General features: G+C 61.0%; 41 protein-coding genes and 1 tRNA gene. 30 read left to right on the top strand and 12 right to left on the bottom strand.

The genetic code is table 11. From position 1 onward, the window contains the following. Positions 1-280: 280 nt before the first annotated feature. Positions 281-2,269, top strand: a complete 1,989-nt coding sequence (locus tag DCO47_RS07545) for a U32 family peptidase (protein WP_116657839.1) — start codon at positions 281-283, stop codon at positions 2,267-2,269. Between the two features lie 117 nt (positions 2,270-2,386). On the opposite strand, the gene DCO47_RS07540 is transcribed toward DCO47_RS07545, so the two are convergent. Next, positions 2,387-2,461, bottom strand: a tRNA-Gln gene (locus DCO47_RS07540). 307 nt (positions 2,462-2,768) lie between these two features. Between DCO47_RS07540 and DCO47_RS07535 the strand changes: the two genes are divergently transcribed. After that, entirely contained in the window at positions 2,769-3,803 is a 1,035-nt protein-coding gene (locus DCO47_RS07535) for an alpha/beta fold hydrolase (protein ID WP_116657838.1), read from the top strand. Between the two features lie 372 nt (positions 3,804-4,175). On the opposite strand, the gene DCO47_RS07530 is transcribed toward DCO47_RS07535, so the two are convergent. The 5 genes from DCO47_RS07530 to DCO47_RS07510 all read right to left on the bottom strand — a co-directional run bounded on the left by DCO47_RS07530 (position 4,176) and on the right by DCO47_RS07510 (position 12,345). Next, positions 4,176-5,201 carry a GlxA family transcriptional regulator gene (locus DCO47_RS07530; protein ID WP_116657837.1) on the bottom strand — a complete coding sequence of 342 codons (1,026 nt, stop codon included), beginning with the start codon at positions 5,199-5,201 and terminating at the stop codon, positions 4,176-4,178. A 108-nt stretch (positions 5,202-5,309) separates the two neighbouring features. Then, positions 5,310-6,671, bottom strand: a complete 1,362-nt coding sequence (locus tag DCO47_RS07525) for a hypothetical protein (protein ID WP_116657836.1) — start codon at positions 6,669-6,671, stop codon at positions 5,310-5,312. A 71-nt stretch (positions 6,672-6,742) separates the two neighbouring features. Continuing rightward, a complete protein-coding gene (gene tssM, locus DCO47_RS07520) occupies positions 6,743-10,354 on the bottom strand; it encodes a type VI secretion system membrane subunit TssM (RefSeq protein ID WP_116657835.1) in 3,612 nt (1,203 codons plus the stop codon). Between the two features lie 9 nt (positions 10,355-10,363). Continuing rightward, positions 10,364-11,800, bottom strand: a complete 1,437-nt coding sequence (tssA, locus tag DCO47_RS07515; protein ID WP_116657834.1) for a type VI secretion system protein TssA — start codon at positions 11,798-11,800, stop codon at positions 10,364-10,366. Beyond that, positions 11,788-12,345: a type VI secretion system-associated protein TagO gene (locus DCO47_RS07510; protein ID WP_256590097.1), complete on the bottom strand. Its 558-nt coding sequence runs from the start codon at positions 12,343-12,345 to the stop codon at positions 11,788-11,790. Before DCO47_RS07510 ends, tssA begins: the two co-directional genes overlap by 13 nt. A gap of 443 nt (positions 12,346-12,788) precedes the next feature. On the opposite strand from DCO47_RS07510, the gene tssB reads away from it, so the two are divergent. The 17 genes from tssB (at position 12,789) to DCO47_RS07430 (ending at position 29,426) form a co-directional block, all read left to right on the top strand. Beyond that, on the top strand, positions 12,789-13,292 hold the full coding sequence (gene tssB / locus DCO47_RS07505) for a type VI secretion system contractile sheath small subunit (protein WP_083352643.1): 504 nt from the start codon (positions 12,789-12,791) through the stop codon (positions 13,290-13,292). 38 nt (positions 13,293-13,330) lie between these two features. After that, complete coding sequence (gene tssC, locus DCO47_RS07500) at positions 13,331-14,803, top strand: type VI secretion system contractile sheath large subunit (protein WP_083354309.1); 1,473 nt, start codon at positions 13,331-13,333, stop codon at positions 14,801-14,803. Then, the gene (gene tssE / locus DCO47_RS07495) at positions 14,804-15,217 is read left to right on the top strand and encodes a type VI secretion system baseplate subunit TssE (protein ID WP_116657832.1); all 414 of its coding nucleotides are present in this window, start codon (positions 14,804-14,806) and stop codon (positions 15,215-15,217) included. 7 nt (positions 15,218-15,224) lie between these two features. Next, positions 15,225-16,991, top strand: coding sequence for a type VI secretion system baseplate subunit TssF (gene tssF, locus DCO47_RS07490; protein WP_116657831.1), 1,767 nt, complete (start codon positions 15,225-15,227; stop codon positions 16,989-16,991). Further along, positions 16,955-17,977, top strand: coding sequence for a type VI secretion system baseplate subunit TssG (gene tssG / locus DCO47_RS07485; RefSeq protein WP_116657830.1), 1,023 nt, complete (start codon positions 16,955-16,957; stop codon positions 17,975-17,977). Before tssF ends, tssG begins: the two co-directional genes overlap by 37 nt. Then, positions 17,974-19,323 (top strand): type VI secretion system lipoprotein TssJ, encoded by a 1,350-nt coding sequence (gene tssJ, locus DCO47_RS07480; protein ID WP_116657829.1) that lies wholly within the window; start codon positions 17,974-17,976, stop codon positions 19,321-19,323. The genes tssG and tssJ overlap by 4 nt, the downstream gene beginning before the upstream one ends. Positions 19,324-19,360: 37 nt before the next feature. Next, positions 19,361-20,707 (top strand): type VI secretion system baseplate subunit TssK, encoded by a 1,347-nt coding sequence (tssK, locus tag DCO47_RS07475; RefSeq protein ID WP_116657828.1) that lies wholly within the window; start codon positions 19,361-19,363, stop codon positions 20,705-20,707. Between the two features lie 31 nt (positions 20,708-20,738). Next, complete coding sequence (icmH, locus tag DCO47_RS07470; protein ID WP_371919863.1) at positions 20,739-21,506, top strand: type IVB secretion system protein IcmH/DotU; 768 nt, start codon at positions 20,739-20,741, stop codon at positions 21,504-21,506. Positions 21,507-21,608: 102 nt separating this feature from the next. Continuing rightward, the gene (locus tag DCO47_RS07465) at positions 21,609-22,130 is read left to right on the top strand and encodes an Hcp family type VI secretion system effector (protein WP_083352636.1); all 522 of its coding nucleotides are present in this window, start codon (positions 21,609-21,611) and stop codon (positions 22,128-22,130) included. 73 nt (positions 22,131-22,203) lie between these two features. Further along, on the top strand, positions 22,204-22,461 hold the full coding sequence (locus DCO47_RS07460) for a PAAR domain-containing protein (protein WP_116657826.1): 258 nt from the start codon (positions 22,204-22,206) through the stop codon (positions 22,459-22,461). Positions 22,462-22,548: 87 nt separating this feature from the next. Further along, on the top strand, positions 22,549-24,501 hold the full coding sequence (locus tag DCO47_RS07455) for a type VI secretion system Vgr family protein (protein ID WP_371919862.1): 1,953 nt from the start codon (positions 22,549-22,551) through the stop codon (positions 24,499-24,501). Positions 24,502-24,510: 9 nt separating this feature from the next. Further along, a complete protein-coding gene (locus tag DCO47_RS07450; protein WP_116657824.1) occupies positions 24,511-25,860 on the top strand; it encodes a DUF2169 domain-containing protein in 1,350 nt (449 codons plus the stop codon). Position 25,861: 1 nt separating this feature from the next. Then, positions 25,862-26,218, top strand: coding sequence for a DUF4150 domain-containing protein (locus tag DCO47_RS07445; RefSeq protein WP_116657823.1), 357 nt, complete (start codon positions 25,862-25,864; stop codon positions 26,216-26,218). A gap of 3 nt (positions 26,219-26,221) precedes the next feature. After that, the gene (locus DCO47_RS27140; RefSeq protein ID WP_218279814.1) at positions 26,222-27,391 is read left to right on the top strand and encodes a hypothetical protein; all 1,170 of its coding nucleotides are present in this window, start codon (positions 26,222-26,224) and stop codon (positions 27,389-27,391) included. Positions 27,392-27,411: 20 nt separating this feature from the next. Beyond that, positions 27,412-28,434: a hypothetical protein gene (locus DCO47_RS26905; protein ID WP_133247395.1), complete on the top strand. Its 1,023-nt coding sequence runs from the start codon at positions 27,412-27,414 to the stop codon at positions 28,432-28,434. Positions 28,435-28,439: 5 nt separating this feature from the next. Then, entirely contained in the window at positions 28,440-28,739 is a 300-nt protein-coding gene (locus tag DCO47_RS07435) for a contractile injection system protein, VgrG/Pvc8 family (protein ID WP_116657822.1), read from the top strand. A 42-nt stretch (positions 28,740-28,781) separates the two neighbouring features. After that, a complete protein-coding gene (locus DCO47_RS07430) occupies positions 28,782-29,426 on the top strand; it encodes a DUF6708 domain-containing protein (protein ID WP_256590096.1) in 645 nt (214 codons plus the stop codon). A 92-nt stretch (positions 29,427-29,518) separates the two neighbouring features. On the opposite strand, the gene DCO47_RS07425 is transcribed toward DCO47_RS07430, so the two are convergent. Both DCO47_RS07425 and DCO47_RS07420 read right to left on the bottom strand, forming a co-directional pair. Further along, a complete protein-coding gene (locus DCO47_RS07425) occupies positions 29,519-30,679 on the bottom strand; it encodes a radical SAM/SPASM domain-containing protein (protein ID WP_116657821.1) in 1,161 nt (386 codons plus the stop codon). A gap of 124 nt (positions 30,680-30,803) precedes the next feature. Continuing rightward, positions 30,804-31,697, bottom strand: coding sequence for a LysR family transcriptional regulator (locus tag DCO47_RS07420; RefSeq protein ID WP_116657820.1), 894 nt, complete (start codon positions 31,695-31,697; stop codon positions 30,804-30,806). Positions 31,698-31,810: 113 nt separating this feature from the next. On the opposite strand from DCO47_RS07420, the gene DCO47_RS07415 reads away from it, so the two are divergent. From DCO47_RS07415 to DCO47_RS07365, 11 genes are all read left to right on the top strand, one after another. Then, positions 31,811-32,209 carry a RidA family protein gene (locus DCO47_RS07415; protein WP_116657819.1) on the top strand — a complete coding sequence of 133 codons (399 nt, stop codon included), beginning with the start codon at positions 31,811-31,813 and terminating at the stop codon, positions 32,207-32,209. A 157-nt stretch (positions 32,210-32,366) separates the two neighbouring features. Next, positions 32,367-33,230 carry a putative selenate ABC transporter substrate-binding protein gene (locus DCO47_RS07410; RefSeq protein WP_116657818.1) on the top strand — a complete coding sequence of 288 codons (864 nt, stop codon included), beginning with the start codon at positions 32,367-32,369 and terminating at the stop codon, positions 33,228-33,230. Next, positions 33,227-34,024, top strand: a complete 798-nt coding sequence (locus DCO47_RS07405; protein ID WP_116657817.1) for a phosphonate ABC transporter ATP-binding protein — start codon at positions 33,227-33,229, stop codon at positions 34,022-34,024. The genes DCO47_RS07410 and DCO47_RS07405 overlap by 4 nt, the downstream gene beginning before the upstream one ends. Then, positions 34,018-34,845 (top strand): ABC transporter permease, encoded by an 828-nt coding sequence (locus DCO47_RS07400; protein WP_042606825.1) that lies wholly within the window; start codon positions 34,018-34,020, stop codon positions 34,843-34,845. Before DCO47_RS07405 ends, DCO47_RS07400 begins: the two co-directional genes overlap by 7 nt. Continuing rightward, on the top strand, positions 34,842-35,609 hold the full coding sequence (gene phnE, locus DCO47_RS07395; protein ID WP_065616234.1) for a phosphonate ABC transporter, permease protein PhnE: 768 nt from the start codon (positions 34,842-34,844) through the stop codon (positions 35,607-35,609). Before DCO47_RS07400 ends, phnE begins: the two co-directional genes overlap by 4 nt. 178 nt (positions 35,610-35,787) lie before the next feature. Further along, entirely contained in the window at positions 35,788-37,467 is a 1,680-nt protein-coding gene (locus DCO47_RS07390; protein WP_116657816.1) for an MFS transporter, read from the top strand. Positions 37,468-37,575: 108 nt separating this feature from the next. Further along, complete coding sequence (locus tag DCO47_RS07385; protein WP_042606898.1) at positions 37,576-37,794, top strand: hypothetical protein; 219 nt, start codon at positions 37,576-37,578, stop codon at positions 37,792-37,794. Between the two features lie 230 nt (positions 37,795-38,024). Continuing rightward, positions 38,025-38,219 (top strand): stability determinant, encoded by a 195-nt coding sequence (locus tag DCO47_RS07380; protein ID WP_116657815.1) that lies wholly within the window; start codon positions 38,025-38,027, stop codon positions 38,217-38,219. Further along, the gene (locus tag DCO47_RS07375; RefSeq protein ID WP_256590095.1) at positions 38,182-38,445 is read left to right on the top strand and encodes a type II toxin-antitoxin system RelE/ParE family toxin; all 264 of its coding nucleotides are present in this window, start codon (positions 38,182-38,184) and stop codon (positions 38,443-38,445) included. The genes DCO47_RS07380 and DCO47_RS07375 overlap by 38 nt, the downstream gene beginning before the upstream one ends. A 339-nt stretch (positions 38,446-38,784) precedes the next feature. Beyond that, entirely contained in the window at positions 38,785-38,979 is a 195-nt protein-coding gene (locus DCO47_RS07370; RefSeq protein ID WP_042606822.1) for a hypothetical protein, read from the top strand. Continuing rightward, on the top strand, positions 38,960-39,238 hold the full coding sequence (locus DCO47_RS07365; RefSeq protein ID WP_317615025.1) for a type II toxin-antitoxin system RelE/ParE family toxin: 279 nt from the start codon (positions 38,960-38,962) through the stop codon (positions 39,236-39,238). The genes DCO47_RS07370 and DCO47_RS07365 overlap by 20 nt, the downstream gene beginning before the upstream one ends. Before the next feature lie 57 nt (positions 39,239-39,295). Here DCO47_RS07365 and DCO47_RS07360 read toward each other — a convergent pair whose 3' ends face one another. The 4 genes from DCO47_RS07360 to gspE all read right to left on the bottom strand — a co-directional run bounded on the left by DCO47_RS07360 (position 39,296) and on the right by gspE (position 56,136). After that, positions 39,296-51,781 carry a filamentous haemagglutinin family protein gene (locus DCO47_RS07360; RefSeq protein WP_116657814.1) on the bottom strand — a complete coding sequence of 4,162 codons (12,486 nt, stop codon included), beginning with the start codon at positions 51,779-51,781 and terminating at the stop codon, positions 39,296-39,298. 192 nt (positions 51,782-51,973) lie between these two features. Continuing rightward, entirely contained in the window at positions 51,974-53,080 is a 1,107-nt protein-coding gene (locus DCO47_RS07355) for a substrate-binding domain-containing protein (protein WP_064362798.1), read from the bottom strand. Positions 53,081-53,518: 438 nt separating this feature from the next. After that, a complete protein-coding gene (gene gspF / locus DCO47_RS07350; protein WP_116657813.1) occupies positions 53,519-54,730 on the bottom strand; it encodes a type II secretion system inner membrane protein GspF in 1,212 nt (403 codons plus the stop codon). Further along, positions 54,730-56,136: a type II secretion system ATPase GspE gene (gene gspE / locus DCO47_RS07345; protein ID WP_116657812.1), complete on the bottom strand. Its 1,407-nt coding sequence runs from the start codon at positions 56,134-56,136 to the stop codon at positions 54,730-54,732. Before gspE ends, gspF begins: the two co-directional genes overlap by 1 nt. Between the last annotated feature and the right edge of the window lie 236 nt (positions 56,137-56,372).

Raw genomic sequence — 56,372 nt, 5'->3', positions numbered from 1 at the left:
CTCGCGATAGCGGTGTGTCAGTCGACACCTTCATTAACTGACCCACCGCTATCGCGAGCAGGCTCACTCCTACAATGGTTTGTGTGTAGCCGCGATTCCGAGTACACCGCGAAAAAACCCTGTGGGAGCGGGCTTGCCCGCGAAGGGGCCGGAACATTCAACACAATAGTCAACCGAACTGACCCGATCGCCAGCCACCATCGGGCAGCACACACGTGCCCGCCGCGCGTTTCACGGGTAGAATGCGCGCCTTGACCGTGACCGCCTGACTAAAAAAACTATGTCCTTGCCCAAGCATCACCTGGAATTGCTCAGCCCTGCTCGCGATGTCGCCATTGCCCGCGAGGCCATCCTGCATGGCGCCGACGCCGTGTACATCGGCGGCCCGAGCTTCGGCGCGCGCCACAACGCCTGCAACGAAGTCAGCGAAATCGCCGAACTGGTGGAATTCGCCCGTCGTTACCACGCGCGCATTTTCACCACCATCAATACCATCCTGCACGACAACGAACTGGAGCCGGCGCGCAAGCTGATCCATCAGTTGTACGACGCCGGTGTCGATGCGCTGATCGTCCAGGACCTGGGCGTGATGGAGCTGGATATTCCGCCGATCGAGCTGCACGCCTCGACCCAGACCGACATCCGCACCCTGGAGCGAGCGAAGTTCCTCGATCAGGCCGGGTTCTCGCAGCTGGTGCTGGCCCGCGAGCTGAACCTGCAAGAAATCCGCGCCATCGCCAATGAAACCGATGCGGCCATCGAGTTCTTCATCCACGGCGCGCTATGCGTGGCCTTCTCCGGCCAGTGCAATATTTCCCACGCGCAAACCGGCCGCAGCGCCAACCGTGGCGACTGCTCCCAGGCGTGCCGCTTGCCCTACACCCTGAAAGATGAAAAGGGTGGCGTGATCGCCTACGAAAAGCACCTGCTGTCGATGAAAGACAACAACCAGAGCGCCAACATCCGCGCGCTGGTCGAGGCCGGCGTGCGTTCGTTCAAGATCGAAGGTCGCTACAAGGACATGGGCTATGTGAAGAACATCACTGCCTATTACCGCCAGCGTCTGGACGATGTGCTGGAAGACCGCCCGGACCTGGCCCGCGCTTCCAGCGGGCGCACCGTGCATTTCTTCCTGCCCGATCCGGAAAAGACCTTCCACCGTGGCAGCACCGATTATTTCGTCACCGATCGCAAGATCGACATCGGCGCCTTCGATTCGCCGACCTTCACCGGCCTGCCGGTCGGTACCGTGGAAAAAGTCGGCAAGCGTGACATGCAGGTCATCACCCACGAGCCGCTGTCCAACGGCGACGGCCTGAACGTGCTGGTCAAACGCGAAGTGGTCGGTTTCCGCGCCAACATCGCCGAAGCAAAAGGTGAGTTCGAAGAAGACGGCGTGAAGCGCTATCGCTACCGCGTCGAGCCGAACGAAATGCCTGAAGGTCTGTTCAAGCTGCGTCCAAGCCACCCGTTGAATCGCAACCTCGATCACAACTGGCAGCAGGCGTTGCAGAAAACCTCTTCGGAACGTCGCGTGGCCCTGAGCTGGTTCGCCCGTCTGCGCGAAGAACAGCTGGAAGTGACCGCGACCAGCGAAGAAGGCATCAGCGCCAGCGTCACACTTAACGGTCCGTTCGGTGTGGCCAACAAGCCGGAACAGGCGCTGGAGCAATTGCGCGACCTGCTCGGCCAGCTCGGCACCACCCAGTACCACGCCACCGACATCAAACTGGATGCGCCACAGGCGTTCTTCATCCCGAATTCGCAGCTCAAGTCGCTGCGCCGCGAAGTCATTGAAGCCCTTACTGCGGCGCGTGTCGCTGCGCATCCGCGTGGCGGCCGTAAAGCCGAAACCACGCCACCGCCGGTGTACCCGGATTCGCACCTAACTTTCCTCGCCAACGTCTACAACCAGAAGGCCCGCGACTTCTACCACCGTCACGGCGTCAAGCTGATCGACGCGGCGTACGAAGCCCACGAAGAGCCGGGCGAAGTGCCGGTAATGATCACCAAGCACTGCCTGCGTTTCTCCTTCAACCTGTGCCCGAAACAGGCCAAAGGCGTGACCGGCGTGCGCACCAAGGTCGCGCCGATGCAATTGATTCACGGCGATGAAGTGCTGACGCTGAAGTTCGATTGCAAGCCTTGCGAGATGCACATCATCGGCAAGATGAAGGGCCATATCCTCAACCTGCCGCAGCCGGGCAGCGTGGTTGGCCACATCAGCCCTGAAGACCTGATGAAAACCATCCCGCGCGCTCCACACTGAGTGGGCGGCGTGCGCGGTGCTCCGGCATCGCGCACGCCTGGCTGACTGGCTCTGGCGCGGCAAATCGCAGGCAAAAAAAAACGCCAACTTCTTGCGAAGTTGGCGTTTTTTCGTAGATGGCAGGGGCGGCTGGATTCGAACCAACGCATGGCAGGATCAAAACCTGCTGCCTTACCGCTTGGCGACGCCCCTGTAGCTCTGGTCAGCGGCTCCGTGAGGATCGCTGTGAGAACGGGGCGCAATTTATCAACATTCGTTTCGTTTGGGAAGCCCGAGACGAAATATTTTTTGTTTTAAAACAGCCACTTATTATTTTCCCGCGAAAACACTCGGTTTCGTTGCCGTGTATCACAGTGTGTACGCGTCCCGCTGCCATACACGCCCTTGCAAAAACCTCCTTTGCCGACACAGAGCGGATACCTCGACACGCTCCAATGCACCCAGGGTTTCAAGGGTTCATCCAGCCCCTTGGCCACAGGCTCGCAAAGGAGACGTCAGCATGAAACAGGCTCTGCACACCTCTAAAATCACCCACGCGCTCGGCTTGTCAGTCCTGGCGCTGTCACTGTTCGGCGCCGTCGGCGGCGCTCAGGCGCAAACCACAGAACCCGCCGCCGTCAGCTATTCAGCGCCCTCGCCTTTCGGCGCGCTGAAGCACATCAAGGCTGGCGTACTCGACGTGGCCTACGCCGAAACTGGTCCTGCCGATGGTCCGGTGGTGATTCTGCTGCACGGTTGGCCTTACGACATTCACAGCTATGACGAAGTCGCGCCCCTGCTCGCGGCCAAGGGTTATCGCGTGCTGATGCCGTACGCAAGGGGTTATGGCGATACGCAGTTCCTGTCCAAAGACACCCTGCGCAACGGCCAGCCAGCGGCGCTGGCCAGCGACGTGATCGACTTCATGGACGCGCTGAAAATCAAACAAGCGGTGCTGGGTGGTTATGACTGGGGCGCACGCTCGGCGGACATCGTCGCGGCATTGTGGCCTGAGCGCGTAAAGGCCCTGGTGGCCGTCAGCGGCTATCTGATCGGCAACCAGGCCGCCGGCCAGAATCCACTGCCGCCCAAAGCCGAGTTGCAGTGGTGGTACCAGTTCTACTTCGCCACCGAGCGCGGCCGCGCCGGCTATGCCAAGAACACCCACGACTTCGCCAAACTGATCTGGCAACTCGCCTCACCGCAGTGGAAGTTTGATGACGCGACTTTTGATCGCAGTGCCAAGGCGTTGCAGAATCCCGATCACGTCGAGATCACTGTGTTCAACTACCGCTGGCGTCTGGGCCTGGTACAGGGCGAAGAGAAATATGCCGCGCAGGAACAGAAACTTGCGACTGCACCGTCGATCAGCGTGCCGACCATTACTTTAGAGGGCGATGCCAACGGCGCACCGCACCCGGCACCGGAGGATTATGCCAAGCGCTTTACCGGGAAATATCAGTTCCGGCTGATCGAGGGTGGGGTCGGGCATAATTTGCCGCAAGAGGCGCCGCAAGCGTTTGCGCAGGCTGTGATGGATGCGGATAGTCTCTGACAGACCCGACCTCAAAAGCCCCTCACCCTAGCCCTCTCCCGGAGGGAGAGGGAACTGATTGGGGGATGCTCAAGATTTACGCCGACCTGAGAGCGCTGTATTGAATCCATAATCGACATCCATCTTTCAGGTCGATGTACAGCGCAAGATGACAGCCCCGCCCTCAAAAGCCCCTCACGCTAGCCCTCTCCCGGAGGGAGAGGGAACTGATTGGGGGATGCTCAAGATTTACGCCGACCTGAGAGCGCTGTATTGAATCCATAATCGACATCCATCTTTCAGGTCGATGTACAGCGCAAGATACCTCGGTCGGCTCCCTCTCCCTCTGGGAGAGGGCTGGGGTGAGGGTTTTTGGGGATTGCACCGGTCGATCTATTTAACCAGCCGCTTCTCCTTCGAAGGCCGATAACCGAAGTACGAGCTGTAGCACTTGCTGAAATGGCTAGGTGAGACAAAACCGCAAGCCACCAGCACTTCCACCTGCGGCAGTTCGGTGTGTTGCAGCAGGCGTCGTGCTTCGGTGATGCGCAGTTCCAGGTAATAGCGTTGCGGCGTGGTGCCCAGTTGTTCCTTGAACAAGCGCTCCAACTGACGCCGTGAGCGGCCGGCGTATACGGCCAGCTGTTCCAGTTCCAACGGTTCTTCGAGGTTGGCGTCCATCAGCTTGATCACTTCACGCAGCGGCGCGCTGACGCAGATGTTTTCATCGGGTTTGATGCGCCGGTAGCGCGACTCTTCGAAGGCGAGAATGTCTTCGATGCCCTCGACCAACGCCTTGCCGTGCAAGCCCTTGATCCAGTCCAGCGCCATGTGGAAGGCCCCGGACGGGCTCGACGCGGTGAGCCGATCACGATCGATCACGTAAGGCTCGCTGCTGACATGGGTGTTCTTGGCGATCTCAGTGAGTGCCGGGCGATGTTCCGGGTGAATCGCGCAGCGATAGCCGTCGAGCAAACCGGCGCGGCCGAGAAACCACGAGCCATTCCACAAACCGGCCAGGCTCACGCCCCGCTCCGCCGCAGCCTTGAGCAAGCCGATGAATTCCTCGCTGGCGCGCAATTCAGTGCGATAGCCACCGCATATCACCAGCAGGTCCAGCTCCTGAAGTGCAGCAGAATCGAGGCGCGCATCGGGGCGGATGACCAGGCCCAGATCGCTGATCACCTCGCCATCGCCAAGGCCGAAAGTGCGCGACGAGAACAGTCCCGGGCGCAACAGGTTGGTGGTGACTACCGTGTCCAGCGCCTGGGTAAAGGCCGGAAGGGAAAAGTGTTCGAGCAACAGGAAACCGGTGCGGGTCACGCCGGTGTTATCGGGGTTCTGCTCATTCAGATAGCGAAGGTTCTTGCCCTTCATGCCACCGCTGAATTGACGTCGTTCAATCAAGGTCGGGTCCATCGGTCGTTGTTATGCGAGCGATAGTTGGCCGGTTCTGCGCAAGAGTCAATCATGGCTAGGGTTGAAGGACCATTACGCGGGTATGCAAGGCGCCGATCGCAATGCCGTCTATCGTTCCGAGAGTGACGTGCAATGGTCGCCCGGATGCTCTCGCTGCAGAAAGCCGCCGATTTCCGCTATAGCAAAACCAACGTCATACCCGGCACGAATCAATTCTGCGAACCTGAGCATCACTGAGGTCCCCGCATCCAGCGCCAACGCATTGACCATCAACTCACGTATGGGCGCGCACAGTTCGGCGTCGACACCGGTTGCGCACTCCTGCCCAGTGACATGGGTAATCCGTCTGCTCGCTGTGAAGCCGCTGGTGTATTCGTCAATGCCGAACAACTCTTCAAACAACATACCCAATGTACCTGCCGGTTGATGTTCCGGTCGGTTCCAGGATCTGAGCTCGAGCGACTCCCGTTTGGCCTTCTCCAAGTACCGCCTTATCTTTCCGGGAATCGTCGCTGCGGCTTTTACCCGATTGTAATATTGGTGGCTGGCCAGACTGGCAGCGTCTTTGACGACTTTCCACGCAACAAACCAGAGTTGAGTAACGCTGTAGGTGTGCAGGGCTGAGCGCAGGGTGCTTTTTATCTCGTCCCACTCTTGCTCGGCGAGTTCATGGCCGTACCGTTTGCAGTGGTCGCCAAAATATCTCATGACATCGGCAATGGCGTAATCCAGCCACAGATTGAAAATGCCGTCGACATCCGTATAGGTCCGTTCCGACAGAACTCGGATAACTTCGCCGCCGTCCACAGCAGTGGCGCCGGGCATCAGCACGTACGCCACCTGATCGCTCACTACCCACACGTCGTCCCCTTTCCAGTAATACGTTCCTGGCTTTGCCTTCGAGGGGTCCTCGAGAAGGACGCCCGCGTCCTTCAGAATCTTGAGAAAGTCGTCGAGATACCAAGGTGCCAGTCCTCGACAATCAGCCAGCGTAAAACCGGCCTGGGTCAGCCTTGGCGTGACCGCATTGTCCAGTGCTAGCAGTAACAGCGCCTGCGCGTCCGTGATCGCAGAATAATCCACAACCTGACAGGCTTGTTGGCGATGATATTCGGCAAGACGCGCCTCCAACTGTGCCGCTTTCGCTTTCTCAGCCTCCCTCGCCAAGGTATCCCGCTCATCCTGACAACGAGTGCAGAGCGTGGTCGAGCGTAATGCACTCTTCCAGACCTGGGAGCGGTTGCGGATTTCGACCCGTTCGTCGCATTCAGGACACGCCTGATTTTCATCGAACGCTCTGCAACGCTCACGTATGAAGGCCGCCATCGTGACGCCCTGAGGCAGTTGCAGCACCTCATTCAGTACATTCACTTTTTCAAGAAACTGCCCGGATTCATCCATCGCCCAGTAACGCTGAATCAACTCGATTTCTTTAGGGTCTTCGGTCAGTAGTTGTAGCCTGATTGTCATGCCAAGCGTCCTGTTGCATTCATGGTGAATTGATCTCGCCACCCGCCGATTTTGCGGATCGATTTTGTGCCTCAGCGTTGCGCAACACTGTCGTCGGTTCGATGCGCGGGGCGCTCCTCCAACAACGTCCTGGGCAACACAAACCCTTCAAAACTGCGCTGGGTAATCGGGTTGTTAGCCTTTTCTGCCCCGATCCGATAACGCATCAACCCATCAGCGACGGCAAAGGTCAGATCCACGCTGGTGTCGGTGCGGCCATTGAGGTGCGCGCGACTGAGCAACCGGAACAACGACCACGGCCCGCGATAGCTCAGGCTGGCGGTGTTGCCAGTGCTGTGCACCAGGGTCAGTTGGCTGCCATTGCTGTTGCCCAGGCTGTTGGGCCAGACCAGTCCGGTGCGTTGCGGCGCGCCGTGCTGGTAGGGGATCAACTGGCCATCGACGCTGAGCATGCTGCTCAGGCGAGTGGCGCTCAGGGCCAGAGGTTCGATGGTGAGTTGTACGGCCAGGTGGCCGCGATGGTTGAAAAAGGTGTCGCGGATGCGCTCGGCTTTTTTCAGTTGCTCAAGCACGTCGCTGCGCACAAGGTAGCCGCCGAGGCTGTCGGAATACAGGGCGTCGAGGTTGTCCTTGAGGAACACGTTCAGGTACTGATCGTGGAATTGCTGCAGTCGACCCTGAGGGCCGAAGAAGGCTTCGAAGTCTTCCAGCGAGGCGTCCTCGCCGCTGGCCTTGAACGGGTAACGGTTCGCCAGCCGCTCGCGGTAGAAGCTGTAAATCTCACTGCCCCAGCGTTTTTCCAGTTCGCGCAGGGCAGCGATGACCAATACCTGTGAGGTCTGGTCGGCGAGTTTTTTGACGTGCTGATTCAGCGGCTCGGGCAGTCCCACGGCGACGCGTTGCAGATTGGCGATCGGGTCAGCACCGTCCAGGGAGAAGCGGTTGAGTACGGTTTTCAGCGCCGCCTTGCCGGGGTCGGGGTTGTCGTGCACGGTTTTGGCGTAGTCGTAGACGGCGCTGACCGAGCGCAGGGTTTCTTCGTAATAGGACGGCTGTTCGCCTCGTGCGGTGATCAGCTCTGAAAGACTGGAGAATGCGCGCCGAATCCCTGCGGCCTGTTGTTGCCCCTCTGGCATCTTGTCCAGCTTGAGCGGCGCCTGCCCTTCAGCCAAGGGCACGGCCGGGTAGATCACGCTGTTGTCGCGCAGGGTTTCCAACAAGCGTCGTAGCGGTGCGGCCGGGCCAGTGACTTGTTCCAGTACCGCCACGCCGTGGCTGAGGTCGTCGAAGTCGGTGACCGCCAATTGATTCAGCGCCCGCCGCCAACTGTCGATGTAGTCGGCACTGTAGAGAGCGCGGATGCGTTGGGTCAGCACTTTACGGTCTTCGTCGGAGTAGTCCAGGCGTTGGCGCTCGCCGAGCACCCACTGGTCGATCATCGCCAGTTCGATGATGCCTTCGGTGCCGGGCTCGAAATAGTCCTTGAAGCCCTTGGCGGTGAGCAGCGGCGGCAATTGCAAGCCGCTGCCCTCCTGATCAGAGTTGAGCGGGCGGTAGACGATATCGAACGCCGGGCCGACCTCATTGCGCAGGTCCAGCGGGCGATGTAAACGCTCCAGGGCGTCCTGTTTCAGGCTCATGTAGACCCGTTCGGCCATGGGCAACTGGCGCAATTGCTGCTGCACCTGGGCAATGCGTTCACGGTAGTGCGGCAGGTCGGCGTCGGCGTATTTCAGCGCGTAGCCCAGGTGCCCCATCAGATCGGCCTGCAACTGGCCCTGGCCTGGATAGGCGCGCTGCCACTGCTTGGCAACCCACTCTTGGACAATGGCCGGTCGACGATTCTGCCGCTCTTCGAGCATGCGGTACACGCGCAAGGCCGCCAGTTGCTGATTGCTGCCGGCGGGCGCGGTGTCGATGGCGTCCAGTACACCGCTGGCAATCGCCGGCAGGAAGCGTTTGGACAGCAGATTGAGATAGGCCTCATCCACCGGCGGGCCGATTGCCCTGCCCTGATACAACCCCATATCCGACAGCAACGGCCAGGCCTCGCGGTAGTCGCCGTACACCAGCACCGCATCCCGAATCTGGTCCAACGGCACCAACAGGTTACGGCCGGTGGTATCCACCTTGGCGTCGATATCCCGACCACTGAATTCCTGACTTTTGGCCAAGACGCTGGCCGCCTTGTCACGGTTGACGTTGAAGTACAACTGCCAGGTCCCGATGATCACCAGACACCCCAGTGACGCGACACTGAACCCGGCGATCAGCAGCCGCCGTTTGCTACGGGCCACCTTGATGTTGTCGCCCGCCAGACCCGCTTCGGGGTAGATCACACGCTGGAACAGTTGCTGGGCAAAGTAGATCGCTGTACCACCGCCAGGTTTGACCTCGGGTGGCGGTGGTGGCAGCCGGTAGGCGTGCCCTGCCTCTTTGACGAAGGCATTACTCAGGGTTCCCTGCTGCAACACCGAAGAGAAATACAGCCCGCGAACCAGCGCCGGCGTAGTGAATCGATCACTGCCAAGCATTTCACTGAGGAAGCTGAACAGAGCCGGGCGCAGTCCGGCCATCTGCCGCGCCAACGCCAGCAGACGATCACGTTCGATCAAGGTGCGCGATTCACCCATACCATCGAAAATCTGTTCGCTCAGGCAGGCGACAAAGGTTTGATATTGGCGGGTCAGCTCAGCCAGCCAGACATCAAAATCATCCACGGCGTCCAGACTGAAAGTGAAACCCAAGAGGTCTTCACGCCCACTGCGCGACAAGCGGGCGAAGAACTCTTCGAACCCCTCCAGCAGGTCGAACTTGCTTAGCGTCACGTATACCGGCAAGCGCGTACCCAGCTGCCGCGTCAGCTCAAACAATCGAGTGCGCAGCAGGTTGGCGTGAGCCTTGCGTTGTTCGGGACGCTGCGCCAACAACACCTGCACATCGATCACCAGCACCACACCATTCAACGCTCGACGGCTGCGGTTGCGCGTCAGCCAGCCGAGCAGGTGCGACCAGAGGCGCGGGTGAGTGCCGGCGGGCAGTATCGGTTTGACCTTGCCGCGCTGCTCGCTGTTTTCAGCCGGTGAATCCGGGTGACTGAGGAACTCACCCGGCGGGTCGATCAAAACTGCTTCGTCGCCAATCCACCAATCCACCGGATAGGCCAGTTGTTCTTCCTGATCGACCCTGACCCCCGCCTTGGTCACATGCGACAAAGCGAAGCTCTGATTGGAGCGCGTGATCAGGCTGGTCTTGCCGGCATTTTCCTCGCCCAGCACCAGGTACCACGGCAGCTGATACAGCGAACGGCGGTGCTCCATGTTGTTGAGCAAATTGCCCAGGCTACGGTCCAGTGCCCGCTCCTGCGCCTCGATATAAGGCAGGCAAGGATCGGCTTGCACCGCCGCCTCATGCCGGCGCTCAACCTGCAAGCGCCGATAACGATTACGCACCCGCCACGCCCAGACCAGTAACGGCACCACCAGCACCACGACACTGGCCGAAACGCGCATCGCCAGTTCACTCAGCGGCTGATGCTCACGCCAGGTCCACTGCGGGCCCAGCCACCAGATGGCGATCAACAAAAACACCACGCCCAGCAGCGCCAATACCGGCACCGCCTGGTTGAACTGACGCAGCACCGGCAGGCTCCAGCGTTTGAGGTAACTCCAGACCATCCCCATAAATCGCTCCTACTCCTTAACCGCTTTGATCAAATGACTGTCGTCGATGGGTTGCGCCACTTTCCGGTACAACTCCGGCTCCCAGCCCTGCGCCGTGGTCTCGCGCATCAGCCGTGCAATGTTGGCGTACAGGTCGTCCGCCAACCACGACAGGCCACGCGAGGCCAGCAGATCGGCGGCAATCACCGTGGCGTAGCTGCGCTGGCGCGGGGCGTCGTGCGTGGCATGCAGTTCCTGCAGGCGTAACAGCACCACTTCCACGCCTTCGGTGTTGAGTTGGCTGGCCAGTTCGTCGCGCAGCCCGGCGTATTCCTGCACGGGGCTGCCGGTGGATTGCGCCTGGTCGGCGGCGGTGATCCAGGCCTGAGTTTGCGCATCCACGAAAGGCGTGCCGTCGCTGAAGCACAATTCCAGCAAGGCCGGCAAACGGCAGACAAACCGCTCGCAGGTCTGGCGAATGCCGGCCGCCACTTCTTCCATCGCCAGGCGCGAGGCGACCTCGGCGGCCAGGTAACTGCCGCGTAGCCAGTACGGCGAGGCGCAGACACTTTTTTCGATACGCAGCAGCAGCTTCGGCTCAATGGCGTTGTGGTTCAGCGCGTCCTGATAGCCGTCGACGATATCCTTGGGCACAGCGGTCAATTCGGTGCGACGGTCACGGGTGACGGGGGGCGCAGTACGCAAATGCGACCACAGGCCGAAGCGGCGCAGTTGGTAGCCGGTGGGGTCGTAGGGGTCTTGTTGATTGATCTGCTCGGCCATGTCCAACACGGCGCGGCGTTGTTCACGCTCGTTGCTTGGCGCTTGCGGTTTTGGGTTGGTGAAAAAGGCCGACTCCAGCACACTGCCGGAGGCGGCCGCACGGCTGGGCTCAGTGGCAGCGACCGGCTCGCTGTATTTGTCCAGCTGCCGTTGCAACGTGTCCAGCGCTGCGGCGTCGAGCTTGGCGCTGTCGACGCACTGTTGCAGATTAGCCAGCGCCCGTTGTGCTGCGGCCTGCCAGGCCGGCTCAAAACTACTGCGCTCCAGGGTCGGCAACACCTGCCCCAGGTCGCTCAACAGACGCTGCACTTGCTTGCGTTTGTTGAGGTAGCCGGTGGGACCGGGCTTGGGGTGGGCACTGTCCCAATACAGTTCGACCATGCCGGCCAACAAACCCAGGGCATCGGCCCAGCGCGCCCATTGCCGGGTGCGCAGCCACACCACCTGCAGGTGCGCGACGACGCGCCAGTGCTTGCACTGGGACGCCAGGTACTGGCGGGACGCTTCGTCGATATACGGCCAGTCGATATCGCCTTCGCGCAGGCCGCCGAGCTTGACCATCTCCTGGTCGATGGCCTGGTAGGTTTCATCCTCCACATCGAAATGCCCGGCGGGCTGTTCGGGGTCGATGGGTGTCAGCAACAGCTTGACGGTCTCCGCCGGCACGTCGATCACCAGCGACATACCTGGCGCTCCTGTTCGATCAGCTCACCCAGCCCTTCAGCGTCGAAGAGCAGGCCGTGCAGCGGGGGATAGTCGCTTTCCAGCCGCAGTCGCTGGCCGCCGCCCATGTGGCGCAGTAACGAGATAGCTTGCAGGCCACGTCCGGCATCGACCACCAGGCCGGAATCATCCAGCACCTGCCATTGATAGGCGTCGGAAATCGGGCGGTCATCCTTGAACAGCTGGATGCGAATCTTGTTGGGTCTGGCCGGCTCATCCAGCACCAATTGCAGGCGCGAGATTTTCGATTCACAACTGATGGCCAGTAGAGGCCGAGGCGGCAACGCGCCCAATGCCGGGGCTGAGATCACCAGCCGCTGTTGCTGGTCGTTGTCCGGTTCGGGGAAGGACGACAACAGAAAACGCTGATCCTCGGGTGGACGCTTGGCCTCATTGCGTTGGACCAGATCGACAATCGGCAATACCCGGCCCACGTCGCGCGGCGAAGCAGGCGGATGATGAATCGGCGTGCCGGCGGCCAGATCAAAACATTCCAGGCGCTTCAAGGGCGAGACAATGGCAGGGCAATCCTGAGTCGCGGCCTGCGCCTCCAAAAGGGCCAAAACCGACAGGCAAAGCCCCCATTTCCATCCCCGCCATCCGCTCTGCATCGACGCCTCCTCATAGGCTTGACTTGAATCCGCAACAGGCACTGCTCCAACTTTTTTTCAAACTAACGCAGCCCGACTGGAAGTCAGTTTAATTAACTTGTCGAGCCTCACCCGAGTTCAAATATTAGGCAAGTAGAAGAGCGACAAATCATTACCTCAACCCGCATTAAAAGAGGCGTCTCTCAGATTAATCCAAGGCGCTCGTAGGAAAAATCACAAAACAATAATTGGCATTTTTCCTACATACGAAAGCCACGAATCGCGTCCACATCGTCCTACATGACAAACCTTGCGACAGCTGTCTCTAATACGCCGACATTATGAAAAGGATTTTTCCTATGTCCAAAACTCATGGATCTGTCGCGCCAAAAGAACGCATCAACATCAAGTACGTCCCGGCCACAGGTGATCAGCAAGCTGAGGTGGAGTTACCTCTGAAGTTGTTGATCACTGGGGACTTCAAGGGTAAGGGCGAACTAACCGCCCTTGAAGACCGGCAATCCGTTCGAGTAGATAAGGACACCTTCAATGAAGTACTCACCAAAGCCGAAGTTGCGCTGGACATGGCGGTGCCGTCTGTTCTGAACAACGACCAGGACATCGACTTGAACATGCAACTCCGATTCAAAAACATCAACGACTTCGGTCCCGATGCCGTCGCCCGGCAAGTTCCTGAACTGAACAAGTTGCTGGAACTGCGTGAAGCCCTTGTTGCACTCAAAGGTCCTATGGGCAATGTCCCGGCCTTTCGCAAGCACCTGCAAAACCTGCTGACCGATGAAAACGCCCGTCTACGCCTGGCCAGTGAACTGAACCTGGTTCTGGACGCGCCCAACAACTGACTGGACCGCCCTTCTCAACGGAGTACTCCCCCATGCCCATGGAAAGCGCCGCCGCCCAAATTCTGGTGGCTGACGAACAGCCGTCGCTGCTTGATCAACTGCTGGCCAACACCACCATGCGCCCGTCTCAGGAAGGCTACGCGGTAGCTCGCCAAGGCGTGGCCGCGTTCATCAGCGAAATCCTGCAAAGCGGCGATCACCAGCAGCCGGTCAACAAGCACCGGGTCGACCAGATGATTGCCGAGATCGACCGCGCCGTCAGCAAACAGATGGACGTTATCCTGCATCAGCCGCAGTTCCAGCAACTGGAATCGGCGTGGCGTGGGCTGAAGCTGCTGGTGGATCGCACGGACTTTCGCGAGAACATCAAGCTGGAAATGCTGCACGTCACCAAAGAGGAACTGCTGGACGACTTCGACAACGCCGGCGACATCACCCGCAGCGGCTTGTACAAGCACGTCTACACCGCCGGCTATGGCCAGTTCGGGGGTGAACCGGTGGGCGCCATCGTTGGCAACTACACCTTTGGCCCCAGCTCGCCAGACATCAAGTTGCTCAGCTATGTGGCCTCCATCGGCGCCATGTCCCATGCACCGTTTGTCTCGGCTGCGGGCCCCGAGCTATTCAACCTGGAAGGCTTCCAGGGTCTGCCCGACCTCAAGGAGGTCAGCGACATTTTCGAAGGCCCACGCCACACCAAATGGCGCAGCCTGCGAGAATCCGAAGACGCCCGCCACCTGGCCCTGACCCTGCCACGCTTTTTGCTGCGCACGCCCTATAGCACCGAAGACAATTCGGCCCGCAGCTTTGGCTATGACGAAACCGTCGACGGCAACCACGACAATTACCTGTGGGGCAACACCGCGTTCCTGATGGCTTCGCGCATCACCGACAGCTTCGCCCGCTACCGCTGGTGCCCGAACATCATCGGCCCGCAATCCGGCGGCGCGGTGGATGATTTACCGGTGCACCTGTACGAAGCCCTCGGCCAATTGCAGGCCAAGATTCCTACCGAAGTGCTGATCTCCGACCGCAAGGAATTCGAGCTGGCCGAAGCCGGGTTTATCCCGTTGACCATGCGCAAGGACAGCGACAACGCCGCGTTCTTCTCCGCCAACTCGGTACAGAAACCGAAGAACTTCCCCAAGACCCGCGAAGGCCAGGAAGCCCAGACCAACTACAAGCTCGGCACCCAATTGCCATACCTGTTTATCGTCAATCGCCTGGCCCACTACATCAAGGTGCTGCAGCGCGAGCAGATCGGCAGCTGGAAGGAACGCCAGGATCTGGAGCGCGAGCTGAATGACTGGCTCAAACAATACATCGCCGACCAGGAAAACCCTTCGTCCGATGTGCGCAGCCGTCGCCCCTTGCGCGCCGCAAAAGTCGTGGTGCAGGACGTGGAAGGCAATCCAGGCTGGTATCAGGTGTCGTTGGCCGTGCGCCCGCACTTCAAGTACATGGGCGCCAACTTCGAGATCTCACTGGTCGGTCGGCTGGACACCCAGTAAATGGGCGCCAGCCTGTTCGAACGCCTGGAACCCGACGCACCGCGCTACCGCCCCGGCAGCGTGGATGAACAGGCGCGCCAGCGTGTCGAGGCGATCAAACGCCACCTGGAACAGGTGCTCAACTCACGCCAGGGCTGCTCGCAAAGCAGCCCTGAACTGGGCCTGCGCGATTTCAACGGCGTCACCCAGGCCAGCAGTGACCTGGTGGTGGCCATCAGCACCGATATCCGGCGTTCGGTGGAAGCTTTTGAACCGCGCATCAAGGTCACGGGCGTGCGCTTTCAGCCCGACCCGGACCTGCCGCTGGAGCTGAACTTTCGCCTCGATTGCCAGGTGCGGGTCAACCACAAGGAAGAACAGGTGCAGATCGAGGTGGCCATGCATGGCCGCGACGGCTACACCCGCGTGAGATGAGGATGCGATGGACTTGAAACAACGCTTTGCCGAGGAGCTGCGCTACTTGCGCGAACTCGGCCGCGAGTTTGCCGAGGACAACCCGCAACTGGCGCAATTTCTCGGTGATCAGGCCGGCGACCCGGACGTGGAGCGGCTGCTGGAAGGCTTCGCCTTCCTCACTGCCAAACTGGGGATGAAGATCGACGACGATTTGCCGGAGCTGACTCACCCGCTGTTGCAGATGCTCTGGCCCAACTACCTGCGGCCCCTGCCGAGCGCGACCATCATCCGTTTTACACCGTTGCCGGATGCGATCAGCCAGCGTCAGGTGATCCCCAAGGGCACGCCGTTGTTTGCCAGACCGGTGGATGACATCACCTGCCAGTTTCGTACCTGCAGCGACGTCAGCCTGTACCCATTGGCGTTGCAGGAAGTCAGCGATGCCCACAGTCGCGAGGCCTCGGTGATGCGCATCGACCTCAAGGTGTTGACCGAGCAACCGCTGACCAGCATGGCCTGCGATCAGTTGGATTTTCATCTGGGCGGCGACAACGCCACGGCGCTGACGTTGTACCTGTGGCTCGCCCATTACCTGGACAGCGTCACGTTGCACATCGATACGCAAAGCTATCGCCTGCCAGCCAAGACTATCGGCTTTCCCGGTTTCACCCCCGAAGAGGCCCTGCTGCCCTACCCGCGCAATGTGTTCGATGGCTACCGGATCCTGCAGGAGTACTTCGTGTTCCCGCAGCGTTTTCACTTTTTCAGCCTGACCCAGCTGGCGCGCGTCTGGCCCGAGGTCAGCGCCACCAGCCTGCGCTTTGAATTTCAGTTCAGCCGGCCCATGCCGCCTGATATCCGTCTGCGCACCAGTGACCTGCACCTGTACTGCGCGCCGGCGGTCAACCTGTTCCGTCACGATGCGGATCCGATTGCGCTCGATGGACGCAGCCTGGAAAGGCGTATCAGCCCCAGCGGTAACCGCCCCGAAGCCTACGAGATTTTCAGCGTCGACAAGGTGGCCGGTTGGGATGCCGCCGACAAGGAGCGCAAGGGCGATCCGTTGCGGCGCTTTACTCCATTCGAATCGTTCCAGCATGAAATCGAAAACGCGCGGGGTCGCACGACACTGTATTTCCGCACGCTTATCGAAGAGTCCCATGGCCGTGAGGGTCTGCGTCATCGCATCGCTTTCGTGCGCGGCGATGAAAGCCTGTACATCGGCGAGCATGAAGCGGCATCCATCGAATTGACCTGCAGCAACCGCGATTTGCCGCAGTTGCTGGGCGTGGGAGATGTATCGCTGTCCACCGAGGTGACGCCGTCGTTCGCCACTTACACCAGCCTGATTGCACCGACCCGGAGCTACCGGCCAGTGCTGGATAGCAGCCTGCACTGGACGCTCATTTCCAACCTGTCGCTGAACTATCTGTCGTTGCTGTCGGCCGAGCCGCTCAAGGCAGTCATCCGCGCTTATGACTTCGCCGCCCTGCACGACCTGCAACAGGCCCGCGCCACGCGCAAGCGCCTCAACGGTATCCAGAATGCCGTGACCACCCCCATCGACTGGCTGATGAAGGGCCAGCCGGTACGTGGCGTGCAGACCCGTCTGCAACTGGACCAGAACGCCTTTCTCTGCGAAGGCGAGCTGTATCTGTTCGCCAGTGTGCTTTCACACTTTTTCGCCCTGTACGCGAGCATCAACTCCTTCCATCGCCTGGAAGTGATCAATACCACCAACAACGAGCGTTATGAATGGCCACTGTTGACCGGCAGACAACCCGTTATCTAGCCGATGTGCTGCTGGCCGACGCGCGAAACTACTCGTTTCATCGTCTGCTGGAGCATCTGCACGCCTTGCATGGCGACGATCTGGAAGCGCAGCCCTTGAGTGCGGCGGCGCGCCGTCGGGTTCGCCTGCAAAGCCATGCGGGGCTGGGCTTTCCGGCCTCCGATGTGGTCGAGGCTGCGCGCCTCGAGGAGGACCGCGAAGAAGTGCGCTATCGCTTGCAGACCAGCTTCTTTGGCCTGCACGGTACCGACTCGCCACTGCCCGGTTACTACCTGGATCGTCTGGCCTACGAGCAGGCCCAGGAGCGCGGAATTCGCCCGGCGTTCATGGACTTTTTCAACCATCGCTTGCTGACCCTGCTGCACACCAGCTGGCGCAAGTACCGCTACTACATCCGTTTTCAGGCCGGGGGCAACGACCGGTTTTCGCGATATGTATTTTCCCTGATCGGATTGAACGACTACGACCTGCGCGGCGCTACGCCGTTGCCTTGGGGCCGCCTGTTGAGCTTTGCCGGTTTGATCGCCAGTCGCAGTCGTTCACCTTCTGTAGTGTCCGGCATTGTCGAGCACAGCTTTGATCTGCACGGCGTTTACATCCGTGAGTTCGAGGCGCGCTGGGTGAATTTGCCGCAGCGCCAGCGCCTGGCGTTGGGCAAGGCCAACGGCACCTTGGGTAGCGATTTTGTGGTGGGTGACCGCAGCAAAACCCGCGCCAGCAAGTTCACCCTGGTGATTCCCAACCTGACCCAAGCCCGTTTCCGGCAGTTTTTGCCCAGCGGCGAGCAGTTCGGGCGCTTGCGCCAATTGATGGATTTTCTGCTGCGCGATGCCACCGCCTACGACCTGGAACTGGGGCTGCGCGAAGAAGATGTGCCGCCGTTCAACCTGCAACGCGGCGCAGGCACCCACCTGGGCTGGACCAGCTTTATCGAACGCCAGGAACACCGTTATCCCGCCGTGGTTCGCATTCGGGGGCGCGCATGAAGCTGACGCTGGTTATCAACAATCCTGCGCAGCTGCTGCACGGGTATTTGCCTCTTCACCGGTTTGGCCCACAGGGCGGCAGCATCGGCAGTGCCGCAGTGGACTGGCGCCTGGAAGATCGCCACAACAGCGTACAGCGCAACCATTGCGACATCCGCGTCATCGAAGGGCGCTTTTGTGTGATCGACCGCAGCGGTAGAACCTACGTCAACGGCCATGACCTTCCGCTTGGGCGCCATGTTGCGATAAGCCTCAACGACGGTGACCGGTTACAGATCGGTGCGTATCAGATCGCGGTGCAGTTGGGCGAACACGCCCCAGGCCAGCATTCGCTCGATGAGCTTCTCGGCGACCACCCCGAGGGCATGCACGTGTGGCACTGGCAAGACCTGCCGAGTCGGCCGCCGGGGGACCAGCGACCTGGCACTTGCCCTGAATTCGAACGCCTTTGCCGGCCGGTAGATTTGGCGGAGCAAGGTGATCCGCTGCGAGCGATGCATAAGGCGCCGCCACCCGAAGTGCTGGCGGAGACTGGCTCGCCTGCACACAAACGCAGCGTCAGCCTGTTGAGCAACCTGCGTTTGGGCACATTGTTGCTGGCCTGCCTGACCCTCGGTGGCTGCACCATGCTTGGCAAAATCGGTCAGGTGATCTGGACGCCGACGATTGCGGTTGGTGGTCCAGACGATCAGCCCAGCCGTTACTCCCTGAGTCTGTACGCCAGCGACAATGTCAATCCACGGCTGATCAGCACCGGTACGGCACCGGACGAGGACGCGAGCCATTCCCCTTACACCCTCAACGTGCAGGCCACCAGCCCGCAGGCGCTGACGGACAAAGTTCAAACCTTGCTCAATCACCTCTACGAAAGCGTACCGGCCCAGTCACCGCTGACCTCGGAACCTGAACCCGTGGTGTCAATGTCGCCTATCGACGACGCGCTGCTGGGTGACTACGACGACCAAGGCGTGCGCCTGACTACGCCTTGGGGCAACCCGGCGCTGCAACATGTCGCCACGCCGATCGCTTTCAAGGTCTTGCAGTTGACCGACGACTCGCTGCTGGTCAACGCCAGCCCACAAGCCATGGCCGACGACCTGAAAAAGACCCTCGGCAGCACCTACATCCGCGCCGACGACTACCTGCTCAACCCCGGCCAATTCAAGTTCATCGACCTGCGCGCACTGGATGAAGACACCCGCTTCATCGCAGTGATTGCCAACTACCACAGCACTGATGTCGGCCAGTGGAAGCAGCGACTGCGCGTCGAGCCCAAAGGTCGGCAATACGCGGTGCTGGTACAGCTGGACGCCGAGCAGGTCAACCTCAAGGCAGAAATCCGATGACGCTCTTTCCAGCCGCTATCGCCCAGAGTAATTACCGATGAGTTCACGTAACCCCGTCATCTGGCATGAGGGTCTGTTCGTCAAGCCCCAGCACTTCCAGCAACAGGCCCGCGCCGCTGAAGCCGCCGTGCACCAGCGCCTGCACAGTCTCAACGATGCGCTATATGGCTTCAGCGAACTGACGCTCAACACCGAGTACTTGAGCTTCGGCAAGGTCGCGATTAACCAGGCGTGCGGAATCATGCCCGATGGCAGCGTCTTCGACATTCCCCACGACCTGGCACCGCCCTCCCCGCTGGAGATCGCTGACAGTAGCGCGGTCGGCCAGATTGTCTATCTGGCCCTGCCGCTGCGCTCCAACGGCGCCGTTGAAATACGCTGGCCCGATCAGTACGGCAACAGTCGCTATATCGCCCTGCGCGAGGAAATTCGCGACACCCACAGCCATGACGGCGATCAGGTCGGCATGGACCTGGCCGTACCCAACTTGCAACTGATGCTCGAACGCAGCGACCGCAGTGCCTTCACCGGCATTGCTATCGGCAGAATCAAAGACAAGCGCCCGGACGGCAGTCTGGTGATGGACGAACACTTCTATCCCACCAGCCTGTCACTGCAAGCCGTGCCGGCGTTGCACCGCTACCTGGGCGAAGTGGCCGGATTGATGCGTGAGCGCGCCAAAAACCTCGCCCTGCGCATCGGTTCGCCAGGACAGTCGGGCGTCGCGGATGTCACCGACTTCAACCTGCTGCAGACGCTCAACCGCTTGTTCCCGTTGTTCCAGCACCTGGCCCGCCAGCGTCAGGTCCACCCGGAGCGGCTGTACATCGCGCTGGCTCAGGCGTGCGGTGAACTGGTGACCTTCACCGATGAAGGCCACCTGCCCCAGGAGTATCCGGCCTATCAGCACGAAAACCTGCGCGAGTCGTTCCAGATACTCGAGCACACCTTGCGACGCGCCTTGGGCACGGTGCTGCAACCGCGCGCTGTGTCGTTGCCGATCATTGAGCAGCAGTACGGCGTGCGCAGCGCCGCGCTGAACGACAAACGCCTGTTGGACAACGCCGAGTTCATCCTCGCCGTGCGCGCCGAACTGCCAGCGGAAACCCTGCGTCAGCAACTGCCGCGGCAGATCAAGATCAGCTCCACCGAAGGCCTGGAGCAACTGGTCAGCCTGCAACTGCCGGGCATCCCACTGCGGCCGCTGCCGGTGGCGCCACGACACCTGCCCTTCCATGCCGGCTTCAGCTACTTCGAACTCGACCGCCATCACCCCGCCTGGCAAAGCCTGAGCAGCGGCAGCGGGTTCGGTTTCCATATTGCCGGCGAATTCCCGGAGCTGGAGTTGCAGTTCTGGGCGATCAGGAGTGAGAGAGATGAATAAGTCCGCAGCCGATTCACGGCTCGATGAGGAAATGTCCGGCGCCATCCACAGCGACAGCGAAACCATTACTGTCAGGCGTCAGACGTGTTTGCCAGACCCGGAGTTCGACCTGCGCGGCCTGGCCTGGAACCCGCTGTGCGATGCTGCCATGCCGCTGATAGGCCTGGTCATCCGTCTACGCCGTCTGGACCAGCACGACGACGTACCTGAGTTGTACATGAGCGTCAGCAACCAGATCACCACGATCATGGAAGAAGTCCGTCAACTCGACTACGACGCCGGCATGCTCAAGGCCTACTCCTACAGCCTGTGCCTGTTGATTGACGAAGTGGTCATGCGCACCCCTTGGGGCAAGTCGTCCAGCTGGAGCGCACGCTCATTGCTCAGCCAGTTTCATGAAGAAACCTGGGGCGGCGAAAAAATCTTCACCGTCATGAACAACATGATCCCCGAAGCCGCCCGCTATCAGCATGTGCTGGAGTTCATGTACCTGTGCCTGATCGCCGGTCTGAAGGGCAAATACGGCGCCCACGCCAGGGGCGATGACGAAATACAGAAGATCATCAGCCAGCTGCACGGCCTGCTGCGCCCCCTGCGCGGCGAGACGCCCAAGCGCCTGACCGATCCGCTGAAAAACGTCGCGCCACGCAACTACCGGATCAAGCGGACGTGGCCGTTGTGGACGCCTTGGGCCATGGCCGCCGTCGTGCTGACGGTCGCCTACACGATCTACACGATCCGTCTGAATGCCATCACTGAGGAAGTGCTGGTGTCCCTGGAACGGATTCTCAACCTGTAACCGATTTTCAGCGTGCTCATCCCGAGCGCTGCGAAGCCATGGCCTCTTGGGCCAAAAACCACGACCTCAGAGTCGTTAAATCATCGCGACAAGGAGCATGTCATGCCAACACCCGCGTACATCACCATCCACGGCAAAAACCAGGGGCATATCACCAAGGGCGCTTTCACCGCGGACTCGGTGGGCAACGTTTATGTGGAAGGTCACGAGGACGAAATCCTGGCACAGGAAATCGACCACCAGATCGCCGCGCCCACCGATCCGCAAAGCGGTCAACCCAGCGGCCAGCGAATGCACAAACCGCTGACCTTCACCAGCGCGCTGAACAAAGCCTCGCCGCTGCTTTACCAGGCTCTGGCCACCGGCGAAATGCTGCCAACTGTCGAGGTCAAGTGGTTCCGCACTTGCTCTGAGGGCAAACAGCAACACTTCTTCACCACCAAGCTCGAAGACGCCACCGTCGTCGAAATCCACACCGTATTGCCAAACGCACAAGACGCCGCAAACAAGAACTACACCCAACAGATCAAGACCAGCCTGTCGTACCGCAAGGTCAGCTGGAGTCATGTGGTAGCCGGCACCGAAGCCTCGGATGACTGGCGTAAACCGGCTGCGGCGGGTTAAACGCGCCCATTCCGCCGCTGCGGTTCGCGCAGCGGCAGAACCTTCGCTGATTCAACGTGATTAAGGAGGCTCCATGCCTGCCGTTGTCTTGGTCGGTCACGACCATGATTGCCCGTTGTGTGGCCCCACCACCGTCGCCTGCGGTACAAGCAACATGAACGTCAACGGTCGCGCCGTTGCGCGTGTTGGCGACACTCTCGGATGCGGTGCCGTGATCACCAGCGGCTCGCCCTCGATGATCGTGGACGGGCAACCGGTAGCCCGCGTCGGCGACACCACCGACCACGACGGCGAACTGGAGAACGGTGAGCCCGGTTGGCTCATCGACTGATATTTTCACCTGCGACAGGGAGGCCCCACGCCCCGCCAAAGTGACCTGCGTTTCACCTTCACCCCCCTGCAAGGCGACCCCTTCGACGTGGTCTCGTTCACCCTCGAAGAAGGGCTGTCCCAGCCATTCCAGCTCACCCTGGAACTGGCCAGCCACAACGCCGCCATCGACTTCAATCGCGTGCTTGACCTGGCGGGGCTGTTCACCATCTGGCGCGGCGAAACCGCGGTGCGCTACGTCCATGGTCTGGTCAGCCTGTTCACCCAGGGCGACACCGGTTTTCGTCGCACCCGCTACAGCGCTGTGGTGGAGCCGACCTTGTCGCGTTTCGATCTACGCTCCAACTGGCGCATCTTCCAGGGCCAGACCGTGCCCGACATCATCACCAGCGTACTGGCCGAGCAGAAGCTGACGGACATCCGCCGCGAACTCTGCTTTGACCACCAACCCCGCGAATACTGCGTGCAGGCCGGCGAAACCGACCTCGCCTTCATCGCCCGCCTCGCTGCCGAAGAAGGCCTGCTCTACACGTTTGAACACCGCACCGACGGTCACACCCTGGTCCTCACCGACCGCGTCGGCGGCCTCGGCACCATCGGCACCCATAAAGACTGCCCGGTGCTCTACCAGCCAATGGCCGGCGGCGATTCCATCGAACCGGCCCTGACCCGCTTCCACTACACCGAACAAGTGCGCACCGCACGCCAGGTGCAGCGCGACTACACCTTCACCCACCCGCGCTACAACCAGCAGCACACCGCCACCGGTGATCAGGACCTGAACAACCAGCACAAGGACTACGAACGCTACGACTATCCCGGGCGCTACAAGCGCGACATCGCCGGCAAGCCCTTTACCAAGACACGCCTGACCGCCCTGCGCAACGACGCCAAACTCGCGCATCTCAAAGGCGACGATGCACGCCTGCAACCGGGATTGGCGTTCGACCTCAACGATCATCCCCGTGAGGATTTCAACGACCGCTGGCGCACCATCGGCGTGCAACATCAGGGCAAACAGCACAGCAGCCTCGAAGAGGAATCGTTCGGCAGCGACCGAGGCACGTCTTATGAAATGAGCGCCAGCGCCATCCACTGGATGGCCGACTGGAAAGCCCCGCTGCGTGACAAACCCTGCATCGACGGCCCACAGATCGCCACCGTGGTCGGCCCGCCGGGCGAAGAGATCTATTGCGATGAATGGGGCCGGGTCAAGGTGCAATTCCCGTGGGACCGTTCGGATAAAAACAACGACCAGAGTTCGTGCTGGATCCGTGTAGCCCAAGGCTGGGCCGGGGCGACCTGGGGAGCCATGGCCGTGCCTCGGGTCAATCAGGAACTGATCATCAGCTTTTTGGACGGCGATCCTGACCAGCCGATCGCCACGGGGCGGACCTACCGCCAAACCAATTTACCCCCGTACGAACTACCCAAACACAAAACACGAATGACCATCAAGAGCCGCACCCACAAGGGCCCTGGCTTTAATGAGCTGCGTTTTGAGGATGAGCTGGGCCACCAGGAAGTGTTCATCCATGCCGAAAAAGACAAGAACGTTCATATCAAAAACAACAACGGCATCTTCGTCGGCAACGACCGCAAGGAGCGGGTCGAACACAACGAAACCGTGTCCATCGGCGACCACCGCATCGAGGACGTCGGCCAGAACGAAACCATCAGCATCGGTGCCAATCGCAGCGTGACCATCGGCGGCAACAAGGCTGAGACCATCAAACTGGCCAAAGCCGAAACCATTGGTCTGGCCAAGGCGCTGACCATCGGCGCGGCGTACCAGACCAGTGTTGGCGCGGCCATGAATACCACCGTGGGGCTGAGCCAAAGCGAGCAGATCGGCACCCACAAATCGGTGGCGGTGGGCAAAAAATTCACCATCAACGCCGGGGACGAATTCAAGGTCACGGTGGGTAAATCCAACCTGGTGATGAAGTCCGACGGCACCGTGCTGATCAATGGCCGCACCTTCGATTTCAGCGCCAGCGGCGCGGTGCAGATCAACGGCAAAGACGTCGATATCAACTGAGGGGCGGACATGGAATTTCGCAATCTGACGCCCTTCGATGCGCTGTGTTTCAGCGCGCTGGGCATGGACGATCAAGAGTACCCGGTACTGGTCATGAAAGTGGGCTATCGGCTGCTGCCCATTGACGGGCAGCCGGGGCAGTTTCGCGCCGAGGTGCTGGACGAAGATCCGCTGGCGCTGTGCACCGCTGATCGCTACTACGGCGAGGAAGGGGCAAGCAGCGTCTGCGAAGAAAGTGACCTGGCGCCATTCAAACCACGCTGTGATGTGATCGTGGTGGGCAATGCTCATGCGCCACAAGGTCAACCAGCAACGCAGTGGACGGCCGGACTGCGCATCAGTGCGCCGGTGGCGCCGCCGCCCAGAATCGACGTGCCGCTGCCGACGCCTTTGAGTCCCGGCGAACGACTGACCGAGTATCAACTAACGGCATGGCAAGCCGCCCGACAAGAAGCCTTTAAGCGTCGGGCCGATGCGCCGACGCGCCATTACTTGTTGGACAAGCACCTGACATTTACCGGCCCTCACCAGTTTCGCCACAGCTTGTTCGGTGGATGGCAACTGTCCGAACCACAACCGGCCACCTCGGTGCCGTTGCGTTGGGAATACGCATTCGGTGGCAGCAGCGTTGTGATCAATCCCGAACACGCGGTTGATGAAAACACCCCACCTTACCTGCTCAACGAGGTGTGCTACAGCAACCCATTGGGCCGGGGCTGGATCGAAAAGCGCCAGGAAGACCTCGGTTTTCAACTGGACAAGCCTCTGCGCGAACTCCCGGCACCGCAGATCGAGCCCATCGACAAACCGGTGTGGCGTCTGGATCGGGTCAAACATCCCGAGGGTGAACTCGACGCCCACGGTATGGCGCAGGTCGCGGCCAGCTACAAAAACCAACCAGTGGGGTTTGGCGTGGTGGGCCGTGCCTGGGCACCGCGATTGCCATTGGCCGGGAGCTACGACGAAACCTGGCAGCGCGAACGCTGGCCGGGATTGCCACGGGATTTCGACTTTGCCTACTGGAACGGCGCGCCGGTTGATCAGCAGATTGAGTTTCCTCCGCCCGCATTTCGCCTTGAACTGTCCAACCTCACCGACCCCGGTCTCACGCCCAACGGTTCGTTGTGCGTGGAACTGCCCGGCCATCGCCCCTTTGTGCTGATGCGCCTGCACAACGGCGCAATGCTGCCACTGCCCATGCTCACCGACACCCTGCGCATCGACACCGAGGCCATGACTTTGGCGCTGATTCATCGCATCAGTTTGCCCAATCACCTGGGCATTCGCGTACTAGAAGCGCGCTTCGAAACTGATCCGAACGCCCCGCTGATCAAGCGCACAGCCAAGGAGGTGCTCTGACATGGCCGATAACGTCATCGCCCGTAAGCAGGGCAAATGGAAGGTCGTCAGCATCGTCCCGGATGTCTGCAAGACACCAATGGGCAGTGCCATCCCTCCGGTGCCCTACCCCGTCACCGCCGAACTGAAAACCGCCACCGGCGTGGCCAAATCGGTACGTGCCAACGGCAAGCCGGTAGTGGTGTTCGACAAGAGCTTGGTACCCAGCACCAACGGCGATGGAGCTGGCGTCGCCAAAGGCATCAAGAGCAACACCGTGGGCGGCAAATGCTATCCGCTGGAGAAGAGCAGCAGCGTACGTGCTGAAGGCAAGTTGGTAGTGCGCCATGACGACAAGTTCTGGATGAATGGGGCGTAACGCATGGCCGAACCGATCAATCTAGCCCCGGTGCAGGTGGATGCGGTCAGTGTGCCTGTCCGACGTCCTCCCGACAGCATCGCCGGCCCGGATGAAATGATGCTACAGCTCGGCGAGAACGGCGGCGTGCAAGTCGACGTGTTTGGGCGGGATGCACAAGGTAATGAACTGCACGAAAGCCGGGAGATGCAGGAGGATGAATACGAGGAAATGCGCAAAGGCTACTTGCGCGCCGAACTGGCGACGATGCCGCCGTTCAGTTCGTTCAAGAGCGGTAATACCATTGGGCGGGTTGTGGGTGAAACCGCTCCCGCGACAGTTCCAGCTTCACAGGCCAATCCACTAGTCGAGGCCGAAACCGAAGAAGAAGGCATCACTGGCGAGCAGGTTCTGGATGGCATCCAGCTGGGATTGGACGTAATTGGCCTCATTCCTGGCGTCGGTGAACTGGCAGATTTAGGTAATGCAGGTGTCAGCTTCGTTCGTGGGGATTACGCCGGGGCAGCACTATCTCTTGCAGCTGCTGTTCCATTTGCAGGAGCGCTTGCCACAGCTGGAAAGATGGGAAAACGCGCTACTGATCTAGCCGGAGCAAGTAAACCTGTAAAAAAAACTCCCAAAGAAACACCTGGCAAACCAACAGAAGGCAAGAAAGGCGACGGCGGGAGCGTAGAAGATAACGGTAAAGATTGCCGATTACGACCTTACTCACAAGGATGTCATGCAGGAAAAACACCGCATCACGTAGTTCCAGACCGCGTATTCAGAATGCCTGGCGATGGGGGTGTTCGATTACCAAATGGCATAAGCTACAAAGATGGTTTTTGTATTTGCGTGGACGGCGCATCCCCAAGAAAAAAAGGACCACGACCAAACGAGCACGGTATGATTCACGCTCTCTACGACGCAGAGGAGCAAGCAATCGGGGCGCTCGGTGATCCAGTTGGTACTGCACCACTCTGGAAGCTTGAGGCGGCAGGTGTTACAGCGGCAGCGGCGATAACCGGGTGCAACCCAATTATAATGGCTGCTCAACTAAGAGCACATCATCAAAGCAAAGGTTTGTTGCCGTCTGGAATATATCGCGCTGATCCAGCGGGAGTACACATACGAAATGTCATCCCTGACTCGCTTGGAAAAACTACAACTCCAAAAGGTAGCGGCGGACTTTAAACCCAACAAAGGCAACTACAATGAAAGCACAAATCACATTTGGAAGCGGATGCGCAATAAGCAACACCATGCTTTATGTACCCTCTTTTTTAGATGAACTAGATGAGAGCCTAGAACACACTCGAATGTTCGTTCTAAACCTAGAGACCTCTCCATACTGGTTCCATCATGAAATCCGCGAAAAAACAGTAGTTTCAACATGTTTTCGCCCAGAGAGCGCGGAATTTAAACGAGCATGCTATTCATTAACAAACCGAGGCGTAGTCGAAATATTTAATAGCGACGAAACCATTGAAAATCATATATTCAAAACCAAAGCAGACACCATCAAATCAGGAGATCTGACTAATATAAAATTCATTGGCCAACACGCTTATGCCTGCGGAAGCGGCAATCAAGTATATAAAAACCTTCCACAAGGCTGGTCCTTAATAAGCTCTGCAATTAAAGCTCAAGCCACACAGAAACTATCCGAAGCAGTAAGCAATATTAGCAAAGCAACGAACTCGCTCACCGTAAAAAATGCCGACCTAATTAGCGCAACAAAAAAACTCAGAGAATACACCATACTTAATTGCATTGACGGACTAACAGAAAATAGCATTTACACATGTGGAACCAATGGAAAAATTTGGCACTGGGACGGATCTAACTGGCAAGATATCAAGAGTGGAACCAAGCAACATCTTCACCACATCCACTGCACCTCAGATGACACTGTCCTCATGTGCGGACACAATGGAACCATACTAACGGGAAATTACAAATCGGGCTTTAGAAGACTACCAATAGAAAAAACACAGATCCATTTTTGGTCAATAAAATCATTCAGAGAATCAATATATCTCGGATCAAACAGGGGACTATTTACAATAACAAACAATCAAATAACCCCTTGCATGATCAGCCCCGACATCCCCAGCTTTTTTAGTGTTCAATCTATCGACGTACGCGATAACACTCTATGGGTAGTTGCAGATAAATTCATCCTGCGATATCACTCTAATTCTTGGGATATTATCGAGCACCCAGATAACATTTAACACCTATCGGTCTGAGCCAAAGCGAGCAAAATCGGTGGTGCTCGATAAAAGACACCACCGGCCATTCACACAAAAGCGACACCGGTTTTCGCCGCACCCGCTACACCGCCGTGATCGAACCGACCCTGAAGCGTTTCGACCTGCGCTCCAACTGGCGCATCTTCCAGGCCCAGACCGTGCCCGACATCATCACCAGCGTGGCCCGGCGGCACGACATTGAAGCAGCCACCTTGTCGGTACCCTACTGGCCCGATCGCGACATTCAGGACGCCTATGCGGAGCTCATCCTGATGGACAGCCTGTAGACCAAAGCCGACAGCGCACTCCGCTTATTGGCGCGGGCCACGATGAGAGTTCGCGGCGTCGGTGTTTGGTTAACTCCTTTCATTTGCTTGTTATCACTAGGTTTTCCGGCCACGTTGGTTGCTTTTGCAATCAAAGATAATAACGCGCCGTCCGTCTCTCTCGTTTTAGTCGCCCTCCTGGGATTCATTACAGCTTCATGGCTAGGCACTTATTTCTGGCGAAGGGACACCAATGCCCCCCGCGACGAACCCATCCGCTTCAACCGCGCCCGACGCAAAGTTTACGTCTACCGCTTCCATCATGACGGGTTAAGACCATTCAGCCGCACCCTTTGGGGTGTGCGCGTCGACGTTTTAGACTGGGATGATCTGCGCGCCGAGGCCTGTAGCATCTACGGCCCCATGGGCAGTGGCGGTCTCATCGAAACCGTCACTCTCGCCGTGGTGAAACCTGGCACCCATCAGGTAATAGATCGCTTTCATTTCGCCCATGAAATTCAACAAGGCGAAATGTACTGGGCCATGGCCCAACTGTTCATGCAGCAAGGCCCACAAGCCCTGCCCACCTTCCCCAGACCGCCGCGCGACTGGAACAACGAAGACGTGCGCTTCAACCTCGCCCGCCGCCTCGCCCCGAAAGTGCAATGGCCCGCCGACATTGACCTGCAATCGCGGACAGCTCCGTAATGGCGTTTTCGTTCCCCATGCTCACCCACGGGGAACGCAATCAAGCCTGCCGTTTGAAGGATTGGTGTATGAGCACCCACCCCAATGCCGCTTCAGATCACCGAAAACGCACCGGCACCGAGTCGTCCTTCCAGACGCCCACACAGCAGGTAGTGCTGGTAGCCACTGCTGAAAGCACCTTGGGACACCGCCACCCTTACATCGTCATTGAGTCGAAGATACTGGGCTTCATCGAAATTCTCGGCGCTGACTTCGCCGGCGCGCCCCAGTTGCTGGCTGTCCACCGCAAGTCCCTCGCTGGCAAGCCGTTCGAAGTCGAGAATGCGGTTTACCGCGTGCCGTTCCAGGACCCCCTGATTGGGGTATGTCGAGTAGATGTGCAGCCCTTTCGATGCGCAACGGTCGCACATGTCGACGCAGTTTTTCTGCGTGGATTTGCGCCGTGTCAGTTCCTCGAGCGGCATGTCGAGATATTTGCCAACCTGATATTCGGTCTGGTTGAAAATCGTGCAGCACAAGACTGTATTGCCGTTGCAGTCGATCACCAGCCAGTCATCTTTGAGTGTGCAAGCCTGCTTGGGGTAATGCTGCAGGACATTGATCAGATCATCGTAAGGCGGGAGCGCCAGACGTGTGAGCGTTTCGTGGTCAGTGGCTGAAACAGACGGATCGCGCTCGACGATCGCCAGCGCTTTCTCCAGCGGCATCATCACCGAATAACCGGTGGTGAACACAAAGCCGAGACGCTCACTGAACTCGCGCATCAGCGTCTCTTCTTCAATATTGTCCAGGTAGCGGTGGTAATAAACATCCACTCGCGTCTTCAAGCCGAGGCGTTGCTTGATTTCATGCAGCGCAATCATGTTCTGCTTTACGACTTCGATATCACCGCCGACGTGGCCCTTTTGGTAAGTTTCCTGATGAAAGCCTGATAACGAAATCCGGAAATAACCTGGCTCGGCCAACAGCGCCTTTTCCATATTCTTCGCCAGGTTGAGGTTGGTGCTGATACCGCTCATCATGCCGGCGGCATTGATGATCTCGATAAACTCGCCGATCTTCGGATGCACCAGAGGCTCGGTCCAGTTGTAGAGGAAGATCGTGCGAACGCCCTCGGTTTTAGCCTTTTCAACGATCTGCCTGAACATGTCCAGCTGCATGGATTTCTTGAAATTGAGATTTTCCGAATTGCCCATCGGGCACGAAGGGCAGCTCAGATTGCAGGCGCCAACAATATCGATATACATGTTCATTGCAGGTGGAGCTCCTTGAAGGGAACGCCATGCATCTCATCATTGCATGGGTTTCGGTCGCCGCTTGTGTTGGTATTTTGACGGCTGTGCGACACCCGCAAGCAATAACTGCACCATCGGCACGCTACGCCATCAACTGCACCACCCAGTCGATAAAGACGCGCAATTTCAGGCTGACATGCCGGTTCGGCGGATAGGCCAGATAAAGCGGCATCGACTCAAGCTGCCAATCCGCAAACAACTGCACCAACTCGCCCCGTGCCACATGCGCATCAGACATATACGTCGGCAGCCACAGCACACCCATGCCGGCCAGCCCCGCCGCCAGATAGGCATTGCCATCATCCACCGCAAGCACATGCCGGCCCTTGATCTGCAGGCGATCGGTGCCGTTGTGCAAGGTGTACGGAAGAGGTTTACCGGTGCGAGCCCAAAGAAACGCGACCACCCGATGATGGGAGTCTTCCAGTTCGCGCGGATGGTCGGGCGTACCTTCGCGGGCCAGATAAGCCGGTGCGGCAAACACGCCCAATGGCAGATCGGCGATCTTGCGCGCCATCAACGATTGATCGAGCAACTCACCACCGCGCACTACGCAATCGACGTTCTCATCGATGATGTCGACGATGCGGTCGCTGACGCCCATGTCGATCTGGATGTCCGGGTAGCGCGCGTGAAAATCCGGCAAGGCCGGCACCAGGATCAGCCGTGCGAACGGGCTCGGCACGTCGATGCGCAAGCGCCCGCGTGGCCGTGCGGCGGCGCCGGGCAGGCTGGTTTCGGCGTCGTCCATGTCCGCGAGCAGCTTGATCACCCGTTCGTAATACGCCGCACCATCGGCGGTGACGTTGACCTTGCGCGTGGTGCGGTTGAGCAGCTTGACCCGTAGCCGCGCCTCCAGTTGCTGCACCAGTTGCGTCACCGTGGTCTTGCTCATGTGCAGGGTTTCGGCAGCTTTGGTGAAACTGCCCGCCTCGACCACCCGGGCAAAGGCCTGCATCGCATCGAATCGGTCCATCCGCGCCCCTCGATTGTTTGGAATTTGCAAACAGTGAACGCCAAGCTTGCGCGTTTATCGCGGCTCTGCAAATACCTAAAGTCAGCCCATCAACCACTGATGGAGTCAGCACCATGTCCAAGCGCGATGTAGTTTTCCCACCCGCCCGCCACGCCCTGTACGAGCGTCACCGTTACTCGCCGGCGATTCGCTCCAACGGTTTCCTGTTTGTCTCAGGACAAGTCGGCAGTCGCGAGGACGGTTCGCCCGAAGCGGATCTGCGCGATCAGGTGCGCACGGCCTTCAACAACCTCAACGCGATCCTCGCTGCGGCCGGTTGCAGCTTCGATGATGCGGTGGATGTCACCGTGTTCATGGTCGACCCGCATTCGACGTTCGAAACCATCTGGAGCGTGGTGCCGGAGTTCTGGGGCGAAGCGCCGTTTCCGACGGTGACGGCTGTCGGCGTGACCTGGCTGGCGGGTTTCGATTTCGAGATCAAGGTGATTGCCAAACTGCCGGAAGCGACTTGACCGGTACAGCACACAAACAGACACAACGCGCCGGCAGGGAGGCTGGCCAATCTCCTCGCGAATGCGTATAACCTCGCCGTTTCGTCTACCCTGACGTGGCGCGCCGCTCTGTAGCGGCAGCCCTTCGAATGTTGACGCTTACGAAACGGAGAATTCTATGTTCAAGCGTACCCTCGCCCTCACCGCCGGCCTGGCCCTGTCCTTTTCTGCCCTGATGACGCAAGCCGCTGATGTCCTGCGCGTCAGCGCGATTCCCGACGAAGCGCCGACCGAGCTGCTGCGCAAGTTCGAACCGCTGGGCGCCTATCTTGAACAGCAGTTGGGCATGAAGGTGCAGTTCGTCCCGGTCGCCGACTACCCGGCGGTGGTTGAAGCCCTGGCCACCGATCGCCTCGACATGGCCTGGCTCGGCGGTTTCACGTTCGTGCAGGCCCGCTTGAAGACCGACGCCACCACCCCAGTGATCCCGCTGGTGCAGCGTGAACAGGATGCGCAGTTCACCAGCAAATTCATCACCGCCGACCCGAACGTGAAAAGCCTCGCGGACCTCAAGGGCAAGACCTTCGCCTTCGGTTCGGTGTCGTCCACCTCGGGCAGCCTGATGCCGCGTTACTTCATGCTGAAGAACGACGGCATCAAACCTGAAGCCTATTTCAGTCGTGTCGCCTACTCCGGCGCGCATGACGCCACCGTTGCCTGGGTGCAGGCCGGCAAGGTCGATGCCGGTGTGTTGAACGCCAGCGTCTGGCAGAAACTGGTCGATGCCGGCAAGGTCGACACCACCAAGGTCAAGGTCTTCGCCACCACCCCGACCTACTTCGATTACAACTGGACCGTGCGCGGCACCCTCGACAAGGCACTGGCAGCGAAGATCAAGAAAGCCTTCCTCGATCTGGACCCGGCCAATCCTGAGCAGAAGAAGATCCTTGATCTGCAAGCCGCCAGTCGCTTCATCGAGACCAAGCCCGAGAACTACAAGGGCATCGAGGAAGCCGCCCGCGCCGCCGAACTGCTGAAATGACCCTACGCCTCACCCAGGGCAGCCTGCGCCATGCCAATGGCGTCGATGCCCTTCGCAATATTGATGTGCAGATTGGTGTCGGCGAACAGGTCGCGATCATCGGCCCGTCCGGCGCCGGCAAATCGAGCCTGCTCAATCTGTTGGCGACGGCGCTAAAACCCAGCAGCGGTGACATCGAAGTGCTCGGCGAACGCGCCTGGCAGTTGTCGGCGCGCCAGCGTCAGCGCCTGCGTGCGCGCATCGGCCTGGTGCATCAGGCGCCGCCGATTCCACCACGTCAGCGGGTGATCACGGCGGTGCTGGCCGGCAAGCTTGGCCAGTGGAGTCTGGGTAAAAGTCTGTTGAATCTGCTGCATCCGCTGGATGTGGCAGGCGCCCGCGCGGCGTTGGCGCGGCTGGATCTGGGCGACAAACTGTTCGCCCATTGCCAGCAGTTGTCCGGCGGGCAGTTGCAGCGCGTCGGCATTGCGCGAGTGCTGTATCAAGCGCCAGAAATATTGCTTGCCGACGAGCCGGTGTCAGCGATGGACCCGGTGCTCGCCGGCCACACGTTGTCGATCCTGTCGCGCCACGCCCGTGAGCACAACGTCACGCTGGTGGCGAGCCTGCACGCGGTGGATCTGGCATTGGCGAACTTTCCACGGATCATCGGCTTGCGCGACGGGCAGATTCTGTTCGATTGCCCTTCTGATCAGGTCAGCCGCGACAAGCTCGATGCGCTATACGCCAATGAACAACTGCAATCGCCAGCACCGGCGGTTGCGCCTTTGATTGTGCAGATTCCGCGATGCTGAAAGCTGATTCACGGGACCCGGCGGCGTGGCCGCGATTGTTGCTGACGCTGCTGGCGCTGGCCCTGTTGTGGCCGGGCATTCAGCTCAGTGAGCTGGACCTGGGCGTGTTGTTTCAGGCCGATAGTCAGAACGAAATGGGCCGTTTCGTTTCGGCGTTCTGGCCGCCGGCGCACGATCAAGCGTTCCTGCAATTACTTTTCAAAGCGACCCTGCAAACCCTGGCAATTGCCACGGCGGGCATGGCCCTGGCCCTGCTGCTGGCGGTGCCGGCAAGCCTGATCGCCAGCCGCGCGCTGTCCCTCTCGGCGGCGTCACGGGGCGGCGTGCCGAGCCTGCCCGGGCGCTTGCTGCGCTGGCCGGTTCGCGGCTTGCTGATTTTTCTGCGCAGCGTGCCGGAAATCGTCTGGGCGCTGTTGTTTGTTCGTGCCGTCGGCCTCGGCCCGGCGGCGGGCGTGCTGGCCATCGCCATCACTTACAGCGGCATGCTCGGCAAGGTCTACGCGGAGATTTTCGAATCCACCGACCAGCGCCCGGCGCACGCGTTGTTGCAGGCCGGCAGCGGGCGATTGGCGGCGTTTGCCTACGGCACGCTGCCGAATGTCGCCGCCGAACTGCTCTCGTATACGGTGTATCGCTGGGAGTGCGCGATCCGTGCCTCGGTGGTGATGGGCTTTGTCGGTGCCGGTGGGCTGGGGCAACAGATCGACCTGTCGATCCGCATGTTTGCCGGCGGTGAAGTCGCCAGCATGTTGCTGACCTTCCTGCTGCTGGTGCTGTGCGCCGACCAACTCAGCCGCTTGTTGCGCTGGAGGCTGACATGAGGCGTCTGATCAACCTGCTGCTGATCGTCGCCATCGCGCTCTCGGTAGTCGCATCTTTCGCTTATCTGGAACTGGACCTCGCCGAACTGGGCAGCGCCAACAGCCTCAAGCAAATGGGGAGTTATGTGCAGCGCTTTCTCAGCCCTGACTTAAGCGCCGGCTACCTGAAAGCCATCGCCCACGGCTCACTGGAAACCCTGGCCATGTCCGCGCTGGGCACCTTGCTCGCGGCATTGTTCGGCATCGTCCTCGCGCTGCCCGCTGCAGGGCGTTTCGGCTGGCCGCTGCAAAGTGCGGCGCGTCTGCTGCTCAACGGCTTGCGGGCGATTCCGGAGCTGGTCTGGGCGGCGCTGATGGTGCTCGCGGCCGGGCTCGGCCCCAACGCCGGCACCCTCGCCCTCGCCCTGCACACCACCGGCGTGCTCGGTCGGCTCTTCGCCGAAGCGCTGGAAAACACTCCGCCACAACCGGCAGAGGCGATTCGCTTGCAGGGCGGCAATCCGATTCTGGCGTTCTGCTACGGCACCTTGCCGAACCTCGCCCCGCAACTGCTCGCCTACTGCCTGTATCGCTGGGAAAACAACATCCGCATGGCCAGCGTGCTGGGTTTCGTCGGCGCTGGCGGCCTGGGGCAGATGCTGTATGTCAGCCTGAGTCTGTTCCAGGAAGCGCAGGCCAGCACGGTGATTCTGGCGATGCTGTTGCTGGTGTTTCTGGTCGACTGGCTGAGTGCCTGGAGCCGGCAGCGTTGGGTCAAAGCGTAGGCCCAGTGGATATTCGCCAAAAGCTGATTATGCTTCAGGAAACCTTGCAGCCCTGCGAGGCGGTCAGACTGTGCAAGCTTCACGCTAGAGCAACGGCGGCAGATGCCAACGGGCCAGAGTGCGACAGGCAGTAACGGGGGACTCCGGCCTACAACAATAAGCACGACGGAGAACACCCATGGCCACAATCGACACAGCATCCACCGGCACACCGCCCCGCAGCGGCGGCATCACCAGGGAGGAGCGCAAGGTCATCTTCGCTTCCTCGCTGGGCACGGTTTTCGAGTGGTACGACTTTTACCTCTACGGCTCACTGGCGGCAATCATCGCCAAGCACTTCTTCGCCGGTGTCAACGAAACCACTGCATTCATCTTTGCCCTGCTGGCGTTCGCCGCCGGGTTTGCAGTGCGGCCGTTCGGCGCGATCGTCTTCGGGCGACTCGGCGACATGATCGGGCGCAAGCACACGTTCTTGATCACCATCGTGATCATGGGGGTGTCGACGGCGATCGTCGGTCTGCTGCCCGGCTATGCGACCATCGGCGTTGCCGCACCGGTCATCCTGATCACCCTGCGTCTGCTGCAAGGTCTGGCGCTGGGCGGGGAATACGGCGGGGCCGCGACCTACGTGGCCGAGCATGCACCACGCAACCGGCGCGGCTTTTTCACTTCGTGGATTCAAACCACTGCCACCCTCGGTCTGTTCATGTCGCTGCTGGTGATTCTCGCCTGCCGCACGGCGCTGGGCACCGAAGCGTTCGAGGCGTGGGGCTGGCGGATTCCGTTTCTGCTGTCGATCATTCTGCTGGCCGTGTCGGTGTACATCCGCCTGCAACTGAGCGAGTCACCGGTGTTCCAGAAACTGAAGGACGAAGGCAAGGCCTCGAAGGCGCCGCTGACCGAATCCTTTGCGCGTTGGGACAACCTCAAAGTGGTGATCATGTCGCTGCTTGGCGGTACCGCCGGGCAAGCGGTGGTCTGGTACACCGGGCAGTTCTATGCGCTGTTCTTCCTGTTGCAAACCCTGAAGATCGACGCGCAGACCGCCAACCTGCTGATCGCCGGTTCGCTGTTGATCGGCACACCGTTCTTCGTGATCTTCGGCAGCCTGTCCGATCGCATCGGGCGCAAGCCGATCATCATGGCCGGATGCCTACTGGCGGCACTGACCTACTTTCCGATCTTTCATGCGCTGACCCAGTACGGCAACCCGGACGTGTTCGTCGCCCAGGAGAAAAATCCGGTCAAAGTGATCGCCAACCCTGATCAGTGTTCGTTCCAGTTTGATCCGGTCGGCAAGGCCAAATTCACCAGTTCCTGCGACCTGGCGAAAACCCTGCTGGCGAAACGCGCGATCCCGTACGAGAACGTCGCCGCCGAACCGAACACGGTCGCGCAGGTGCGCATCGGTGACCGCGTGGTCGAGAGCTTCGAAGGCAGCGCCCTCCCCGCCGCCGACTTCAAGACCCGCAACGACGCCTTCACCGCCAACCTCGCCGCGGCGCTGAAAGACGCCGGTTACCCGGAAAAAGCCGACCCGGCGAAAATCAACTACCCGATGATGCTGCTCCTGCTGACCGTGCTGGTGATCTACGTGACCATGGTGTACGGCCCGATCGCCGCGTGGCTGGTCGAACTGTTCCCGACGCGCATCCGCTACACCTCGATGTCGCTGCCCTACCACATCGGCAACGGCTGGTTCGGTGGCTTCCTGCCGACCGTGGCCTTCGCCATGGTCGCGGCCACCGGCGATATCTACTACGGGTTGTGGTACCCGATCGTCATTGCAGTGGCGACGGCGATACTCGGCACGTTCTTCCTCCCGGAAACCAAGGACCGCGACATTCTCAAGGACTGAAAATCGCCACTGTGCCCTCTCCTGCTGGAGAGGGCCGTGGCCCTGAAAAAATTCGAACGTCTGGCGCCGCGCTGTCTCCAATGTGAACACCCACAGGAGGCCAGCGCCATGAACCCCAACGACGACAAAACCCCCAACGCCCCACCCACCGATGCCAGCGGCAAACCGGTGAACGTGGTCGAACGCGACCTGCAGGACCGCGACGGCAAAACCGAAGGCGTGGACAAGGTCATCACGCCTTCCTCCACTCGGGTCAAAGAACAGGAGGCCGAAGAATTGCAGCGTAAGGTCGACGAGATCGAGCGCAAGGTGGCGGACGGTAATTGACTGCGGCGTGGCTGTGGCCGCTGCTTTGAGCGGCGGCTGTCAGCCCAATGACCGAAAGCTGATTTCCTACAGAATCGAACTACACCCCTGATCGACTTCACGTGCATCACAAGCGAAGCGTCTGACAGATTTGCATCGTCTGTTTGGAGATGATGAGTCCCTCGTCCCGCCAGTGACGACAACGAGCCCACATCCCCTAAGACTGCTTCACATTGATCATGGAGGTCATGATGAGCGCTGAACTTTCACTTATCGTTTCAGACTTCGAAACCGAAGAAGAGGCTGCGGATTACGACCTTTGGTTTCGTGCGCAGGTCCAGGAAGCACTTGATGATCCGCATCCGGGCGTTCCCCATGCGGAAGCCATGGTGATGCTCGACCAGATGATTGAAAAAAACCGCAGGAAGCGCCGCGCTGCAGGTTAAATGGAGCTACAAGGCTATTCGTCAACTGGCTGACATCTTTGAGTACATCGACCAATACAATTCCGGTGCATCGGTTTCATTGCGACGCAAAGCCGGAGCCGCAGCGCAAAAACTTTCTTCCATCCCCTACGGCTACCGATCCGATCGGGTGCCTGGCACTCGCGAAATGGTGATCCATCCTAACTATCTTCTGGTTTATCGGGTGAACGGGGTATCCAAATTCTGAGGGTACTTCACGCTCGACAAAAATATCCCCGAACCCATTCACTCTAAAAAAGGCGGCCAACTGGCCGCCCTCGGGGTAGGAGCCGAGAATCGAGCCGCCGAAGACAACATGAGGACATGGGTTGGCGCCGAGCCATATTTGGAAGCTGTCAGCCCGATCGCCAAAAACTGATTTCCTACAGAATCGAACTACACCCCTGATCGACTTCACGTGCATCACAAGCGAAGCGTCTGACAGATTTGAATCGTCTGTTTGGAGATGATGAGTCCCTCGTCCTGCCAGTGACGACAACGAGCCACATCCCCCTTAGACTGCTTCACATTGATCATGGAGGTCATGATGAGCGCTGAACTTTCACTTATCGTTTCAGACTTCGAAACCGAAGAAGAGGCTGCGAGCTATGACCGTTGGTATCGGGCCAAGGTACAAGCCGCACTTGATGATCCACGCCCGCCTGTTCCCCACGACGAGGCAATGGTGCTGCTAGGCCAGATGCTGGAAGAGAGGCGCAAGAATCGACGCGCTGCCGGTTAACTGGAGCAAACCGGCTCTTGGAGATCTGGCTGACATCATCGAATACGTTGAACAACGCAACACTGTCGCTTCACTTGCACTGCACCAAAAGCTCAGCGCGGCAGCGCGAAGGCTTTCCTGGATACCGCATGGTTTCCGCTCAGGCCGAATACCGGGCACTCGCGAAATGGTCATTAACTCGAATTATTTACTGGTCTATCGGGTGACAGACCAGATCAATATTCTGACCGTATTGCACGCCCGTAAAAAATATCCATAACCACTCATAAAAAAAGGCGGCCAACCGGCCGCCCAAACGTACTACACGAGAGTCCTTTTACAACGTCAACTGACCACGCTCCTCCTCGGTCAGCTGCTGCTTCGCCTGTTCATCAAGCGCCCCGGCGCCGAGTACCTGCACCGGGCTGTCCGGGTTGTAGCCCGTCGTCGGCGCTCGGCTGGCACCATCGCGCGTTGGTGCCAGTTGCTCATTGCCGAAGCTGAGCACCTGCACAGTGAACACCGAGGCCTGGTTCTGCCGCGCCGCTGCCTGTTGCTGACGGGCGACGTCTTCCGCAGCTTGGGTCGCCGAGGTAGCCGCCGAACTGGCCGAGGTAATTGCGCCGGTGTTGACCGCCGACACCACTGGCACGCCGGTCGCCTTGCCTTGCACGGAAATGTTCGCGGCGTTGACCACCGTCAGCGCGGCGATGTTGACGTTGCCGGAGACGCGAATCCCCGCCTCGCCGGCATCGATGGTACCCAGTGGCGCGATCAGGTCGATGTTGCCCGGTGCCACCTCGGCGATCGGGTTGAGCGTGGCGATACCGGCGCCAGTGCTCGGCACCGACGGCGACAGCGTGACGTTGCCCCAGGTGTCGTACACACGTTTTGGCGGTGTGTAGACCACGGTGGTTTTCGAGCCGCGACCGGCGTTGATGTCGCCCTCGGCGGACCAGCCGAGAATCGAGCCGCCGAAGGTGGTCATGATCCGGCTCTGACCGAGCAGAATGCTGCCCTGCGAGTACAACTGAATGTCGCCCGAGCCCTGGGTGATGATCCCCGCTGTCGACGGCGGCGCCGCGCCTTCGATGCCGAACACCTGGCCACCGCCCGGCGTGAGCATCTGGATATCGCCGCCAAACAGCGTCTTGACCCCGGCGCCGCCGTACAGGGTGATATCGCCGTCGTAGCGGATTGGATTACCGGCCACATCGGTGGTCGGGAACAGCGCCGCAATGGCGTTGCGACCGCGCAGGTAACTGCCGGTGCGCGGGCCATCGGCATCGGTGTATTCCAGGCCACCGGCGCGCAGTTCGGCGAAGTACACCTGGCGGGCGAAGATCGCCTGCTCGGTACTCGGCAGTGTGGCGTAGAAGGCTTGCGCCTGCTCATCGCTACCCTTGAAGCCATAACCCAGGCTCAGCCAGCTCTGCAGTTCTTCGACGTAGGTCTTGACCACTTTGCCCGGTTGCGCGCTGAGGGCCACAGCGGAGTCCGCGACGTTTTGCGGGTTCAGGTACCGCGCGATGAAGCGTGAATAATCCGGTCCCTGCACGCCCGCGCCTGCTTGCAGCACAACACTGGCGCCCGGTCGGTTATCGCCTGCGGCAATCGGCCCGAGGCTGGTCACACTGGCGCGGTCCTCCATGAGAATGTTGCGCCCGGCATTGATGTCCAGCAGGCCGGGACCGGCGATGTCAAAGCTGCTGTAAAGAATGTCCCGGCCCGCTGAGACCCGTGACACATCCCGGGGATCGTTATGGATGAACAGATTACCGGTAGACGTCGCCGCATTGGCGCCGCTGCCAATATCATCGGCCACGGTCGATGGCTGGCCGAGGAAAGTGCCGGAGGCGACAATGTCGCGCCCTGCCAGCATCCACACCGGGCCGGCGGCTTCGTACCAGGTCTGGTTCGACGGTGAAAAGCTCAGCGTCTCGCCACTGCGAACACCCACCAGATCACCACTCAATGCATAGAAACGCGCCGGCGCCTGCACTGCGCTGGAGGAGGAATACGTGTCTGCACCGAAGGCAAACAGCGGGTAACGCAGATTTTTATTGGCCTGCGTGCCATCGCTGCTGTAGTTGCTCACAAGTGGCCTGCCGGAGGTACTGCTGGCAAAACCGTTGAAGGCTGGAGCAAACGGTGTAGCAATGGCCGACAAGTTCGCCCCGGACTGATTGATGGCATAGCCGCCGGCATAGATCGAGTCACCGGCCAGCAGCTCCAGCTGCCCTCGGTTGGACGGCGCCAACAGCAGCGAATATGCGAGCAATGGATAGGCGCTCGCCTGATTGTAGGCGGCGGACGGGCCGGCATAGATCGAACCCTGTGCCGCGACTGCGCGCAGGATCGACGGATAGACAAAGCGGCCATCCGTCGGCGCCGTGTTGCTGCCGGTGACCAATTGGCCGTTGTAGAACTCGGCCATCTGGGTACTTGGCGCGAGATTGCCGCCTGCGGAAAACAGCTCGATGGCGGTGTGATCGGTCCACAGCGAAAAACTGCTCAAGCCGCCGCCGGCATGCTCGACGCCGTCACGATCGGTGAACGGCGTGGAGTTCTGCAAGCGCACCCGACCTGGATCCGCCGCGCCACCCAACACCAGATCGCCGCGTGTGCTCAAACGCATCCCCGAGTCGCCGGGGATCAGCGCCAGGCCTCCGCCGGCATTGCCAACCGTTGCCGTGAACGGATCGTAGGCACGTACTTCGCGCGGGTCCTGCAGGGCGGCTGACGCGCCGTACTGCAAGTTGATGCCGCCCAGCGCGGCACTGCTCATCTCGGCCGCACCACGCAGGTTGATCAATGCGCCTTGCAGGTCATGGCGCGGTACCGAAATGCCGTTCTGCCCTGCCCGAGCCTGCAACGATGGGTTGAGCGTACCGCCGATGCGAATGTCCATGTCGCCGCCGCCGGTCAGTTGCAGGCTGCCGTCGCTGGCGACTCGCCCGGTACTGCCCACCGCAATGATCAAGCCCTGACTGCGCGGATTGAACTGCGTGTCGCCGAGCGTCTTGAGCATGCCGGCATCGCCACCGGCGCGCAGGCTGATATTGCCGCCACCCAGCGTGCCAAATCCGGTGAAGCCCACCAGATAAGGCCCGGTATCGACACTTTGATCCGGCAGCGGTTGGGTCGCATAGCTGCCGAAATTGATCCACCACGCGGTGGGCACCTCAGCGTTGCCACTGCCCTGGCGCCACAGCCAGTTGCCCACCGAGACACTGGCGACCTGTTCGCGAAGGTCGGCTTGCGAGTTGACGGCGCGACGGCCAACCGTATCGCCGGAAAGCGACCCGCCGGCATGGACAGTGAGATTGCCGCCAAGCGTCGGATACCAGGCCTGGTAGAGACTGTCGGCACCGCCATCCACCCACTTTTCATAGTCGGCGCCGCCGCTGCCCAATACGCTGCCGTTGTCAGTCAGGCGGCCGCGCGGCTGATTGAAACGCGGATCGACATCGCTGGCCTGGGTGCCGGCGGTGTACACACCGAACGGCGAGTCCATGCTCAGATTGCCGGCCGCCAGCAGGTCGAGATCGCCAGTGCCGGTGCGCAGCACGCTGAACATCTGCGTGTGCGGAGAAACCGTGATGCCGCCCTTGTTTGGCGTGCAGGACGCAGGATCGGCGTCGCACCAGAACATCTCGTCATCGGTGACCGGCGTACCCGCCGGCATGCCGGCGATGTTGTCCGGGGCCCAGAGGAACTTCGCCGGTGCGATGCAGGCGCCCGGCAGGATATCGCACAGGTACAGGTCGTCGGCGCTGACCACATCGCCCGCCGGGTAACCCATAGGGTTGCCCTCAGCCCAGACGGTATCGAGTTGTTTCTCGACGACTTTCAAACCGTAATGGGTGTCGGCCAGACGCAGATCACCGTCGCTGGTCAACGGTTTCACCGCGCGGGTATCGGCCGCCGCCAGATCGGCGCCGGCCACCACGCGCATCGACCACGAGGCACTGCCCGATGGCAACAGGCTCGCCACCGCCCAGTTGCTGCCCTGCTGGGTGGCGTTACTGTAACCACGCAGCTCGATAAACGCAGTGCCGTCGGCCAGGACCACGTCGGTCATCGACGGAATCAGCGACCCGCGCAACAGCGCCAGGGCGCCGCTCAACTTGACGCCGACGGTGGTGTTGTCGACACCCAGCGCGCCGGGCAGTGGCACACCCTTGGGCCAGAGCATCGCTTGCAGCGCCGTGGCGTTGCTCAAGCGAGTGCCGGCGCCCAGGCGACTGCCGGCAGGCAGACTGACGCTGTCGCGCAGCAAGGTGCCGGCGGCGTACAACAAATTGCCCGACGCATCGTGGATCGCCCCCGCCAGCACGGTTCCGGCGCTGATTGTGTAAGCCTCGGCCAGCGTCCCGTCAGTGGGCAGCACTGTGCCGCTGGCTAACGTGCTGGCCTGAATCGGCAGGTCGTAGTTCAGTGTCGTGCCCGAGGGAAATTGCGTACCTTCGGCCAGGGTCACGCCGCTGCCGGGCACGATCAGGTCGCCGCCAAACGGCTGTACCCCCGGCAGCAGCTTCCAGCCGGCGTCATCGACCGTTTCCGGCGGCGGCGCGAAACCGTCGTTGAGACTGCCGTGGATATCGAGATTGCCACCGGCGCGCATGACCAGGCTGCCGGATTCGCCGGAGCCGTAAACCGCGGTCTTCTGCGTGTGCGGATTGAGGCTCGCATAGCGATAACGTGACAGGTCGATATCACCCTCAACCAGCAGATCGCCATCGCTGCGGTTGCTGACGATCTCGACCCCCGGACGCAGATGGAACGCATCGGCATAGGTGGAATTGTTCAGGCCGGCGAGTTTGCGTTGCAGCAGATCCGAATTGGCCAGCGCGGCATCAATGAAGTAGGTGCTGTCGACATCGATGCGATCGAACAGCGCCTGATCGATCACTTGATATGGCCGGCCACTGGCGGCCGGATCAACGCCGTCGCGGGCATCGCTGTAGCGGCGCACACCGTTGAGACCGATGGAGCGTGCGCCTTGCACGGTCAGCGTACCGCTGGCGTCGATGGCGATGTCGTTGCTGCCCAGACGCGGCGCATTGAGTTCAAGCGTGCCGCGCGGCAGACCATCGTTCTGCCCTGGCAGATTGCCGACCGGCGCATCGGTGCCGTGGCGCAGATCGATACGGGCACCGGAAGCGAGAGTCAGCGAGCCGTCCCCGGCGTTGAGTTCGACCATGGCGCGGTTCGGTGCGTCGATGATCTTGCCGTAGCTGTCGACCCGCAGCACCCGGCCGTGAGCATCGAGCAGCGCATTGCCGGCGACTGTCAGACCGTTTTTCGCCGACAGACGAATGTTGCCAACCCGCTCGCCACTGGCGTCAATCACGCCGGCCACGGTGAGGCTGCCATTGTCCACCGAGACATTGACCTCACCGGCCCTGAGTCCATCGCCAATCAGCAGATCACCTTGCTTGAGCTGGAAGCTGCGGCTGCCGAACACTTTGCCGGCGTTCAAGCGCTGGTTGAGCGCGGCGAATTGCTCGCTCAGCTCGCCGCCCAGGCTTTGCGCCCGGATATCCACGCCGCCGGCCTTGTACGGCACCAGCGTGCCGCCGGCGTCGTAATAACCGCCGCTGGCGCCAAGGATCTCGCCTTGCAGGTCGACTACCCCGGCGTCGGCCGCCAGCGCCACTGCGCTGAGGCTGCCCGCCTGATGGTTCTGCGCCGACAGATCGATTCGCGAGCCAGCGGCCTGGCGGATATTGCCATTGTGGCTGAACAACGCCACATCACCGCCCCAGCTGTATTTGTTGACATCGTTGAAGACCAACGTGCGACCGGCCAGATCCAGCCGTGCGTTGCTGGTCAGCGTCAGGTCGTCCTCTGCCTTGACTGTCAATTTGCCGCTGGCCAAAGCGATGCGCCCATCGATCACGACATTGCGCGCCGCGAGCGTCAGCTCGGCGCCCAGCGCATCGGCCGATGCCTGGCCGCCGCTACCGGTCAGGAGCAAATCGTTGCCGGCCCTGAAGGCGTTGACCGAAGCCGCTTCGCCCGTGAGCAAAGGCGTGCGCAGGGTCAGATTGCCGCCGCTGTAGGCGTAGCCGTTGACCGGGTCGTACGCGCCCTGTTGCTGATATACCGCGAGGCTGCCCTTATGGTTGGCGGTGATGCGCTCGCTGGCGCTCAGGTTGACGTTGGCAAACCCCAGCGCGAGGCGATCGTTCTGATCCAGGCCGCTGGCTTGCGGGTTCGGGCCGTAACCGAATTCGATGCGCTGCGCCTGGATGTCCAGTGTGCCCGCCCCGGTGCCAGCCCCCAGGCTGACGACACTGCCGGGACGCTGCGGGGCGCCGTTCCAGGTGAGCCGGGCAGTACGGAGGGTGGCCACGTCAGTAGCCTCGCCCTGACCGTAAATGGCCGGCGTGGTCAGAATCAGATTCTGCAATCGGCTCTGGCCGGTCTGCCGGTCCAGCGTATCGAGGGACAGACTGCCGAAGAAATTGAAAGCGTCGCGGGCGGTCAGGCTCAGGGTTTCCAGTGCGGGAGCGCCGTACTGCGTGTCGCCCTGCAGCAGCCGGTCGAGCACGTTCTGACTGAGGGTCAGCCCCGCCGGCACGCGCTCGCCCGCTGCGGCCAGCGCCTGGGCACTGCCGGCATTCACATTGCCCACGGCCAGGGTCAGGTGGCGGGTGCCGAAGCGTACCGACTCGCCGAGTTCGAACTGTTTGTCAGTGGCGGCGGTGATGCTACCGGCCGAATACAGCAGCGCCGGCGCCTTGCACACCTGCGCCAGGCAAGTGCCGATGCGAATTGTCCCGGCCGCCGTGCTGTCGTTCACTTCCGGCGCAAGGACATTGGTCCAGCCGTTGGACGCGAGCAACAGGCTCGCCGCGCCCGGCTGATAGATATAGCCGGCCGAAGAGTCGTACGACACCTCACCACGGCCGAGCGTGTTGATCCCGCCGCCGGCTTCCACCGTGATGCCACCGCGCGCTGTGTTGGTCCGCAAGACCACCTCGGGGGCCGACAGAATCGCCCCTTCGCGCAAGGTGATCGCCGACATCGCGCCCTCGAACGAGATGATATTGCCAGCCGTGGCGTACTGCACGGTTGGCTGTGCACCGAGGGTCAAGCGCCCGGCATTGAGTCTGTTCAGGGTCTCGGCATACAACGACACGCCGTTGAAACCGGCGCTGCGCTGGTGTCCGGCACCGAGCACTTCAATCTCGTCTGCGCCGCCGCGAACCACCGCGCCACCGGTCATGCCGCCTGCAGTCGGCTTGAACAGGACCTGGCCATTGAAATCCACGGCACTGTCGCGCTCGCCGCCCTGAAGCAATAGCAGGTTGAGGGTTTTGCCGTCCATCGGCGCCAGCGCTCGCGGCACGCCACGCCGCGCGGCGTCACTGCGCACGAAGTCGGTGAAGCTGGTTTCGTTGTACTGCGAATAACGGCGCAGCACGTCGGCCGAAGTGATGATGAGCTGGCTGGCGATACTGTCGCGCACGCCGGTGTTGGCGATCGACATCTGCCCGGCACTGCTCCATGAGCCGTTGCGCATTTGCTGCGCGGCGCCCGTGAGACTTTGCGCAACCTGACCATTGACCTCGACCCGAAACGCGCCGGGCAGCAAGGCAAAGGTCGAGGGCAGCAGCGTGTAAGTACCAGCCGCCAGGCCCGGCACGCCGACGCCAATCGTCACCTGCTGGCCAATACGCGGATCGACCGCACCCGCCTCCCCCAACATCGGCGCGTAGGCGCTCTGGTTGCCCGGCACGATCGCATAGACCGGATTGCTGGCCAGCCCCGGCAGACTGAAAGTGCCGTCGGCGGCATTGCGCACCAGTGGGTTGAAACGGGCATCGGTGGAACCGCCGCGTCCCGAGACAAACCCGGCGCCGCGCAGATCACCACCACCGGACAGATCGATAACCGCGCCGTTCTGCACATCGACATATTGCGATTTCAGCGTGACGCCTGCGGGCCCACCGGCGATGCCCTGGAACACCACCGACGCGCCGTCATAGCGATAGTCGATGCCATCGGTGGTGCCGCCATAAGGCATGAGCAGACCGGCGCCGCTGACCGATGTAACACTGCCCGGCAGCAGGTTCAGCTCGCGGGTCTTGGTGAAAATATCATCGCCCAGGCTGATCGCGCCAAGTGGTGCGCGTAGCGTGCCGCCCTGCTCGATGTGGCCGGCGATCAGCGACAGGCTGCCAAACACCGAGTAAGGCAGCGCGACCGGTGCCGGCCCGTTCTGAGCGACGCGCAGGGTGTGCACCGGGTCGTCAGTGCCGTCCTGATAGCCGACGCGCACTTCGGCGGTAACGCCGCTGGCGGGATAGATCTGCGCTGCCGTGAGATTCAAGTCGCCCGCCGTCCACAACTGCGTTTTGCCTTTGTCGGCCGGCGCGAGGAAACGCAGGTCGCCACGGCTGTCCAGCGTCACCTGTTCGAAGCCGCGTCGGCTGACCTCGCTGGCCGACGCATTCAATTGCGCGATCGAGCCCTTGGCGCCGAAAGACAGGCTGTTGGCCACATCGAGCAAATCCGCCGACGCCGTGAACTGCGCGGACGACAACGCCGGGGTCGGGCTGTTGAGCACTTGCGGACGAATCGAACCGGGGATGGAAAAATACGTGCCGATGCCGGACAGGCGAATGTACGGCGCCGTTAGATTGATACGTGAGGCGTCCGGCGAATTTTCTGCCAGCGACAACGCACCGGCGTACACATTCAGGCTCTGCTTCATGTGCAGATCGACATCGCCATCGAATGACAACAGGCCGTTGCTGAACAGACTCAGATTGTCGAAACCGCCGGACATCAAGCGATCGGCGCTCAGACGCGCCTGGCCATAATGCAAGCCGTCATCGGCAGCGCCTGGCTGCAAATCATCCGGCAGCAACGCGGCCTGCGCTTGCTGACCGATGACGATTTCACGCGGACGGCGCACCGTGTTCTGCGCTGCCGACAGCAGGTACAGCGGCGTATCCAGCGCAATCTCCAACTGCCCGCCTGCAGCCGTTGCACCACCCGCCGCAGCCTGAAGCTGACCATCGATGTACATACCGTTGTAGGAACTCAGACTGATCCGGCCACCGTCGCTGGCGACTCGGGTCTGACCTTGCCCCACGACATCGATCACCGCCTCGGTGCCGCTCGCCTCCAGCCGCGCGCCCTCGCGCACAATGATGTAGGCATCCGCCGCCGTCGCCGTGGCCTGTTGCGCATTGATCTCGCCGCCAATGACGATGCTGCCGCCCTTGTCGACCTTGCCGTAGGTACGCCCCAGCACATCGCTGGCCGTAGCCGATCGACCGGCAACATCGAGCACTGCCTGTTCACCGATCCAGATCGAGCGATCATGAGCCTGCGGGCCAAGGTTGTCGCCGAAGGTTGCCGGGTTGATCGCGGCAAACTGCTGCTGGCGAATGTCGATGGAGCCGCCCCAGGCATTCAGTTCGCCGTTGACGGTGATTTGCCCGCCGCCGCGCAGGTCGATGCGCTGGCCGGGGTCGACAGTGATCCGCGAGCGCTGGCCCAGCGTCAGGGTGCTGGTAGTCGGGTCGATCAACCCGATCCGGCTGGCGCCGGCCTGCAACGCAAGACTGGCGCCCGCGCGCTGGGTCAGCACGCCCTTGAGCGGATCCTGCTGGTACAAGTCCGGGGTCCACAATTGCAGTGCCGAGCGCGGATCGGCACCGCTGGCCTGGCTGGCAGCCGCCTCGGCAAAGCGGTACACCGGCATCGTTACATCGAGCGCCGCACCGTCGGCAAGGTCCAGCCCCTTCAGACCGATGACGCTGTAAGCGGCGAAACCTTTGTTGAACAGATTCGAATTCAATTGCAGCGTGTCATCGGCCAGCGCCTGGTCGGTCTGGCCGATCAGCACTTTGCCGGCCTGAATCGTCAAGGTGCCGCCGCCCGTCACGCCATAACCACGAATGTCGCCGTCGAGACGCAGATGCGTGGCGCCCGGGGCGGTGATGGCGTTGGACTCCAGCGTCACATCCCCGCCCTTGCCGCCGCGTGTCTTGCCGTTGACCAACACCGCACCGCCGGAAGACGCGTCGAGCAGGCTGCCACTGCCGATCTCGATATCACCACTGCTGCGTATCGCGACGCGGCCAGCGTTCACATAGGCCAGGCTGGCGCTGTCATCCGGGTTGGTGCGCAGGTTGCTCCACAGCCCGCGGGTGTCGAGGCGCACGCCGTCGCCGAGCGAAACTCGCGTCGGCTTGCCCGCTTGCGCGGTGATCAGCGTGTCGGTGCGGGTGGTCGACAACAGTTGATTGAGCACGTTGCCCAGTTGCAGGCTGCCGCCGCGCGCGGTCAGGTCGGCGTTGACCTGCACATCCGGAGCGTACAGGGTGATGTCGCCACCGGCATCCACGCTGAGTGCATCGTTGACCTCGATGCGGTCTCTCGCAGCAATTTTCACTGCCCCCGGACGCCAGCTGTCGAGCTGCGCGGTGTCTAGATACAACTTGCCCTGGCGCGCCTCGGCAACCGCCCCGGCAAGTCCGGTATCACCGGCATCGACCGGGCGCTCGCCGCCGAGCTGCACCTGATCGAGCAACGGGTTGAGGCTGTACAACAAGCCCCCGGCCGACGCGATATACGCCGGCTCATAACTGCCGACGATCAATTGCCCACGCCGGGCCAGCGCGGTCTGGCTCTGCGCGTAGCCATCGACGACCGCACGCGGTGCCTGGGTCTGGCGCTCGCCCTGATAGACCTCACCGAGCATCTGCCCCTCAAGTACGGCATTACCGGTGGCAATCACCAACTGACCGGCATCGCGGCCCACGGTGTAGCCGGATTCCCGACGACTGCCCGGCGCGATCAACGGGCTGTAGTAATAGTGGCTTTGGCCCCAGCGTGCGCTGCTGTCCTCGTAGCCTTTGTACAACCCGGTGTAGAGCAGGTCTCCCGGTGCGCGGGACACCTCGTACAACTTGCCATCCGCGCCGCGCAGCCAGCTCTGGCGAATCTCGCCGCTTTGCACATCGAGCGTGCCGCCCGACAGATTGATCAGCGAACCTTTCTCGGTGACCACATCATTGCCAGCGAAGCTCAGCGTACCGCCCTGCGCCATCCACTCGCCGATGCCATGACCCTGGGTGCCAAGGTAGCCGCCCACCTCAAGCAATCCGCCCGCCGTGTACCAGCGATCCGTGGCATAACCATTGGTGCCGGCCGGCACATGCACCAGTTCACGCACGTCGACCCAGATATCGTTGCTGTTGAGCGCACCTTTTTCCCGATTGACCGACGCATCACGCTGCTCGTTGCCTTGCACGTTGATCTTGATGCTGTTGTTTTCCATCGCGACTTTCACGCCAATGGCCCCCGACACATCGATCATCGCGCCGTCGCGCACCACGCTGCGACGCCCCGCTGTCACCGCGACCTGACCACCGGTCGCGAGGGTGATCGAACCCTGCTGGAACTCGACGCTGCCGCCACTCTGAATGTCGATGCGCGACTGATCGCTGCGGATTCTGTTGTTGGCGTTGACCCCGGTCAGCGCCGCCTGGTGCTGGCTGTCGAGCGCCGTCAGGTCACTGCTGTCGAGCAGAATGGCCGTGGCACTGCCCTGCCCCAGCGTGACACTGCCGGTGCTGTCACTTGCCGGGTTGAGCAAATGCACGGTGCCGCGCGTGGCCACCGAAGTGCTGGCCAGCGCCACGCCGTTTTGCTGCACGTCATGCCCGGTCAGGGTGATGTCGCCGGTTGCTGCCTGAATCAAGCCCTGGTTACTGACTTTGCCGGCGGCGGAATCGGCGTTGAAGCCGGGAACCACCTCGTTACCGAACGTCGTGGAAAAACCGTTGCCCTCGGTACCCGAGCCTTTGCGGATATAAAAACGATCGCCCGCGCCAAGCACGGTCTGGCCTTTGGCGGTGCTGATGCTGCCGTCGTTCTGCACTTCGTTGCCGAGCAGCAAGGCATAGCCGCCGGCATCGGTGGACTTGCCGGGCTTGTGGGTTGCAATCGTGGCGCCGCGCTCTACCAGTACCTTGCCGGCGGCATCAGTGAAGGTCGGTTGACTGGCGCTGCTGTCGACATACAGCCCACGCTCGCTAAATTGAATGTCGGTGATATTGGCAGCGGCGGCGACCAGATTGCGTACGTTGACCTGGCTGCTGCCGCTGAAAACGATGCCGTTGCGGTTGATCAGCATCACCGTGCCGTCGCCCTTGATCTGGCCCTGAATCTGACTCGGCCGCGCCGTCGGATCGTTGACCCGGTTCAGAACCGCCCAATTCGCCTGCTGGGCAAATTCGACGGTGGTGTTACGGCCGACGTTGAAGGTTTCCCAATTGAGAATCGCCTTGTCCGCCGTCTGCTCGATACGCACTTGGGTCTTGCCATCAGCCTGGGTCTGCTGCGGGCCTTTGGCGTTCTGCCAACCCTGCGTCAGGCTGTTGTCGACCTTCAGACCGCCCTCGCCGAGACCGTCCGGGACGAACTGCACCGAACCCAACGCAGTCGCCCGACCGGCCGCCTGCGCAGCCTGTTGCGCGGCGATCGCGGCCACCGTGTTGTTCAACGTCTGAATCGAGCGTTGCAACTGCTGAGTGGCTTTCTGCTGCTGTGCCAGCGGCGGCGCCATGCCCGGCAACCCGCCCGCATTCGGTCGCGCCGCTGCGCTTTGCTGGGCGGCACCCTTGGCGGCAAACCAGCCCGAGCTGAATGCCGTTTGTGCGTGCGCGCTGCCAGCCACCAGACACAACGCCACAGCCTGCGCCAGCGGCTTGAGCAGCCACAGCGCCGGGTCAGCGGTTTCTCGTTGGGACGAGGGGGCGTTGTTACGACGACGGGACGGGCGAGCAAGCATCACGACAAGATCCTTTTCTGATAAGCCGCAGATCGGCAACAACCTGCTGTCAGGACGTAGGCGGTTGTCGCCGGCCACGACCGAACAGATGTCACACAAACTTCATGAATGAGGAGTAACGGCGCCCCAAGGCAAAAAAAATGGCAGCCCGAAAACGGGCTGCCATTCGTGTTGCCGGGTGAAACCGCAGGCTTATGGGCGGCCGATGGCGTTGCACACGCTAGCGTTGTTGATGTCCAGCTTGTTGCCCGAAGTGTTGCTGACGAAGTTGGCGGTAATCGCGTTCTTCCAGTTGGTTGGCACGATGCTGAAGCCGTGCGCGAGGGTTGCGGCGGCGTTGCCCGGCACGCTGTAGTGGGTGGTCAGGAACGCTTTGACGTCAGCGGCCACAGTCGCATCCTTGTAGCACTGACCCAGGATCAGGTTGGTGTAGGCGGAGATCGGGTAACCGCTGGCCGGGTTGGCGACCACCGGAGCCCACTGCTCAGGTTTGGTCGGATCAGTCGGCAGAGCGGCGGTCGACAGCGCCGCCGTTACGTTGGCCTGAGTTGGCTGTACGCCGTTGACGCGGGCAACCACCGCGTTGTTGGCGGCGGCAACACCGTCCGGACCGACATAACCGAGCGAACCGTCAACCAGGTTTACGGTTGGCGCTACGTTGGCGGTATCGGCAACGCCTACCCAGTTCGAAGGCAATGCAGAACCGGCTGGCAGGCGCGCATTGGTGAACGTCGAGTTGGTGGCGAACTTGGTTGGGCAGATCGACGCCAGGTGACGGCTGAAGATTTCCGTGGTGCCGCTGGAAGTGCTGCGGTAAACGATGCGGATCGGCGTGGTGTCAGCGGTGCCGAGCAATTGACCCCAAGTGGTCTTGGTGCCGGAGAACGCGTCGCACAGTTGCGCGCTGGTCAGGTTCAAAGCGGTCTGACCGGACTTTTTGTAGGGCACGGCAACCGAAGTGGCTACCGATGGCAGCTGGATCAGCGGGCCGTACGCAGTGCCGAAGTTGGTGGTGTAAGTGGTCAGCTCAGCGGTGCTCAGTACCGAATCGCTACCGGCGAAGTGCACGGTGCCGGTGGTGTTGAACAGTGCCGAGTTGTTGGTCAGGAAAGCGCTCTTGCCAGTGCCGCTACCGGTGCCCAGGTAGCTGAAGTTGGCTGGGAGGATGCTGTTGGCAGAACCTTTGTACAGCGCGGCAGGCAGCGTCGCGCCACCACCGGTAACGTTGGCGGCCATGGCCTGGGCGGAAGCCAGAGCGGCGACGGTCAGTGAGGCGGCGATCAGAGTGCGCTTGAACATGAAGAATCTCCTTTTCAACTTGGTTTGGAACACAGGTTTCGGAAGGCTTGCATGACACCGGGAGGGTCCACCGTGGTGGAGCCGCAGGGAGAAATTCGCAGCTTCCGGTGACAGATAAAGGAAAAAACCTCGGGAGCTGCGCGGGGATTTTTGTGCGGATTTCTCGGGTGTTTGCGGGGTATCGCGGGGCGTCTGGATCGCGGGTTTGGCTGAATCGGGCTGGAGGCGGTGGCGGGTGGTTGCAGATGACAGAATGGAGAACCCGAGGATGGTCGGATTGGCGCTCGGGTGGTGCTGAGGCTGGTGAAAAATATTTGAGTTTTTTGCTGTCGCTACTGGCGCTTTCGCGAGCAGGCTCGCTCCTACAGGGGAACGCTTTCCAAATTGTAGGAGTGAGCCTGCTCGCGATAGGGCCAGTCCAGCCACAACCGATTCTGCCTATTGCACAAGTTGGTTGATCTCAATAATCGGCAACAACACCGCCATCACAATCACCAGCACCACCCCGCCCATCACCACAATCATCAGCGGCTCGAGCAACGCGGTCATGCCCATCGCCCGTCGTTCGATATCCCGCGACAGGGTCTGCGCCGCGCGCTCGAGCATTGGCGGCAGCGAGCCGGTTTTCTCGCCGCTGGCGATCAGGTGAATCAGCACCGGCGGGAACACATTCTCCACCCGCAACGCGGCGGCGAGGTTGACGCCTTCGCGCACTTTCGCCGTGGCCTCGCTGACGCTCAGGCTCAAGCGGTCGTTGGACAGGGTCTGCCGTGCCGCTTCCAGTGCGCGCAACAGCGGCACCCCGGCGCCGCCGAGAATTGCCAGCGTAGATGCGAATCGCGCGGTGTTCAGGCCGAGTATGAAACGCCCGAACAGCGGCAATTTCAGCACCCGGTGATGCCAGCTCAACCGCGCTGCCGGATTGCGCAAGTACAAACGCCAACTCCAGAACGCCCCGGCCATGACCGCTGCGCACAACCAGCCCCAAGCGCGAATGAAATCACTCGCTGTGAGCATCGCCAGCGTCAAACCGGGTAAATCCTGCCGCGCCTGGGAAAAAGCACTGACCACCTGCGGCACCACGTAGCTGAGGAGGAAAATCACAATGCCGATCGATACCAGCCCGACCACACCGGGATAGATGAACGCAGTAAGAATCTTGCCGCGCAGGTTGTTGCGTTCCTCGATGTAATCGGCCAGGCGTTCCATCACCTGGGCCAGATCGCCGGACTCTTCGCCGGCGGCAATCAGCGCGCGGTAGATCTCGGGAAAATCCCGTGGCCGCGACGCCAGCGATTCAGCCAGACGCATGCCGCTGCGCACATCGGCGCGTACGGCGCTGAGGGTCTGGGCGATGTGTTTCTTCTCGGCCTGTTCGACCGTGGCGCTCAGCGCTGCTTCCAATGGCAGGCTGGCGCCGAGCAGGCTCGCCAGTTGCCGCGTGGCCCAGGCGAGGTCGTTGTCGGAGAGTTTGGCGCTGAACAAACCACCGCCACCGTGTCGGGCGACGTTGCTTTCCTCGTGCACCGACAGCGCCGTCAAACCGCGCCCGCGCAAGGCACTGAACGCAGCACTCTGGCTGTCCGCCTCAAGGTGCCCGGACTCGATTTTTCCCGCGGCATCCGCCGCTTCAAAACGATAGCGATTCATCAGGCGTCCCGTGTCACACGAAGGATTTCTTCCGGCGCGGTGGCACCACTGCGAATCCAGCGCTCACCGTCCTCACGCAGGCTGAACATCCCCGCTTTCGAAGCCGCCGCGCGCAGGGCCTGCTCCCCTGCCCCTTGGTGGATCAGCGTGCGGATGTCGTCGTCGATGCAGAACAATTCGTGAATGCCGGTGCGGCCGCTGTAACCGGTTTGATTGCACGCTGCGCAGCCGACCGGGCGCCAGGTGCCGGGGGTGGCCGGGTCTTCCTGTTTGCACTGATTGCACAGGCGCCGCACCAAACGTTGCGCGAGGACGCCAAGCATTGATGACGCGAGCAAAAACGGTTCGACACCCATGTCGATCAGACGATTGACCGCCGACACCGCGTCGTTGGTGTGCAGCGTCGCCAGCACCAGATGCCCGGTGAGCGAGGCCTGCACGGCGATTTGCGCGGTCTCGAGATCGCGGATCTCGCCGATCATGATGATGTCCGGGTCCTGGCGCAGAATCGCCCGCAACGCGAGGGCAAAGGTCATGTCGATCTTGGCGTTGACCTGAATCTGGCTGATCCCCGGCAGGTCGTATTCCACCGGATCTTCTACGGTGAGGATGTTGCTGGTGCTCGCATCCAGTCGCGCCAGCGCCGCGTAGAGGCTGGTGGTCTTGCCGCTGCCGGTCGGCCCGGTGACCAGCACGATACCGTGGGGCTGGCGGATCAGGTGGTCGAGTCTGGCCAGCACCTGTGCGTCCATGCCGAGGGTTTCCAGCTGCAAGCGCCCGGCCTGTTTGTCGAGCAGGCGCATCACCACACGTTCGCCGTGGCCGGTGGGCACCGTTGAAACGCGAATATCGATCGGCCGCCCCGCTACGCGCAAAGCGATGCGACCGTCCTGCGGCAAGCGTTTTTCAGCGATGTCGAGCTGGGCCATGATCTTGATCCGCGACACCAGCGCACCGTGCAACGCCTTGCGCGGCGAGACCACATCGCGCAGGGTGCCGTCGACGCGGTAGCGCACCACCGAATGAGTTTCGAACGGCTCGATGTGAATGTCGCTGGCCTCGTCGCGCGCGGCCTGGGTGAGCAAGGCGTTGATCATGCGAATCACCGGCGCGCCGTCCTGGGTGTCGAGCAGGTCGGTGATTTCCGGCATGTCCTGCATTAGCCGATCGAGATCGACCTCGTTCTCGGCCGCGCCGACCACCGCCGCCGCACTGCCGGTGTCGGCGTAAGCGCTGGCGAGCAAACCGTCGAGCTCATCATCGCGCACCCGCTCGACCTGGGTCGCACCGAACTGCCGGCGCACTTCACTGATCGACCAACCGGGCGTCGACGGGCACACCGTCAGCACATCGTCACGCAGCAGAATCCGCTGCGCCTTGGCCCAGGCATAAGGCAATTTACTCACGAGACACTTCTCCCAAGGACCCACAGCTGCACCTCATCCGTGTGGCAAGGGAGCCCGAGCACTGAACAGCGAAGACCGAAGCAGAGCCCACCACTCCCAGACTCCAACACATCCCCTGTGGCGAGGGAGCTTGCTCCCGCTGGGCTGCGCAGCAGACCTAAACCCGGCAAACCGGTTTTTTCAGACACACCGAGTGCAGTGGACTTGCGGCGGCTGCGCCCCCGAGCGGGAGCAAG

This window comes from Pseudomonas sp. NDM (assembly GCF_003105095.1).
Classification (GTDB): Bacteria; Pseudomonadota; Gammaproteobacteria; order Pseudomonadales; family Pseudomonadaceae; genus Aquipseudomonas; species Aquipseudomonas moraviensis_A.
This window is presented reverse-complemented; position numbering and strand designations above follow the sequence as displayed.

Coding starts and splice junctions, on each gene's coding strand:
- DCO47_RS07545 (WP_116657839.1), top strand. CDS start 281: ATGTCCTTGCCCAAGCATCACCTGGAATTGCTCAGCCCTGCTCGCGAT.
- DCO47_RS07535 (WP_116657838.1), top strand. CDS start 2,769: ATGAAACAGGCTCTGCACACCTCTAAAATCACCCACGCGCTCGGCTTG.
- DCO47_RS07530 (WP_116657837.1), bottom strand. CDS start 5,201: ATGGACCCGACCTTGATTGAACGACGTCAATTCAGCGGTGGCATGAAG.
- DCO47_RS07525 (WP_116657836.1), bottom strand. CDS start 6,671: ATGACAATCAGGCTACAACTACTGACCGAAGACCCTAAAGAAATCGAG.
- tssM (WP_116657835.1), bottom strand. CDS start 10,354: ATGGGGATGGTCTGGAGTTACCTCAAACGCTGGAGCCTGCCGGTGCTG.
- tssA (WP_116657834.1), bottom strand. CDS start 11,800: ATGTCGCTGGTGATCGACGTGCCGGCGGAGACCGTCAAGCTGTTGCTG.
- tssB (WP_083352643.1), top strand. CDS start 12,789: ATGTCCAAAACTCATGGATCTGTCGCGCCAAAAGAACGCATCAACATC.
- tssC (WP_083354309.1), top strand. CDS start 13,331: ATGGAAAGCGCCGCCGCCCAAATTCTGGTGGCTGACGAACAGCCGTCG.
- tssE (WP_116657832.1), top strand. CDS start 14,804: ATGGGCGCCAGCCTGTTCGAACGCCTGGAACCCGACGCACCGCGCTAC.
- tssF (WP_116657831.1), top strand. CDS start 15,225: ATGGACTTGAAACAACGCTTTGCCGAGGAGCTGCGCTACTTGCGCGAA.
- tssG (WP_116657830.1), top strand. CDS start 16,955: ATGGCCACTGTTGACCGGCAGACAACCCGTTATCTAGCCGATGTGCTG.
- tssJ (WP_116657829.1), top strand. CDS start 17,974: ATGAAGCTGACGCTGGTTATCAACAATCCTGCGCAGCTGCTGCACGGG.
- tssK (WP_116657828.1), top strand. CDS start 19,361: ATGAGTTCACGTAACCCCGTCATCTGGCATGAGGGTCTGTTCGTCAAG.
- icmH (WP_371919863.1), top strand. CDS start 20,739: ATGTCCGGCGCCATCCACAGCGACAGCGAAACCATTACTGTCAGGCGT.
- DCO47_RS07465 (WP_083352636.1), top strand. CDS start 21,609: ATGCCAACACCCGCGTACATCACCATCCACGGCAAAAACCAGGGGCAT.
- DCO47_RS07460 (WP_116657826.1), top strand. CDS start 22,204: ATGCCTGCCGTTGTCTTGGTCGGTCACGACCATGATTGCCCGTTGTGT.
- DCO47_RS07450 (WP_116657824.1), top strand. CDS start 24,511: ATGGAATTTCGCAATCTGACGCCCTTCGATGCGCTGTGTTTCAGCGCG.
- DCO47_RS07445 (WP_116657823.1), top strand. CDS start 25,862: ATGGCCGATAACGTCATCGCCCGTAAGCAGGGCAAATGGAAGGTCGTC.
- DCO47_RS27140 (WP_218279814.1), top strand. CDS start 26,222: ATGGCCGAACCGATCAATCTAGCCCCGGTGCAGGTGGATGCGGTCAGT.
- DCO47_RS26905 (WP_133247395.1), top strand. CDS start 27,412: ATGAAAGCACAAATCACATTTGGAAGCGGATGCGCAATAAGCAACACC.
- DCO47_RS07430 (WP_256590096.1), top strand. CDS start 28,782: ATGAGAGTTCGCGGCGTCGGTGTTTGGTTAACTCCTTTCATTTGCTTG.
- DCO47_RS07425 (WP_116657821.1), bottom strand. CDS start 30,679: ATGAACATGTATATCGATATTGTTGGCGCCTGCAATCTGAGCTGCCCT.
- DCO47_RS07420 (WP_116657820.1), bottom strand. CDS start 31,697: ATGGACCGATTCGATGCGATGCAGGCCTTTGCCCGGGTGGTCGAGGCG.
- DCO47_RS07415 (WP_116657819.1), top strand. CDS start 31,811: ATGTCCAAGCGCGATGTAGTTTTCCCACCCGCCCGCCACGCCCTGTAC.
- DCO47_RS07410 (WP_116657818.1), top strand. CDS start 32,367: ATGTTCAAGCGTACCCTCGCCCTCACCGCCGGCCTGGCCCTGTCCTTT.
- DCO47_RS07405 (WP_116657817.1), top strand. CDS start 33,227: ATGACCCTACGCCTCACCCAGGGCAGCCTGCGCCATGCCAATGGCGTC.
- DCO47_RS07400 (WP_042606825.1), top strand. CDS start 34,018: ATGCTGAAAGCTGATTCACGGGACCCGGCGGCGTGGCCGCGATTGTTG.
- phnE (WP_065616234.1), top strand. CDS start 34,842: ATGAGGCGTCTGATCAACCTGCTGCTGATCGTCGCCATCGCGCTCTCG.
- DCO47_RS07390 (WP_116657816.1), top strand. CDS start 35,788: ATGGCCACAATCGACACAGCATCCACCGGCACACCGCCCCGCAGCGGC.
- DCO47_RS07385 (WP_042606898.1), top strand. CDS start 37,576: ATGAACCCCAACGACGACAAAACCCCCAACGCCCCACCCACCGATGCC.
- DCO47_RS07380 (WP_116657815.1), top strand. CDS start 38,025: ATGAGCGCTGAACTTTCACTTATCGTTTCAGACTTCGAAACCGAAGAA.
- DCO47_RS07370 (WP_042606822.1), top strand. CDS start 38,785: ATGAGCGCTGAACTTTCACTTATCGTTTCAGACTTCGAAACCGAAGAA.
- DCO47_RS07360 (WP_116657814.1), bottom strand. CDS start 51,781: ATGCTTGCTCGCCCGTCCCGTCGTCGTAACAACGCCCCCTCGTCCCAA.
- DCO47_RS07355 (WP_064362798.1), bottom strand. CDS start 53,080: ATGTTCAAGCGCACTCTGATCGCCGCCTCACTGACCGTCGCCGCTCTG.
- gspF (WP_116657813.1), bottom strand. CDS start 54,730: ATGAATCGCTATCGTTTTGAAGCGGCGGATGCCGCGGGAAAAATCGAG.